This window comes from bacterium (genome assembly GCA_035505375.1).
In the GTDB taxonomy this organism is placed as follows: Bacteria; Hydrothermota; Tepidihabitantia; order Tepidihabitantales; family Tepidihabitantaceae; genus UBA2258.
In genome coordinates this window covers 1-46,642 of sequence record DATJQV010000080.1, presented here as the reverse complement: position 1 = coordinate 46,642, position 46,642 = coordinate 1, and the positions used below count along the sequence as shown (strand labels likewise).

Below are 46,642 nucleotides of genomic sequence, written 5' to 3'. Positions count from 1 at the left end.
ACCGGGATTCACCTTCGTAACCTTTCCTAAGGTAGCTTATGAGAGGCGGGGAAAGACAGCTTCCGACACTGAGCCGGCATTTGCTGCACGTTGTCAGGCGGGCACGGGCTCAGATAGGCGGTCGCTACAAGTACCCGCCTCTCATACACTTCCTGATGGGGGGAACCGTACCCCAGTGACTCCCGGTATGCTCTCCTTGACTCGGGGGTAGGGGCAGTTATCATTTTCCACCGCACCTGACAACTGCAGCACGAACAGTAACTTAGGAGATAGTCGTGTCCTTCCGGAAGCGGAGACAGTCCCTCAGAGTCGCACAAGGCCCTGCGAAGGGACAGTCCCCGGTTCCGAGGCATAAAGTCCGGCACCGCAGGGCAAGCCACAAGCAAAGACCGTCAGGTCTCCCCGCCGACTTAACACGTCCGTCGGAAATCTGCCGACTGGCGGCGGTGGCAGGCCGGCAGACCGCTCCCCACGCGTTTGACATCGTCGGTCGCGGAATTATGATGTCGGAGTTCGCACTATTAGAGAGGAGTCAACGTGAGAATCGCCGTTCTGTTCGCTGCCGCGCTGCTGATTCCGGCCGCGGCGGTCGCCGACACGACGTGGGTAAGCATCGGCTCACCGGCCAATCTGAACAGCATACCGTTCTGGGGTTCGACCTCTGACGCGTACCGGTGCCAATGGCTGTACAACCAGGGTGAGATTAACCAGGCGGGCGACATCGTCGCCATCGGGCTTTACAGCTCGTCGGACGCGCCGGCCGAGTTCTACCATGTCACTGTTACCTGCTGCCACACACCGCTGACTGAACTCACGACGAACTTCAGCGCCAACTATGGCGGCAAATCGCCGCAGATAGTGCTCCAGGCCGAGACCCTGCTCGTCGGCACCGGCGTGGACAACACCTGGTACTACTTCCCGGGCACATTCAACTACAACGACACCGATAACCTGATTGTCGAGATTACATGGCGCGGTGACGCGGGCGCGGACGACCGGTTCTACCGCAACGGGAACGGCTCAGCCTACCGGCGCTGCTCCGCCGCCAGCGATACGGCAAGCATCGGGAACATCGACAACGTTATGGGCGACTACATCCGGTTCGGGTTCCTGCAGACCGGCGTAGAGGAACTGAAGGATAGAGGATTGAGCAACGTGAAGGTCGGGACCACGATTGCCCGCGGCTTGCTGTTCCTGCCTCCGTCGTCAGGCGTGGAGCGTCCGGCGTCGAGCGCGCTGCTGGACATCTCCGGTCGCAGGGTGCTCGACCTGCATCCGGGCGCGAACGACGTCGGCCGCCTCAGCCCCGGCATTTACTTCCTGCGCGGCGCAAAGTCTCAGGCCACGAAAGAGGTGGTCGTCACCGAGTAGGCACGCTGTCCGAGCCGGCCACTCGATTCTGCCTGGCCATTGTTAGAGCATTCATCGTTAGTTGTCCTTTCGTACAGCGCTTCGCCGGTCCCTCGGCGCATATGCAGTCCTTGACAACCATGGGATGGCTCGCATAATTCGCCGTCGATCTTGAAAGGAGCCAGCCATCATGAGAAGCAGTAAGCTGTGGAGTTGCATCGCGATTAGCGTCTTGATTCTGCTTGGGCCCGGCCGAGCCCGTGCCCAGGAAGAGGAAGACGCGGACCCGGTCGAGCAAGGTAATGCGCTTGCAGACGAGGGCAACTTTCTGGCGGCGATCCAGCAATTCAACCGGGCGATAGAGCAGGACTCGACTGACAGCGTCGCCTATTACAATCGCGGGCGAGCCTACCACGCCATTGGCGAGAATGCGTCGGCCATTGAGGACTATACGAACGCGATCAGGCTTAATCCGGCCGACCCTGACGCCTACAACAGCCGCGGGATTGCCTACCGCGATGAAGGGAAGCCGGACCTGGCGATTCTGGACTATGACCGAACCCTGGCGCTGGACTCAAGCCGGGACGACGCCTGCAACAACCGCGGGCTCGCGCATGAAGACAAGGGCGAGCATGCCCTCGCAATGCAGGACTACAACCGTGCGCTGGATCTGAATCCGAGCTTCGCCCTCGCCTTCAGCAACCGCGGTCTCGTGCATCAAGCCATGGACGAACCCGGCCTGGCTATAATGGACTACGACGAGGCGATCCGGCTCGACCCGAGCATGATCCCGACCTTCTTCTTCAGAGCAGAGGCGCACGCGCTTATCGGGCTGGACTCGGCCGCGGTTGACGACTACGAGCATATCATAGCCAACGCGCCCGCCGCCGACAGTCTTTATGTGGGAGAGGCAAAACGCCAGATCGAACTGCTGAAGGCGAAGTAACTCAACGTTGACCGTGGCCACCGACTGTGGAAGTCGAATGAATGGAGGCAAGTGATGACTGACCGAAATGAACGCATGATCGCAAGCCCCGTTCTGTTCGCACTGGTTTGCATGGGGTTGCTGGTCGCGCCCGGTCGGCTTAGGGCCGGCTGGGCCGGAAGGACCGATTGGAAGCCGGTGGAATATACGCCGGGAGGTGATGTCATCTACTTCGACCACGTGCCGCAGAGCACGAACCCCGAGATAAGGGCCCATTTTTCCGCGGCAGCGGAATCGCTGGACGCGTCATCCTATCTCGGGGCACTGGCCGAGTTGGAGAAGGCAATTCCGCTGGCCAAGGGCTCGGAGCTGGCCGCACTCCACAACATCACCGCCTACGTGAACCTCTGGTGCCATCTGACCAGCGACGCCTCGATCTCCTCGCTGGAGGCCTCTCTGGATGTCGCCGCCAAGGCGGGCGACTCAGTCGGCCGGGCCGCGGCGCTGTCGGAACTCGGCAACCTCCATGGGACCTACGACCGGGATTTCGACACCGCGCTTTCCTGCCTGAGCAAGGCGCTGGCGATAAACCAGAAGGCCGGCCTGCTTGAGGGCGTATCCTTCGACCAGAGGCTGATCGGGTTTTGCCTGCACGAGCAGGGCCAGTATGACAGCGCGCTTTCTCACTACCAGAGCGCCCTTGCCGCTGCAACGTCCGTCAACAACTACGCAGACATTGTCTCAGTGCGGGCTTCAATAGCACATCTCTACGTGGTGAAGGATGATGACGCGGACGCGCTAAGTAACTACTTGCAGGCTTGGGCAGACGTCCCGAAGGCCGGCGTCTATGACAGCACGGAAGTCCTTCGGGAAGCTCTCAGGGGATATCTCGAGGTAATGGGTGCGGATACGTTCTCCGCCGCGTGCAAGAAACAAGGGTTCAGCCAGACCGAGGCGGACGCTCTGGTGGCGGAGTTGCAGAAGACAGAGTAGCCGGCCGGGGCTAGACGTGCGCTGACCCGCTGACCAGTTGCCCTGTCCACGGCATGGAGCCGGGCGCAACAGAGCGGAGCCTGCCCTCGTGAGCGGGCAGTGCCGGTCGACTCGCGCACCGAGCAAGCCTTGACAGAGAATCAGGTTTACCGGACGATATAGTGCTGTCTGACTCGACCAAGGAGATAATAACCTCATGATTTGGCACTACTCGTGTCCGCGTTGTCGAAAAGAACTCGAAACACCCTGGGACAACATCAAGCAGGAAGTGACCTGTCGGAACTGCGGTACCGTCCATTTCGCACCTACGCCGGGCGAGGACCACACCGCCTACATAGCCGGCGAGAGCTGGCCGCAGGAGATGGAAGAAGAGGTCGTCGCCCTGCGCGGCAGCGCCTGCATTGTGCCCGGCTGCTACCGCGAGCACACGACCCTTGTCCCGCGCGTGCCGTTCGTTGTGGGCGGCAGGCTGTCGGTGGAGAACCTGTTGCCGGCATGCGAGCAGCATGCTTCGGCCCGGAGTCAGGATGACTACGTCGACTGGCTGGCCCGCCTCGCCGAACCGGCGCCGGGAATCGCTCCAGCCGGCATAACCATAACCAGCACAGCAGAGGATTCCGTGAAGGTCCAGACCTTCGGAGCGATAACTGGAGTTCAGTCGATTGCCGGGCAAATCTCCGTGCCCGGCCCGTTCCCGGCCGGATATCGTCTGGTGTTCGCCGCGCCGTTTGTTCCGGGCCCGGCTACGCGGCTGGTCCTCTATTACGAATGGAAACTTGGTCCAAACGAATCCGGTCGCGTAGTGCTGGGTGCCTGGCCCAGAGCCGACCAGCCGGACTTCGCCAAGGGACTCCGTGACTCGAAGCACTTCACGTCCAACGAACACCGGGCCGGGACGAGCAATGGAGGTTCAGCTTTGCTTGAAATCGTCCTGCCCGAGTCAAAGGATGAACTCTGGATCGCGGCGGTGTGGGTCGAGGCCGAGCCGGAACGCAAGGTCATGACGGGTTACTATCTCGCCACGACGGTTGATGAGCAGGAATCCGAGGCATTCTAGGGCCACACCTCGTTGACATCGCAGACCCGTCGGCTAACCTGTCGTCGACAAATGTGGCAAACGTCGGCCAGGTTCGGCACCGGAGCACAGGCTTCGCGCGACTGCCCGGCGGCGCAAGGCAATAGGCAGTCATGAGAACGGAGCCTCCGATTCCATCTCTCACCAGCAGCATCTGGCCCCACATCATCATACCCTACGGCTACACGGACCACGAATTCGCCCACAAGCTGGCCGCAGAGTTGCGCCGCGACCAGGTCTCCCGGTGGATTGAAGAGCTCGACATGTCGGCTGGCAAGTTTGTCGTAAACTGGATAGCCCATTCGGTCCGACCGGTAGACATCGTCATCGCTGTTGTCTCTGCTTCCTCGGTCACAGCAAGCTGGGTGCAACACGACCTGGGCACGGTCATGGCGAGAGAATTCAACGGACGACATGTTACGTTGCTCCTGGCGAGAACTGACAGTTGCGCTCTGCCGGACACGCTGGCTTCGCAGCCCTGCTTTGACTTCCGCGATGAATGGAACCGGGCCTACGACGACCTACTCGTCGCCATACAGCGATTCGCGAGTCAGAGGCTCGCCAGTCGCCATCCGACTACCAACACGCGCAGACCCCGCTGAGAGAACTTCGGTCATTCTGACCCCTGTAAAGAACGATCGCGGCCATTCGTGGCCGCGATCGCAGACACCCGTGGGTGACGACACAGGCAAATACCGACGCGCGCCTCAATGGCGACGCCGCCCGAGCAGCGTGATCCTTCAGTTCGGGCGGCGGCCGGACTATCTAAACTTGTTCTGTAGAGCCTGGATCCGGGCCAATTCGATCTTCACATCCTCGCCCTTCTCCCCCGCCGGCTTGCTCGTGAGTAGCTCCTGGTAAATGGCCTCGGCCTTGGCGAAGTCATTGGCATCACGATAGGCTCTGCCCGCCGCCATCATCGCATCATACGCCAGCGGCGACTTGGGCCACCTCTGCCAGACGGCCTCATAGGACTTGGCCGCCCCAAGGTTGTTGCCCGACTGCTCCTCACAGTTGCCAATCCCAAACTGGGCCGACGGGCTCAGAAGCGGATCGTTCTTCACCCGGCTGAGGAAGACGCCGAACTCCCGTTTGGCATCCGGCAGCCGGTTGGTGTTGTAGTAGATATTCGCCAGATAGAAGTGAGCTTTCGCTCCGGCGAAATCCCCGCCGTACCTTGTGGCAATGTCCGTGAAAACGGTCTCTGCGCGCCCGAAGTCGTTGTTTGAGTACATACCGACGGCCTCGGTGAACGCCATCTGGGCCTGGAGGTTCACGCCAGGTTTTCGGTTCTGCAGCAACACGATGGCTATGACGACTACCGCAACCACAGCCGCAGCACCGATCCACACCCGCTGACGGTCGCGGTAGTAGTACTCCATCGCCCGCTCAACGAGCTGCTGGAACCGGTCTTCCTTCAGGTCTCGCTTGCTGACGTAGTGTTTGCCCTTAAAGCGCATGATATCCTTTTCATCCTACCCCTGAGGCGATTCGAACGCCTGACCTACGGTTTAGGAAACCGTCGCTCTATCCACCTGAGCTACAGGGGTTTGGGAGCCGATTATAGGAGATGCGGGACGCAAGTCAAGGAAGCGGGGCATGAATGGCCGGACGAGAGCAGAAACGAGAAACAGACTGGCAGACGTCAGAAGTCGAGAAAGCCGACTGGTTGACCGGCGGCCCGCTTTCATGTATTGTGGTTGCGCCGAAGTGCGCTCAGGTACAAGATGCGAGAACGTCTCCTGATATTGACAGCCTGCGCTGCTGCGCTGGCCATGCCACCGCGACCCGGTGCGATCCAAGGCACGAACGGACCGTTGCCGGTCTACCCGCCCGGCGTCGAGGTAGCCGGGCCCAATCGAGTGAAGGACCAGACCGACCTCGAAACGGTAGCCATTCTGATGCAATTCCCCGACAACAAGGCCGACACGCTCGCTCGTCCCCCGGCGCTGTACGACTCAATGCTCTATTCCACGGGCGTGTACAAAGGTCCTCCCCATCGCGCCGGCAGCCTGAACGACTACTGGCTGGAGTGCTCCTACGGCAACCTCCACGTGCGCGGCGGAGTCGCCGGCGACCGTTGGTTCACGTCGAAGTACAACTACTCGCGGTACTACGATGGCGACTACCTGCTGACAACAGGCGGCCAGCTCGCCCAAGAGAACATGGCGCAGATTGACTCCGTCATTGACTTCAGTCAGTTCGACCTGAACCACGACGGCCACATCGCCGCCTGTTTCATGGTCCACGCCGGAGCTGACGGCTCGGACAACGGCGACGTCAACTGCCTCTGGTCCCATGCCATACCCTCGTTCAGCTATCAGACCAACGACGGCGTGATTATCGACGGCGTCACCAACGTGCCCGAGTACGCCATGGTCACCGCCGCGCACGACACCACGATGTGCTGCATTGCGGTAATGTGTCACGAAATGGGCCACCTCGTCGGCCTGCCTGACCTGTACGACCAGAACCGATACTACTGGGGAGCAGGCTACTGGAGCCTGATGTCCTACGGCGCATGGGGCGCGGGAGGCAACACGCCATGGAGCCCGTCCCATCCTGATGCCTGGTGCCTTAACCAGGCCGGCTTCGTAAGTCCTACCGTGGTCACGACCAACCTGTACAATGTTCGCATCCCGCCGATCGAAGACACGCCGGTCGTATACAAGGTCTGGCGCGGCGGCACTAACACCGACACCTGCTTCTATCTTGAGAACCGTCAGCACCGTGGCTTCGACACGCCGCTGCCCGGCGCTGGTTTGGCCATCTGGCACATCGACCCCTACTACAGCAGCGCTATGTACCGCTACGTGGACATGGAAGAGGACTCAACCTTCCACCTTGACCACGGTAACGGAACCCGACCCGACCCGCACGTTTACCATCCGGAGTTGGGAGACACCTCGGATGTTCTTCCGGGCAACTGGAATCGCACCGCGTTCGACTCCACGACCATCCCATCTAGCAAGGACCGCAACAACCTCTCCACCGGCGTGTGCGTGAGGAACATCCGGGAATCCGGAGACACAATCATCTGCGACATCATCGTCCACCCTGAGTCGGTCGGCATCGCCGAACGCCCGGCGTCCGACATCCGATGCGTGACACCCGTAGCCTTCCCCAACCCATTCTCACATGAAGCGAAACTGACCCGGCTCACGCCGGGTGCGCCAGTGCGCATCTACTCGTCTACCGGAACACTAGTTTGGAGTGCTGACGTGCCGACCTCCGGCGAGCTTAGTTGGAATGGCCATGAGGCGTCGGGCGCGGCCCTGCCCGACGGCGTCTATCTTGTACACGCGTCGGGGTATGCCGCCTGTCCAGTCAAGGTCGTGCTCAGACACTAGTCGATATCCGCCGTAGTAGTCCGGCCCTTCTGACTTCTGCTATCTGCGTTCCGAATTCTGACTGCGGCTATTGTCGGCGCTCGCCTGCCTTGACTTTGCCTCCATCCGGCATATCCTATCCCAGCTCGGTCCTCACTTTGTCATTTGTCCCTGGCACTTTGTCCTTTTCTGCATTGGGGGATCGTCTAACTGGCAGGACAGCTGGCTCTGGACCAGCCGGTTGGGGTTCAAATCCCTATCCCCCAGCTCCTTTCGGCGGTACGCCATCCGTTGCCGGATGGCGTCGCTGTTCTAGAGCCGGGAGCTCTGTTTCTGCTTCGGCTGAATTGAGTCGAGAAGCGCGAGAGCCGCCGGTCGGTCGTCGAGCGCAAACTCGGCCGGGTCGGTCGGCTGGCTGGTATTCAGCAGCAGCTCGAGCTCTCGGCGGGCCTCGGCCGGCTTCTGCAGCCGCAGATAGACGCGAGCAAGCTCAAGTCGGATAGTGGTGTAGTTCGAATCAGCAACCAGTCCGTGACGCAGATAGTCCTCGGCCCGCTTGAGATTGCCGCCCAGCAGGGACGGCAGCGCCTCGTATAGACGCCCCATGGCGTACCAGGCCAGCGCGTAGCCGGAGTCCAGCCTAAGCACCTGCTCGTACTCGCTCTTCAACGACCCGGACATGCCCGCAGAGCTGAGGATGCCCCTGAGCTGGCCGAGCCGGCCCTGAGCCGTTGCCCACCACATGTGGCCGTCGGGATTCTCCGGATTACGCTGTCTCAGCGTGTCGGCGGTGGCTCTTGCCTTGACGTACCAGTTCTGCTTCTCTTTCCGGTCGGTGCCGCCGTCGCCAGTCAACAGGCAGATTCGCGCCCAAAGACAGAGCCCGGCCTCATTCGCGGGTTCGTGCCGCCGGATGGTGGACACAATCGCCTGAGCTGAATCCAGCCATGTCTGATTCAGGTGTCGATGGAACATTAGGTACTCAGCTCGACAACAGACCGAGTCCGCGCTTGTAGCTGACGGAGCACTCAGGGCCAACAGGGCCGACAGAATCAGGTTCATGGTGCGGCAGCGCCGACCCGCGGCAACTCCAGATGCAGCCTTCCGGTTGCGACGAACCACCCAATCGTGTCCCTAACCGTCACACTTAGAGGACGCGCTCGGTATCCGAGTTCACGCTCAGCCTTCGCGCAGCTCATCAGGCAGTTCGACGCCAGCACCCGGAGCGAGTAGCTGGTGAATCTGGGTTTGGCCCGTCGCAACCGGTAGTATGCTGGCGCGAACCAGGCCGCGATACGCGCCAGCCACATGGGTAGACGGCGGGCCCTTGAGCGCACACCGGTGACCTGCTCCAGCAATGTGAGAAGATCCTTCACCGAAATCTTCTCGCCCGAAAGGATGTAACCCTCGCCCGGCCGGCCTTTCTCGGCAGCGAGCATCAAGCCGGTAGCGACGTCCCGCACATCCACGAAGTCGTATGCGCCGTCTACATACGCCGGCAGACGGCCGCCGGCGAAGTCCACAAAGAGGCTCCCCATGTCCGAAAGCCGAAAATCGTACGGGCCGATGATGCCGGAAGGGAACACCATAACCGCGTCCAATCCCTGTTCCAGTACCTTCCGGACCTCGATGCTGGCCCGCGCCTTTGATCGGGCATAGTCGCCGTCCAGCGCCTCGGGCCGGAACTCGACCGTCTCGCAGAGCGGCACTCCTGCGAGTGGCACCTCAAGGGCGTGGACCGAGCTGGTGTAGACCAGCCGCCGCACCCGCGCCTCCAGACATGCCCGTGCCACGTTGCGCGACCCCACTACATTCACCTCGTGCAGAAGCTTCTGCTGACCGCCGGAGATGGTGACGATCCCGGCCAAATGGTAAACGAGGTCGGCGCTTGAGAACGCCGACACCAGGGAACCGTAGTCTCTTACGTCGACGCGCAGCAGTTCGACGTCGAGCCCGGCAATCGACTCTGTTGTCTCCGAAGGATGAACAACGGCGCGGACGCGCTCGCCCCGCTGGATGAGTTCACGAACCAGGACGTTGCCGACGTGACCGGTTGCCCCCGTCACTACGCTCAGACGTGCCCCACCACCGCTGCGCTTTGATATACAGTTGTCCACATAGACAGTATACTAAGTTGACCATCTCGCGCAAGAAAAAAGTCGCCGGCCGCGATCGGCGCACGCAAAGCGGCAGGCCGCCTGCTATTGCTCGGGCAGGGCCATCGCCATCTGCTCCAGCGTCTCGATGAACACCTTCAGGTTCTCTTCCGGGACGCGGCGCATCATGCGGGACAGGTTCCTGCGCTGGGCCAGTGCCAAGGCCCGCGCGGCCTTTAAGCCCCTGGCGGTCAGGCGGACGATCACAACCCGACGGTCCTCCACCCCATGCTCGCGCGCAATAAAGCGCTTCTCGACCAGCCGGTCGACGAGCCCCGACACGTTGGCTTTGGACAGCCCGAGAAAGCGGGCGAGGTCGTTCATGCGCGACTCCCTGCGTATCAGCAGGGCCTGCAGGATGGTCGCCTGCGAGAACGAGAACTCACCCAGCGTCTCCACCGACGGCAGCAGCCTCAATCCCCGCACCAACAGCGGAGCAACCTGTTCCAGCTTTGAGAGGTAGAGACTCTCGTCCTTTCTATTCATGTCTTCGCACAATTATCTAGCAGCACACTCGGATGTCAAGGCTCTCGGACCGCGAACGGAAAGGTGGCGTTATGCCTGATGTTACGGCAGGGATGGCGTCCTGCGCGCACCGAATTGCAGCACGATTGGGTCTTTTCCGGGAGGCAACCAGCAGTTGCCCAGTTTCTCATAAGTCCCCAAGAATCCCGGCCCGGAAATCTCCTAACTTCTCTCTTTTCAATTCAGTATTCACCCTTTCCGTATCTCCCCTATTCCATCCCCCCGGCTATTGTGGAAGCTCTTTGGAGAACTACCCGGAAAGCAGTTCCGAAGGTTGCTCCGTATGCTATCCCGTGAGAAATCCGCGAAGCTGCGTGGTCAGCAGCCCGGCATGCTGCCGGGCAGGCTATTCGGAGAGGAGATCGGCGAGCTGCTCGGAAGGCCGCGGGGGGCGCAGTCCGGTGGGGTCTTCCGCTGGCTGCGCGGAGGATTGCCCGGCAAGCTCCCCGGAGAGCAATTCGCCAAGCAGCGGGGCAGACAATCTGCTCAGCAATTCGGAGAGCAATAAGGCAAGCCGCGCGGTCAGTCGCCCGGGGAACTCCGAGTGAAGTCCGGTTCAACTCGCCGTTGTCCGTTCCCCGCTCCCGACACGCTGCTCCCGACTCCCGCTTGCTCTATCTTGTGAGGACGACCTTGCGGACGGCCTGGGCTTGAGCTTGAGCTTCCCTCACAAAGTACACGCCCGGAGCCAGGGCATGCACATCATTTGCGCCCGGCCGCAGGTTCAGCACCTTACGCCCGCTGATGTCGAGTAACACGCACGACGCCCCACCCATCGAGCTAGATGTCGGCATACGATACATTCCGCGAACGATGGTAGGCAACGGCTTGGAGCTTGGGACCTGTGGCTTCAGGGCTTCATGGACTCCGGTCAGCGAATCACGCAGGACTGAGATGCTCGACCACTCATGGTCGGCGACGTAGACCCGGTTCTGGCCAGGAATCCACAGCAGCGCACAAGGCTGCGAGCCGACTCCAATCTGCTCGACCACGCCGTTCGTGGCCCCGTCGATGACGGTCACGCTGTCGCCGTCCTCGCCAGCACAATAGACCCTGTTGTTGTCAGCGTCGTAGACGATGGCGTCGGGGTAACCACCAACCGCGACGGTTGCCACCACCGAATCCGAAGCTCCATCCAGTATGGTCACGTCTCGGCCATACTGGTTCGCGCAGTATACCCTGTCGTTCCTCGCGTTGTAGCACAGGGCGCAGGGAGAGCGCCCGACTGCCACTGCAGCGAGTACTGAGTCGTTCGCACAGTCGATGACGGTTACGTCGTTACTGTAGCCGTTCGCGCAGTACACCTTGTTGTCAAGCGTATTGTAGCAGAGGGCATGAGGCTGGCTGTCGGCGACGACGGTCGCCACAACCTGATTCGAGTTTCCGTCTATTACCGTCACGTTACCGCTGTCATCGCGGTTCGCGCAATAAACCTTGTTCTCCCGAGGATTGTAGCAGAGAGCGCAGGGCCCAAGTCCTGTTCGCACGGTGTCGATGACCTCGTTAGTTGTGCCGTCTATCACCGACACGCAACGGCTCATGAGGTGCGCGCAGTACACTCGGTTGTTCACCAAGTTGTAGCAGAGCGCACGAGGGTAGCCTTCCACTGCTACGGTCGCAATGACCTCATTGGTCGTGCCATCGATCACAGTCACGCTGGAATTCAGGTAGTTCGCGCTGTATATCTTGTCATTTTGAGGATTGTGGCAGAGGTCGTTGGGCCGGGTTCCCGTGGTAACCACAGCAAGAACCCGATCGGCTGCCGCATCTATCACGCTCACGTCGGTACCGCGTTCGTTCCCGCAATAGACCTTGTTGTCGAGCGCGTCATAGCAGAGGGCGCACGGGTAGCTTCCGGTGATAACGGTATCGATGACTCTGTTGGACACGCCGTCTACCACATACACGTCGCTGCTGCCTTCGTTGGTGCAATAGACCCTGTCGTTCTGAAGACCGTAGCAGACAGCGCGCGGGTACGACCCGGCCGTCAGGGTCGCGACGACCTGACTGGTCGCACCGTCGATGACGGTCACGTCGTCGCTCAGGAAGCCGGTGCAGTACACCTTGCTGTCACGTGAGTTGTAGCACAGTGCAATGGGCCCAATGCCGACGGGCACAGTGTCGAGGACGAGGTCGGTCGCTCCGTCTATCACCGTCACGTCGTAGCTGTCATAGTCGGCGCAGTACACTCTGTTGTTCTGGGAGTTGTAACAGACGGCGCTCGGGCCGTGTCCCACCGGCACCGTGGCAAGCACACGGCCGCCTGCGACGTCTATGACAGTCACGCTGTTGTCACTCGAGTTGACGCAGAACAGCTTGTTGTCGAGGGGATCGCAGCAGAGCGCGTTCGGGTAGCGTCCGACCGGTACCGTGAGGATTAACGTGTCAGCCGCGCCGTCGATAACCGTCACGCTGCCGCTGCCGCCCGCGTTGAGGCAGCACACCCGGTCACACTGTGGGCTGTAGCACAGGTCGAGCGGATAGTCGCTGACGGGCAAGGTCGCAAGGACCGAATCCCCTGCGCCGTCGATGACCGTCACGCTCGCACTGCCGTGATTGGCGCTGTAAACCTTGTTGTCCTGGAGGTTATAGCAGAGCGCGAACGGGTCTTGCCCCGTGGGCACTGTAGCGAGCACATGGTTAGTCGCGCCGTCTATCACGGTTACTTCACCGCCATCGTCCGCGCAGTAGACCTTGTTGTTCGCAGGATTGTAACATATGGCCGTGACAGGCTGGCCGGTCGGTATCTTCGCAACTTTCTCGTTCGTAGCGCAGTCGATAGCGATGACGCAGTTGCCGGCCCCGCCACCGACATACACCGTATTCGTCGCTGAGTCATATGCGGCACAATCCAGGTTCATGGCCCCGCACAGCGAGTCGGGCACGAAGAACGTCGTTTCCAGACACTTGGAATGAGCTGCCGACAGGCAGCAGCAAAAAGCCAACAGCATGGCCAGGTGTCTTAAGGCCCGGTTGTGAGACAAAGTGAGTTCGGCACCAAGAGCGAGCGCGCGGTCACGTGACATTCTGCACCTCCCGAATCGGATAGGAATTCAGTCTTCCTGGCGACGGAAGGACGTCGCGGCGGCTTCCCGGCGTCGCTGTATCCAGCGTCGCTGGCTAGAGAATAGCTCCCAACGCAATGGAGTCAAGTCAAGGGGCAATCGTCAAGCGCACACGCCCATCGAGCTCGCCTTGCACCGGTCAGGCTGCCTTGCTGCGGTCCGGAACCGGCGAGACATGTCTGCTCAGCCAACGCGCCCTCTGCGTTCGGGATGCTTGACTCTATTCCGAGCACCGCTAAGATTGGCCACCATGAAAGAAGACGGCCTCGTCAAAGCGATTCCCCACAAGTCAGAAGATTTCTCCGAGTGGTACACCGCGGTGGTGCTGAAGACCGAACTGGCGGACTATGCGCCGGTGCGCGGCTGCATGGTCATCCGGCCCTACGGCTACGCGCTCTGGGAGAACATGCAGGCACGCCTGGACAAGCGGATCAAGGACACCGGCCACGTGAATGCCTGCTTCCCGACACTCATACCGGAGAGCTTCCTCACCAAGGAAGCCGAGCACGTTAAGGGCTTCTCGCCCCAGGTCGCCTGGGTCACGCACGGCGGCGATGAAGAGCTGACCGAGCGGCTGGCCCTGCGGCCCACGAGCGAGGCCATCATCAACACGATGTATGCCAAATGGGTGAAGAGCTACCGCGACCTGCCGGTGCTCATCAACCAGTGGTGCAACATCTTCCGCTGGGAGAAGGCGACCCGCCTGTTCTTGCGCACGCTCGAATTCCTCTGGCAGGAAGGCCACACCCTGCACCGCACGCGCGAGGAAGCGGAAGAAGAGACGCTCAAGATTCTCAATCTCTACGTCGACTTCGTGGAGAACGACCTGGCCCTGCCCGTGCTCGCCGGGGCCAAGCCGGAGAGCGAGAAGTTCCCGGGCGCGGTCGACACGTATTCCATCGAGGCCATGATGCCGGACGGGCAGGCTTTGCAGGCCGGCACGTCGCACCTGCTCGGCCAGCACTTTGCCGAGGCGTTCGACATCCGCTATCTCGACGAGGACAACACCGAGAAGCGACCCTGGGGCACTTCCTGGGGAGTCTCGACCCGTCTCATCGGCGGGCTTATCATGACCCACGGCGACGACAAGGGTCTCTTCATGCCTCCGCGCGTCGCGCCGCACCAGGCGGTCATGGTCCCGATTCTCTTCGGCAAGAACGACGAAGCCGTGCTCGCCAAGTGCCGCGAGACCAAAGAGCGCCTGTCGGCCTATCGCATCCTGCTCGACGACCGGACTACCCAGACCGCGGGCTGGAAGTACAATGAACACGAGATGCGCGGCGTGCCGGTGCGGATCGAGATCGGGCCGAAGGACGTGGCCAAGGAACAGTGCGTGCTGGTGCCGCGCGACGGCTCCGGCAAGCGGTTCGTGCCTCTGGCCGAGCTACCGACCCAACTCGGTGGGCTGCTTGACGAGATTCAGGCGGGCATGCTGAAGCGGGCCCGCGAGTTCGTGGCCGGCCGCACGTCTGACGCCGAGTCGCTGGACGAGTTCAAGACGGTGCTGGAAGCCAAACCGGGTTACGTCCGGGTCCACTGGTGCAAGGCGCAGGAATGCGAGAACGCCCTGATCGACGCCACCAAGACCACGCCCCGCAACATGCCGACCGCGGACCAGGGCAAACCGGGCAAGTGCATCGTCTGCGGCAAGCCGACCGAAACGGTCATCTACTACGCGCGCACGTACTGACGCGCCGGGCGCGAGTGGCCAGTTGCCGGCGACCAGTTTCCAGTAACCGGATTGTCCGTTTACTGGAAACTGGCAACTGATACCTGGAAACTCCCTGCGCGCTAGCGCACGGTAATTAGCGCTTTGATCCGGTCGTATTTCTTCGGCCCGATTCCCTTGACGTTCTGTATCTCGTCGATTGACTTGAACCGGCCGACGGTCTCGCGGTACTCGATAATCCGTTCGGCTGTCTTGGGCCCGATTTCCGGCAGGGACTCCAGTAACGCGGAATCGGCGGTGTTGATGTTCACCAGGCCGCCGGACTGCTTCCGCACTATGCCCGGAGCGGCAGGATAGAGCCGCACCGGCTGAACTACGGGCTTCAGCGTCTCAGCACTCGCGGCAAACCCTATCCACAAATCGGTCAGGGACTGGGGCAGCAGTCTCCCGGTGACCGGGATTCGCGCCCGTTCGAGCCACTGCTCGGTGGTCAAGACATTGAAGTTGCCCGACGCCCGGTTCCGGACGCGCACACGCGCGACGCGCGAGACTTCCGGCCATGCCTGCGTGTCGCCGGTGACGAAGTAGTCGGCCCCGGCGAGGAACGGCGCCGCCTCATGCTGGTCGGCGCTCTCGGGTGCGACCAGCCGCGCCAGCGTGGTGTCGTCCATCGAAACCAGCCTTGCCCTCCGCCGATAGGGCGCGACTGCGAACAACTGCTCCCGGTCGATACTGCCCGCGGCCAGGCCGGACTCTATTTCGTAGGCCGGCAGAACCGCGATGTCGGCTCCGGCCTGGCGCCGCACACCGTCTGCGACCATCTGACCAAGCGCCAGCAGACCGGCGCTGTCCGGCAAGTACTCCTGCGTGTTCACACACTCGGCCGAATCTTCCTGTGCCGGCCTCTTCAACCATGCCGCCACTGCCGATGTATCCGAGCCGGGCTCGACGTTCAGCAGGTGCACCTCGGTCTGGTAGACCTTGTGCTCGGTCTTGCTGAACAGCAAGTCGGCAACACCCAGCCGCTGGCCGTACGCTGCCGCAGTCAGCACCGGCCTCGTACCCGAGCAAGTCATCCGGTTCTCGACGCCCGTTCCGCTGCCACGGCAGATGACAAGGTCGACGTCCCTGAAGCCGTCGGCGATGGCGCACCCTTCGTCCGGGCTCAGGTGCCCAATGACTATGATGACGTTGGCGCTCTCGGCCCGCACTAGCGGCAGGTACCGGGCCATCTGCACCAGCGGGTCATCCACGACCCATCCGGCAACGTCGGCGCGGGCGTTAACTCTCGCAATATCCGGATCGGCGATCCCGATGACCGCGACTCTCATGCCCATCATGTCCCTGACCAGATATGGACGGAACAGCGGAACCTGACGTTTGAGCGCGACATCAAGCATGGGGTCACAGAGAATCGGGAACGACGCTGCCTGGGCCAGGATCTCCAGGTTCTCGGCGCCGCCGTTGAAATCACGCGGTCCCGGAACCGCGGCGTCGTAACCGGCCGAATTCATGAACTCAACCGCGGCCCGACCCTGGGAGCTGTCGCCTGACGAAGAACCGAATCCGAAGTCCCCGCAATCAAGCAGGAGAGTCGCATCGGTCCTCTCCTTCCTTATCAGGCGAAGCAGGTTATCCCAGCCCCCGAGTCTGCGGCGCGGCAGTCCGGGCGACCCGAAGTCGATGCTCGGAGCGCTTCGACCGTGAAGGTCAGATGTATACATGACGCGGAGGACCTGGAAATCGGACCGGGAAGGCGACGCGGCAAGGGCCAGTGCGATGACGAACTCGATCACGTTCGTAATATAGCCCGGACCGGTGTCGAATCAAGCCCGCACCGAGCTTGACACTCGGAAGGCTGTGCTTAGAATCCCGGCGTGGATCTATTCGACAAATGCCAGGAGTTCGCAAAGATAGTCCAGCAGGCCAAGGACAACGACTACTACCCGTACTTTACCCCGATCAGTTCGGAGCCTGACCGGCGTGTTATTATCCACGGCCGGGAATTGTTGATGATGGGGTCGAACAACTACCTAGGTCTGACCACGCATCCGAAAGTGAAGGAGGCCGCAATTGCGGCAATCCGGAAGTACGGCACCGGCTGTACCGGATCGCGCTTCGGGAACGGGACACTTGACATCCATGTGGAACTTGAGGAGAAACTGGCCTCTTTCTACCACAAGGATGACTGTGTAGTCTTCTCGACCGGCTACTCGGCCAACCTCGGAGCGATTTCCTCATTGATACGACGGGGTGACGTCGTCATCACCGACAAACTCGACCATGCGTCCATCATGGACGGATGCCAGATGTCGTACGGCACGGTGAAACGGTTCGTGCACAACGACATGCACTCGTTCGACCACGCGCTGTCGACGGCCGATGTCCAGGCGGGCAAGCTTGTCGTCGTTGACGGCGTCTTCTCGGTCGAAGGCGACCTGGCTCCGCTCGACCAGATGGTCCCGCTCGTCCGGAAGCACCGGGCGCGGCTGATGGTCGACGAGGCGCACGCCGTGGGAGTGATGGGCAAGCACGGGCGCGGCACGGCTGAGCACTTCGGCGTTGAAGCCGAGATCGACCTCATCATGGGCACGTTCTCAAAGACGTTCGCCTCCATCGGCGGCTACATCGTCGGCGATGCGGAGGTAATGTCATTTATCCGCCACAATGCGCGTACGGTGCTCTTCTCCGCAGCTATTCCACCGGCGGCAACGGCCACGGTGATCGAGACGCTCCGGATTCTTCAGGCCGAACCCGAACGCCGCAAGCACTTGTGGAAGAACGCGCACCGGATGAGCACGGGCCTGCGCGGAATGGGCTACAACCTCGGCACGTCGGTCACGCCCATCCTGCCCATCCACATCGGGGACGACGTCCGCACTCTTACGTTCTGGCGCGCGCTCTACGACGCCGGCATCTTCACAAACGCCTTCGTTCCGCCCGGCGTCCCGCCCAACCGCTCGCTTATCCGCACTGCGGTGATGGCGACTCATACCGATGCGGACATGGACGAGGCGCTGGAGAAGTTCGAGCAGGCGGGCCGGAAGTGCGGCATCATCGCCTGAACCATGACCGCGGTTCGGCGGGTCGAGTCCGCTGCGGACCTCGACCGCTTCGTCAAACTCCCTTTTCAGATCTACCGTGACGACCCGAACTGGGTCCCGCCGCTGATCTCCGACTTCAAGAACACTCTCACCCCGGGCTGCAATCCTTTCTGGGAGCACGCCGAACGGGACCTGTACCTGGCCGTCGATGACGGGAAGGTGGTAGGCCGAGTCGCGGCGATTCTCGACCGTAACTACAACCGGCACCACGGGGTCAAGGTCGCCTGCTTCGGTTTCTTTGAATCGGAGAACGACTCCCAGGTAGCGGCCGCCCTGCTCGACACGGTCAAGATATGGGGCAGGCAGCGGGACATGGACAAAGTCTACGGCCCGGCCAACCCATCGCTTAACGACGAGGTGGCGCTGCTGATCGGCCCATTCGACTCCCCGCCGATGCTCAAGATGTCCTACAACCCGCCGTGGTACGCAACGCTCATCGAGAGCTGCGGATTCGCCAAGGTCAAGGACATGTATGCCTATGTCATCCCGGTGGACGTACCGGTTCCGGAGAAACTGCAGCGGGTCATGACGCGACTGAAGCAGAACCCGGAAGTCGAGGTACGCCCCGTGGATCTCAAACATCTCGAACGGGACATCGTCTTCGTCAAGGATGTCTACAATGACGCGTGGTCACACAACTGGGACCACGTGCCCATGACTGATGCGGAAATCACGGACCTGGCGAGACAGCTCAAGCCCCTGGTGAAGCCGGAACTCTGCCCCCTGGTCTTCTACAAGGGCGAGATTGCCGGCATGTGCGTCGCCCTGCCCGACTACAACCAGGTTCTGAAGAGACTGCATGGCTCGCTCTTCCCGTTCGGCTGGCTCACGTTCCTTACCGAGAGGAATCGCATGGACCAGGCGCGCCTCTGGACCCTGGGAGTCAAGTACAAGTTCCACAACCTCGGGTTCGACTCACTGCTCTACTACGAGTGTTTCCTGGGTGCGCGGAAACTCGGGTACCGGCGGGGCGAACTCTCCCTGATACTTGAAGACAACATAGCCATCATCCGGCCGATCACGATGTGGGGCGGCAAGGTCTACAAGACCTACCGCATCTACGAGTCGCCGGCCTAGAGCCGGCCCTACCCTACCCCGGCAAGCTCGCCTCGGCCCTTGTACCGGCGCAGCAGCGTCTTCCTGACCCGGTCGTTGACCGGCTGCTCCAACTGCGGGTCGAGTTTGACCAGGCGGAACGCATCCCGTCTCGCCTGCCGCAGCACGACGCGGTCCCGCACGATGTCGGCAATGCGCAGATCCGGCAGCCCGTGCTGACGCGTCCCCAGCACCTCGCCCGGTCCCCGCAGCTCAAGGTCTTTCTCGGCCAGCGCAAACCCGTCACTTGTGTCGGTAAAGAAGCGCAGGCGCTCCAGTGAATCGCCGATCCCCGACTGGCCGGCCAGCAGAATGCAGAACGACTGCTTGTCACTCCGGCCGATCCTGCCCCGCAACTGGTGCAACTGGGCCAGCCCGAAGCGTTCCGGGTGTTCGATTATCATCACGGTGGCGTTCGGGATGTCCACGCCGACCTCGATGACCGAGGTCGCGACCAGGATGTCGAGGTCGCGACGCCGGAACTTCTCCATGATGTCCGCCCGCTCGTCGGGCTTCAGCCGGCCGTGGACCAGTCCCACTCGGTGTTTCGGGAAGGCGGCGCTGGTCTGCTCGAACGTCTTCTCGGCCGACGCCAGGTCGAGCTTCTCCGACTCCTCAATCAGCGGGCAGACGACAAACGCCTGCTCGCCGTCATCCAGGTGCCGGGCGGTCGACTCGTAGACGAGCTGCCGCTGGTTGTTACTCATCAACCGGGTCGCGACCGTCCGCCGGCCCGGCGGCTTCTGGTCCAGCAGCGACGTATCGAGGTCGCCGTAGGCAGTCATGGCCAACGTGCGCGGAATCGGCGTGGCCGTCATTACCAGGAAGTCCGGATTGTCGCCCTTGCTGAGCAATGCGGCACGCTGCATCACGCCGAACCGGTGCTGCTCGTCGACTACGACCAGCCCGAGCCGGCTGAACTTGACGCCCTCCTCGATGAGTGCGTGCGTGCCGAAGACCATCTGCACCGCGCCCGATTCCAGGCCGGCGATGATCTCGCGGCGCTCAGCCGCCCGGGTCGAACCGGTCAGCAGCGCCGCTTTCACACCGATGCCGGCCAGCCGTTCGTGCCAGCCCTGATAGTGCTGCTCGGCCAGGATCTCGGTCGGCGCCATCATCACCGACTGGCACTGGTTCTCCGTGGCCACCAGCATGGCATACAACGCGACCACGGTTTTGCCCGAGCCCACGTCGCCCTGCAGCAGCCGGTTCATGCGATACTCGCCGGCCATATCCTGCTTGATATCCGCCAGCACCCGTTCCTGCGCCTTGGTCAGCTTGAAGTGCAGGGCGGACATAAACGGCCCGGTAAGCGCACCCGTCTCCTTCATGCTGCTTCCCTTGCGCGCCTGCGCGTTCTCCCGGTGGCGCAGAGCCAGCAGCAGCTCGAAGTAGAACAGCTCTTCATAGCTCAGTCGTTCGAGCGCCTTGTGCGCGGATTCGATGTCCTTCGGAAAGTGCATCGTCTCCAGGGCGTCGGCGATGCCCGGGTATCCATAGTGTTCGAGAATCTCGGGCCGGAGCGTCTCGGGCATACTGTCGCGGCAACGGTCCAGCGCCGCCCGCACCGCGTTGCGTATGGCCCAGATCGACAGGCCCTCGGTCAACGGGTAAATCGGTATTATCGCGTTCTTGAAGGAGAAGCCCTCGCCGTCTTCGCCGAGCTCGAACATCGGGTTCACGAGCTGCTTTCCGCGATAAAGGCTGACCCGTCCCGACAGCAGAATCTCCTGGTTGGGCTGGAAGCGCTCGCGGAGGTCGGGCCGATTGAACCAGACCGCTTCAATCATCCCGCTTGCGTCCCTCACCATGACCGACACTGCCGGCTTGAAACTCTTCAGCCGCCGGCTGCCGGCCGCGACCACCGTGCCGATGACTGTCGCCTCATCGCCCGGTCTCAGGTCGCCGATGGCCAACATCTGGGAACGGTCGAGGTAGCGTCGCGGCGCGAAGAACAGCAGGTCCTCAATCGTCTCGATGCCGACCCGTGCCAGCATCTCGGCGCGGCGCGGCCCGATGCCCTTCAGGTATTGTACCGGGGCGTCCGACCCGGCCTGCTGCTCGTAGTGCTCGCGGAGTGTTGCCACCTATCGTCCTTTCTCTTCGACCAGCTTCACGAACTCGGCCTCGCTTATTATCTTCACGCCCAGCTCCTTCGCTCTGTCGTACTTTGACCCCGGCGACGCGCCCGCAACGACGTAGTCGGTCTTCTTCGAGACCGAGGACGACACGCTGCCGCCAAGAGACAATACCAGCTCCGTCGCCTGCTCGCGCGACTGCTGCTCCAATGTTCCGGTCAGAACAAACTTCTTTCCGGCAAGAGGCCGCGGCCCGCCGGCGGTCTTCTCCTCGAACCGCAGCCCGGCTGCGCGCAGCCGCTCGACCAATGCGACATTCTCTTTGTCCGCCAGGAAGTGCCTGAAGGACTCGGCCACGACCGGACCCACTCCGGGCACCATCGCTATCTCATCTACTTTCTTCCCCTTGACGTTCTTGGCGTCCTTGGCGGTTGTCCCGTCCCCTGCGGCCGCCTCGCGGAGCCGGTCCCACGAACCGAACGCCTGGGCCAGGAGCCGCGCCGCGTGGATTCCCACATGCCTGATTCCCAGGCCGTACAGCACCCGCGTGAACGGCCGCGACTTGCTCGCCTCCAACCCGGCGAGGATTCCCTGTGCGGACTTCTCCCCCATCCGCTCCAACTCTACCAACTTCTCCAGGTTCAGCTCGTACAGGTCCGCAAGGTTCTTCACCAGACCCGTGCTCACCAGTTGCTCTACCAGTTTCTCCCCAAGCCCTTCGATGTCCAGAGCCGCGCGCGCGCCGAAATGGAGCAGCCTCGCCTTGAGCTGGGCCGGGCACGAGGCATTCACGCACCGCCACGCGACCTCGTCCGCTTCCTTGAAGAGCTTCGTCCCGCAGGCCGGGCACTTCTCGGGAATCGCCACCTTTGTCCGCCTGCCATGTCCCCTGTCCGGCACCACCCGCAGTATCTGCGGGATAATCTCGCCCGCCTTGTGAATGACCGCGGTGTCGCCGACGCGGATGTCGAGCCGTTCGACCTCGTCCATGTTGTGCAGGGTCGAGTGAGTGACGTTCGTGCCGGAGATGAAGACCTGCCCAACCTCTGCCACTGGGGTCACGGTCCCCAGTCTGCCTACGTTGAAGTATATCTTCAAGACCTTGGTCTCAGCTTCCTCGGGCGGGTACTTGTAGGCTACGGCCCAGCGCGGGCTCTTCTCGGTCATGCCGAGCTCCTCGCGGTCGCCGAACCTGTCGACTTTGATAACCATCCCGTCGATGTCATAGGGCAAGTCGTGCCGATGCGCCTGCCAGCCATCGCAGTAGGCGATCACCTCATCGATACCGGTGAAAAGCCTGCTCTCCGGCGCGGTCTTGAACCCGAGCTCCTTGAGCGCGTCCAGCACCTCGTGGTCGGTCGCAATCCGCTCGATGCGGCGCGGCACGGTGTGGACGAAGCAATCCAGCCTGCGTTTACGCACCAGCTTCGGGTCGAGCAGATGGAGCGTGCCCGCGGTCGCGCTGCGCGGATTGGCGAACGTCGCCAACCCTTCCTCCTCCCGCTCGGCATTGATGCGCTCGAACTCGCGCCGCGGCATGTACGCCTCGCCCCTGACCTCGAACCGCTCGAAGCCCTTTCGCTCCTCTCGCAGCTTCAGCGGCACCGAGTTCACGGTGACCAGATTGGTGGTGATGTCGTCGCCGGTCGTGCCGTCCCCGCGGGTAGCGCCGCGGATGAACGCGAACTCATCATAGCTCAGTGAGACCGCGACGCCGTCGATCTTCTGCTGCACCAGATAGACCGGGGTCGGAACGACCTTTCTCACCCTCGTGTCGAATTCACGCAGCTCATCGTACGAATAGGTATTGTCGAGCGAAAGCATAGGCGGGTCGTGGCTGACCGACGTGAACTCCTTCAGCGGTTCGCCGCCCACGCGGCGGGTCGGCGAGTCCGGCCGGGCCAGGTCCGGGAATTCCTGTTCCAAAGCCTGGAGCCGCTTCAGCATCTGGTCATACTCATAGTCGCTGATACTCGGCTGGGCGAGCACATAGTAGCGGTAGTTGTGCTCAGAGAGCTCCCGGCTCAATCGGGTAATCTCGGTTTGTGCCTTGGCGCTGGTCAAGAAGAGTATTCTTGCCGTTTTCGCCTGAAAGTCAATCACCGGCAGACGCACCCTTGACCGGCAGCGGGTTCGGACTAGACTGAGTCGGCACGATGGAACCCACATGCGCCTGACCGCGCTGCTTGTCCTGCTCGCGACGGCCGCAGTTGCGGGCCCGGTCGGCAGGTACCTCGGCTTTGCGGTGCATCGGCAGGCCGAAGCCATTGACGCGGCCCGCGATTCCTTCCACATCCTGATTCCCAGTCCCTTCGATTCCATTGTCACGAGCAACAGCGCGGACACAGCCACTGTTGTTGCCGAAACCGTGCGCCTCGGCGACTCGGCATGGGTCATAAGTCAGGTAGCCCACCCGACACCGGATACCGTGACGACCGATACCTGCTACGAATCCGGCGACACTCTGCTCTGCGCCCGTCAATTGCTCGGCGACTCGGTCCGCTGGGTCAACGCCTACCGGGTTCCGTTCAACATCGGCGACACCTGGCGCTTCGGCCTCGCCGGCACCTACATCGGCGAGTTCACCGGAGACACGATTGTCGATACGCTCAAGGTCTGGGCCGACACCTGCACGGTGCTCGACACCGAAGACGTGGTCGTACCCTACGGCGCGGTCCCGCACTGCTTCAAGATTCAGCGCACCATGTACCAGCGGATCGCAACGGTCGTGTCATCCGTGCCCGCAATAGAATCCAGCTATGTCCGTACCTACGAATGGTACAAGGACTCGCTCTGGTCAATCAAGGAATCGACGCAGGCATCCGGCCCCCTGTACGCCCATGTCGGCCACTGGATGCACGCCGGGGACTTCGTTTCAACCGAAGTAGTTCAACTGACCGGCCTCGGCTACCTCGACGTCGCCGAGCGGCCGAGTACCGCACACCGTACACCGTTCACCGTCTCACCGAACCCATTCTCCTCCTCCACAGTCCTCCACTTGACCACTGGACCACTGACCTCCACCCTCCGCATCTTCAACTCCGCCGGCCGCCTCGTCCGTGCTCTGATTCCTCCCCAATCCCTAATCCCTAGTCCCTACTCCCTATCTTGGGACGGCCGCGACGACAATGGCCGCAGTCTGCCAGGCGGCGCCTATTTCATACGAGCGGGCAACGAAGTCTGCCCGGTTACCAAAGTGAGGTAGCATATGCAATTCATCCTCTCGCTTACTCTGCTTCTCTCCACCGGTACGTCAGGCGTAACGCCCCTACGCTGGATGAGTCCGGACAGCTCTAAGCCCCTCACCCACGCCGAGTGGCGCGCAGCGCTGCGCCCGCGCCCGTGGCGGGTCAGCACGCTGATGGTCCCATGCAAGCTGGACAGCCCGCGGGTTGACTTCTTCGTCCAGGAAACGCTCGTCTCATCTCTGCAGCAGTCACTCGACACGCTGGTCGCCGACCTCGGACGCGAGACCACGGGTGTCGCGGTCTTCTCAGTCAGCGGCACTTCGGCCGAATCGCTCAAGGCCCTGCTGACCGCCGAGTACCATACCGGCATGACTTCGGCGGTGCTCGTGGGCGACCTGCCCATCGCCTGGTTCCAGCTCATCGACGACTGGAACGACAACGGCGTGCGCGACAACGGCGAAGGCTACGAAGAGTTCCCCTGCGACCTCTTCTTCATGGACCTTGACGGCACATGGAAAGACAGCCTGGCCCGTCTCGCCGACACGCTCGACAGCCTCGTGCCCGGCTCGGACTCCGTCTACGACGTCCATGAAGGTAGCATCACCCCGGAAATCTCTGTCTCGCGTCTGCCCGCATCGGAAATCGGCAACGCCGAGTCGCTGCTCGTGAACTACTTCGACAAGAACCACCGATACCGGAGCCACCAACTGGCGGTCACTGACCGCGCCCTTGTCTACATCGACGACGACTGGACACCCTGGGCGACCGATTGGGACAGCAATGTCGGTCTGCTCTACCACGACCGCGTGCTCGTGAGCGACTCGGAACAGACCCGCATCCTTGACTACCAGCCGCGCATCGACTCCGCCGCCTACCAATGGATAGCCCTTATGTCCCACTCTTGGCCCGGCGGCCACGCCATGTACTACGACCACAAAGACTCGATGGACTGGTTCTATGCGACCTCGATACCGTCGCTCGACCCGCACGCCTGCTTCTACGACCTCTTTGCCTGCTCCAACGTCCGCTTCGTCGAATCTGGCTACTGCGGCGGCCGCTACGTATTTCAGACCTCGGACGGCCTCAGCGCAATCGGCTCGACCAAGACCGGCTCGATGCTCAACTTTGGCGACTTCTACTCCCCGCTGGGACAAGGCGTGTCGCTCGCCGAGGCCTTCCGCCAATGGTTCGATGCTCAACTGAGGGACGGTTGCAGTCCCAGCGAACGCTCCTGGTTCTACGGCATGTGCCTTGTCGCCGACGGCACGCTCAGACCGCGCCTGCCGCAGACCGGCATCGCCGAAGAGCGCAGGGACATGACCGAAATGTCCGACATTTCGGATCGTGTCCCGAGTCTACACTTGCTAACCAACCCGGTCCGCGGCCAACTCAACCTCAACGTCAGCCTCCGGAGTCCTGCCTCCTGCCGCGTCGCCCTGTTCGACCTGACCGGCCGCGTCGCCGTCCAACTCGCCCCTCAAGCTTACAGGGCAGGTTCGCACCGGCTCAGCCTCGACGCCTCCGCACTTCCCGCCGGAGTCTACTTCATCTCGGTCTCTGCCGGGAACAGCAGCGCCCGAGTCCCCATCACGGTCGTGCGCTAGACCGCAGAGCAAGAATCCACGTTCGATCGACCGTCCTCATATAGTAATAACCCGGTTTCCTCGTTTTTGTACAAGAGAAAGTTGAGCTAAGTGCTGATTTCCCGCCCAGGGGTCGTTGGGGGGAGGTCTCCCCCGGACCTTATCCCGGGGCTTAGGGAGGTGCTTATCCCGACGCTTATGACGGCGCTTGTCCCGGCGCTTGGGACGGTGCTTATCCCGGCGCTTGGAGGGGTGCTTGTCCAGGGGCTTGGAGGGGTGCTTGTCCAGGGGCTTGGAGGAGTGCTTATCCCGGCGCTTGGGACGGTGCTTATCCCGGTGCTTGTGAGGGTGCTTATCCCGGTGCTTGTGAGGGTGCTTGTCCCGGTGCTTGTGAGGATGCTTGTCCCAGCGCTTGGGAGGATGCTCATCCCGGCGCTGGGTTTCAGCCGCACCGCCGATGCGGCCCTCGGCTTGACCCGGACAGTGCCGGAATTACAATAGACGTGACATGGTACTGGGATTGCCGATGTCCCATACGGAGACCCGGAATACGGGATGTCCCTGCCCTTTCAGCGAGACCAACATCAAGGGACGGCTGCTTTCTCTGGCCCGGTCGGCATCGCTGAACCCGGCTCGATTCCGAGTAGGTGTCGAACCACGAACGTCAAAGGGGGAAGAGTGACCAAGAAGGTCTTCGCTCCTTGCGTGATTGCGCTGCTATCCGCAACCTGCCTCACTACAATTGCCTCCGCCCAAACGAGCTGGTGGAGAACCTATGGCGGGACGAGCGACGATGGGGGCTGCGAAGTCCGGCAGACCTCAGACAGCGGCTACATTGTTGCAGGCTACACGACCGTCCCCGGCTCATCGGGTCCTGACCTGTATCTCATCAAGACCGACGCCTCTGGTCAAACGCAATGGACCAGAACCCACCACGAGAAGGTATACCACTATGGCGCGTCGGTCCAGCAGACCTCAGATAGCGGTTACATCATCGCAGGCTACGAAGGGTACGCCGCTGTCTATCTTGTCAAGACCGATGCCTCAGGCGACACCCTGTGGACCAGAACCTATGGCGGGGCGCAGAGCGACTACGGCCAGTCGGTCCAGCAGACCTTAGACAGTGGGTACATGATCGCAGGCTACACCGAGTCCTTCGGCGCAGGGCGCTACGATGCCTATCTCGTCAAGACCAACGCCTTTGGTGACACGCTGTGGACCAGAACCTATGGCGGGGAGTACGTCGACGAGGGCAGGGCGGCCCAGCAGACCTCAGACGGTGGGTACATCATCGCAGGCTTCACTTATTCCTTCGGCGCGGGGACGCCGGACAGCGCCAACGTCTATCTCATCAAGACCAACGCCTCAGGCGATACTCTGTGGACCAGAGCCTATGGCGGGACGAATGATGATTGGGGCAAATCGGTCCAGCAGACCTCGGATGGCGGCTACATCATCGCCGGTTGGACCACGTCCTTCGGTGCAGGGGGTTATGATGTCTATCTGATCAAGACTAACGCCTCGGGTGACACACTCTGGACCAGAACCTACGGCGGCACAAGCAACGATGTCGGCAACTCCGTCCAACAGACCTCAGATGGCGGCTACATCATTGCCGGCTCCACCATGTCCTTCGGTGCAGGGGACGAGGATGTCTACCTCATCAAGACCAACGCCTTGGGTGATACGCTGTGGACCAGAACCTATGGTGGGACGGGTGGCGACGAAGGTGGCTCGGTCCGGCAGGCCTCAGACGGGGGGTACATTGTCACAGGCCGCACCTGGTCCTTCGGCGCAGGGAACTGGGATGTCTATCTCATCAAGACCGACCCCGATGGCTATGTCGGCATTGAGGAACCTTTGTCTCGGCGTCCGGCAAATCCGACCCGCCTCTTGGTAGAGCCCAATCCCTTCACTTCCGTTGCTCGGGTTGTTGGGCATGAGACCGACGTATTTGCACTCTCCGACGTCACCGGCCGCCAGGTCGCCATCTGCAGAGGCGACCGAATCGGCGTAGGCCTCCGGCCCGGAGTCTACTTCATGTCACCAATGCAAGGGGATCTGTCCCGGCACCGCGGCCAAGCGACCACCATCATCAAGGCGGCCTACTGAGCCATCGCCCATAGAAATCGAACGTCAATCCTAGGGAACCGGAGGAACCAGGGACAGGTGCTTCGGGACATCAAGCAAGCCTACAGCTAACAGCCGACAGTAACGTGATTCCAGATTGTGGATTCGAGATTGTAGATTAGCGCGCCTTCGGCGCTTTCCGCCGCCTTGACATCCTCGCTCACCAAGCCTACAATGAAGCCGTGCCCGAGGCCGTATTCCAGGAAACGCACGAAAGGAGAGAACGAAATGGCGAAGTGCCCGTACTGCAAGGAAACGGTGATTCTGGATCCAAGAGCCGGCTCAGACCGAAAGAACGAAGTGTTCAAGGAGATCGAAGGTACGCTCAAGAAGGAGATCATGTACTCCTGTCCGCATTGTGACTGTGTCCTCGGCTTCGGCTTCTTCTTCGGTGGAGCACTCACCGGGAGACCGTAGGACGGCGAAGCTGGCAGACAAGCACAAGCTCAAGTCGAGAGCTGTAGTCTGCAAGCCGTAAGCTGTCAGCCGTAAGCTGTTAGCCGTCAGTCGTCACCGGTCCAACCCCGCCGGCCTGTCGCTGAGTCCTGCCTGACTTTACAGGACAGGCGCACGACCATAGACTCCAAGCCTGTGAAACCGCGCCACCGGCCCGCTGAGGGCGTCAGAGACCGGACTGTACCACCAAGGCACAAAGACTCTAAGGGAGCCCGGACTCCGGGAACTTCGTGTCTTCGTGTCTTCGTGGTGAAATCCGGTTCGGCCCGAGTCTGGCTCCTTCTCGCGGTCCTCGCGCTCGGGCTAGGCCTGCGCGTCGCCAATCTGGTCGCTATCTCAAGCTCACCTTTCTTCACCCGGCCGGTAATCGACGGTCAGGCCTATGACACATGGGCCATGACCATTGTCCAAGGGAAGGCTGCAGCCCAGCCGTTCTATCAGGACCCGCTGTACCCCTACTTCCTGGCCCTCATCTATTCGGTTTTCGGCCACAACTACTGGGCCGTCTACCTCGTTCAGCTGTTGCTGGCGGCTGTCTTCCTGCTCTTGGTCTATGATACGGCGCGGCGTCTCTTCGACTGGCGTGCCGGAATTGCTGCCGCGGCCATCGCCGGCTTGTACAAGCCGCTCATCTTCTACGAGAGTCAGATTGAAAAGACGGCGCTGGCCGTCTTCCTCATCGCCCTCTTCCTGTGGCTGTTCGTTAGAGCCTCAAGCCTCAAGGCGAAAGGTACAACCCACAGTCCAGAAGCCGGAATCCAGAATCCAAAATCCCAAATCAAGAATCCCACGGCCGGGCGTTGGCTGTGGCCACTTGCGAGCGGCATCGGGCTCGGGCTTGCAGCGCTGACCCGCGCCAACACGCTGCTCTTTGCGCCGCTCCTGCCGCTGGCCCTCGCATTCATGCCACGTGCCACGGGCCCCAAGCCGACGGCCGGAAACGGACTCTTACCACCAAGACACCAAGACACCAAGTCTCCGGACTCTGGCCGGCTCCGCGTCCTCCTGCCTGCCGGCGCCAGCCTGCTCGGTGTGCTGCTGATCATCGCGCCGGTGTCCATCCGTAATTCCGTTCTGGCCCACGAATTCACGCTCACTACGACCCAGGCGGGCCAGAACCTCTACATCGGCAACAGCCCATACAACCCGACGGGCCAGTGCCAGGAGCCGCCCTGGGTCAGGCCCAACCCCGATTTCGAGCAGGCCGACTTCGCGGAGTACGCGAACAAGGCTGCCGGCAGGACGCTGTCCTATTCCGGCGTCTCCCGCTTCTACACGCACGCGGCGCTGAGCTGGGCGACCAGCCATGGCAGCGACTTTGCCAGGCTCCTCTGGCGGAAGACAATCCTCTACTTCAACAACTTCGAGGTCCCGGACAACCAGGACATGTACTTCTTCGCGCGCTACTCATGGGTGCTGCGTCTGCCGTTGCTGTCGTTCGGGCTGGTCTTCGGCCTTGGCCTCGCCGCGATGATACTCCTCACCCGTCCGAGTCCAGCCACAGATAAACACGGACTGACACAGACTCGTTCCGGACCATCAGTGTTCGTCGGTGCTAATCCGTGGTCGACGACCCGGCTTCGACTGTCGCTGGTCGTCTTCTACTTCGGGTATGCCGCTTCGGTCATCGCGTTCTTCGTCTTCTCCCGCTACCGCATTCCCGCTCTGCCTGCACTCCTGCCATTCTCCGGCGCGATGCTGGTCAGCCTCTTCAACCTCGTCCGCCCTACCCGTCCGCCGTCCCCCGTCCCCCGTCCCTCATCCCCCGCCCCTCGCCCCTCCCTCTCCTTCTCTCTCTCCTCCCTCGCCCTGGTCCTCGCCGCGTTTGCCTTGACCACGTATCCGGTGCACCACGGCAGCGGGAAGCTGGAAGCGGCGCAGAGCCTGACCAACCTTGCCTCGGTCTATTTCCACGAGGGCGACACCACCAGGGCCATCGCCACATACAACGAGGCGCTTAGAACGCAGCCCGGCCACGCTGAAGCCTCGCGCAACCTCGGCATCATCATGCTCGGTCGCGGCGAGACCGACCGCGCCTTTCAGCTTCTGTCGGACGCCGTCCGCGCCGACCCGTCCAACCCCACGTCGCACGTCTACCTCGGAAGAGCATATGAACGCCGGGGAGAGCTCGAACCTGCCTTCATCGAATTCGGTAAAGCCGTCGCGCTGTCTCCGGGCCGGGTCGAGTTCCGCTTCGAGCTGGCCACCGCGTTGCAGCAGGAGAACCGTTACCCGGAGGCCCTTGCTCAGTACGACACCATGGTTCAGCTTGCTCCGGACAACCCCGCTGTCCGGCACAACTTCGCCGTCTGCCTGTATAACGTCGGCCGTCTCGACGATGCCCGCACGCAACTCGAGGCCGCACGCCGCCTCGGCGGTCCCATCAACCCCAGGTTCGACTCCCTGCTCAACGCGGGCCGCCATGCCGGCCGCTGACCTTAAGTAAACGATCGACCTTAACCTCCCACGTACCGGTAGCACCCGGCAGGTGACTAACGGGTCTAATAGGACATGAAGAGAGTAGTGAGTTGGCGGTTGCTGGTGTTGTCATTTGTGGTAATGACCATGGTCGGTTGTGGAACCGGTGGCGGCTGACCGAGCTTTCACCAGCGGCCGGTCAGGCCCGATTCAGCCCACGTAACACCGTCTGCTAAGCCCGACACAACAGGAAAGACCAACCCCAAAACCCCGACACAGGGCAAGTAGCTGCAGCCAACGCCAGTTGGCTGTCTAACGGGCGCGCCCGCCTTGCTGCGTGCGCCTACATGTGCTTTGCCGCACGCTCACGTCTTCCCTGAATCGGGCATCGGATAACCCGGGTGCAGGGACGGCCTTCATTTCGACGTGCTGACCTTCACCCCTGCATCGCAATACCCTTCCCCCTCCCTAATGTTCCCTCCCCGTTGAACGGGAGGGAAGGGTGATGGTGACGCGGGCGAGCCAAGACCTGCGCGAAGCCCGCTGACACACGTTGTGCACGCCGCACCCACTCCCGTTCACTGTCGGATTATGAGATGACACAGTCCGCGTCAACCTCTGGTCATTGACAGTCAGGAGCAGGGAGCTAAACTACATTATCGCGCCTCGTGCGGCCTCCCTCGCCGGCACGTGAACCATGGCTCCCGGCCGGTCACTCGTGGACAAGGCGTGCCGGAACGAGAAGGAACACGGGCAACTAGAAGTCTCGCATCCAAGGAAGGGCAGAAAGAGGAGGAAGTGTGGACGTGGTACTTCGGCGTAACGCGGCAGTGTTGGGCAGCATCGCGCTGCTATGCTCTATTGCCCTCGCGGGCTGGACAAAGCTGACCTCGGGCACGATGGATGACCTGAGGGGTGTAAGTTTCCCTGAGGGCACGCAGGTCGGATACGCGGTCGGCGCACCGGCGTCGAGTGGGGGCTCAGTCTACAAGACCACCGATGGCGGTGCGACATGGGTATTCCAGAACCCAGGGACGTTGATGGGGCTGAGGGCGGTCTTCTTCAAGGACGACAACAACGGTGTTGCGGTCGGGGACGTTGGAGCAATCGTCATGACCACTGATGGTGGAGCAACCTGGATGAAACCCGCCTCTCCCACCTACGACCCGCTGACCTACGTGTCGTTCCCCTCAAAAAGCCATACCGTTTGGATTGGAGTGCTGCACACGGATAGCCTGGCCTCGGTTCTCAAGAGCACTGATGGCGGCAGCAGCTGGACGTACCATGTCGTGGGAGGGCCTCTGGACCGGTCAACCAGCGCCGCTTTCGCGACGGACAGCCAAGGCGTGGTTGTCGGCGTCAAGGGACTTGTCATAGGGAACAGCGGCTATCAGAACTCCGGGGCACCTTCAGCAACGCTGGCCGGCGCTGCGTTCTCGCCCACCAACCCGGACAAGGGCTACCTCATCGGGCAAGATACAGTTACGGGTTACGGCATCGTCCGCTACACCGCGACCTTCGGCCCGATTTGGGATACTGTGAGATGTCCCTACGTTGCCGGTGGTTTCCACGGGATATGCATGCCGCTTGACACCCTCGCGTTCATTTGCGGTGACAGCGGGTTTATCGGCGTAACGCATAGTGCCCTCGAGATCTGGGCTACAAAGGACAGAGCTACTACCGAACCGATCTACGGCCTGTGCTTCCCGCATGGCGGCGATACCGGTTACGCAGTTGGCGGCAACGGCACGATTCTCAAGACCACCGACGGCGGCGGACCATGGGTCCATGGCGTAGCCGAGGAGAAGGCCCCTGCATCCCTGCCGGCAGGCATCAGAGTCTTGTCCAATCCCTGCCGCCAGGGCATCGCGCTTCACACTGGCGCGAGCGTCCCCATCACCGTGTTCGACGCGACGGGCCGAGCCGTACTGAGTCTGACGGCGGTTGCGGGTACGAAGTTCCTGCCGGTGCGCAGGGCAGGCGCGTACTTTGTGAAATCAGGTGCGCAGACGGCAAGGGCGGTGGTGACCGACTAGCGCGTCCGACGAGCAGCCGCATCTCGGTTCCGGGTGCCTTGACCTTGCTTGACATTCGGCCCCTGCCGACCGAGAATCGAAGCCGATGCAAACTACACATGAAAAGACGCAACTGCTGCTCGTGGACTTCGAGAACGTGCAGCAGGTGGAGCTGGCAAACCTCGACGACAGCTACCGCGTAATCATCTTCGTCGGCGCGGACCAGAAGAGCGTTCCCTTTGACCTCGTGACGCGGGCACAGCAGCTCGGCGGGCGGGTCGAATGGCAGAAGATAACCGGGAACGGCAGCAACGCGCTCGATTTCTTCATCGCCTTCCAGCTCGGTCGGGCATACGACCAGACGCCCAAGCCCGAATGCCTGGTGCTCTCACGCGACAAAGGATTCGACCCGCTCATCAAGTATCTGAACGCCAACGGCATGAAGTCCCGGCGTATCGGGAACCTCAACGAGCTTCACCACAAGGCCGCGGCGGCAGCGCCTGCCCCGGCCGCGGAAGACGCGAGGCTGCAGCGTGTCATCCATGTCCTCGGCAAGGTAGAGAAACGGGCCCGCCCGCGCAAACGCAAGACCCTGTCGCAGGCCATCTCCGCCATGTTCCAGAAGAAGATCAGCCGGCAGGAAATCGACCACATCATCGGCACGATGCAGACCAAAGGCATGATTTCCGAGACGAACAACACGATTACCTACGAGTTCTAGGGCGGGAGCCGCTTCCAAGGACCGGTCGAGGTCAGAAGCCAGAGGCTAGAAGCCAGAATGCAGAAGCCAAGAACGCAGGCGCGCGGACGGGAGCAGGAAAAGGGAGTCCGTGCGGTAGAAGAATACCTTGCTAAGCTGCCCGAAGATACCAGGAAGACGCTGGAGAAACTGCGCAAGGACATCAGGGCCGCTGCTCCGGATGCAACCGAAGGCATCTTCTGGAGCATGCCCGGATTCAGGCAGAACGGCTACCTTGTCGGATACGCGGCGTTCAAGGACCACGTCAGTTTCTTCCCGGCCGGGGCGACCACTGTCCGCAAGTTCGCGGCCGAACTGAAGAAGTACAGCACCAGCAAAGGCACGATCCGCTTCCACGCAGATGAACCTATCCCCTCCGCGCTCGTGCGGCGCATGGTCAAAGCCCGCGTCGCCGAGAACGAGGCCAAGCCGACGCACAAGAGGCGGTAGCTCGACTCCCCGCGCTCTTCGCCCAGCGTCTACGTCATCAATAAGGGCCCGGATGTCCGTGCCAAGGTCGTCCAACCGGAGAGGTTAGTCCGCCACAACCCGGCAGACCGAACCCAGTCCGGAACCTCACGACCTGCCGCCCAAGTCGCTGTGCAAACCGCGCAGCAGGTCCTCCTGAGAATCCCTCCGCAAGTCACTTCGCAGGTAGCCCTGTCAACCACGCTGAGAGTCGCGGGGCACGTCGCATCTCAAGTCACCATCCACACCTATTCGCAAGTCGCATCCGGATTCCATACGCCAATCGCAGCCGGAACCGTCTTGGGATACGCCGTCGAAGTCGCCCGGCTAATCACGTCAGCAGTCCCTCCGAGAGCCGCCCCCCGAACCGTTCCCGGAACGGTTCCCAAGGCGATTCCCGAAGCGTCATTTCCGGCCGTTTCCATTGGCCAACGCGCTCCAGCTCAGCAACTTAGTCGCGGAAAGACGGGAAATGGGTCCCCATTTAGACCCGCCGGTGTTTGCATTGAGTGCACGACCGGGTCTGGACCTTCGCCGCACACAGTCGTCGATTGCCGACTGGCAGCGATGCGGCTCTTGCTTCGGGCTTCAGGCTACGCTCCGATTCCACGTACTTTCATCGCCGCAAGTTCGGCGAGAAGGTCAAGGGCCTCCTGACGCAGCTCATGCCCCGTCGCCCGTCCAGTTGACTGGGGACTTCGTTCGCCCTAGAATCCAATGATGATGGAGTCGTGCCGCCTGGCTGCGATTGATGACATCGCACGGAAGCTGAGGGACAACGAGAAGCAGGACCGCAAGGCTGCGCTGCTACTGGGCGCGGGTGCTTCCCGCTCAGCCGGCATCCCACTTGCCGCGGAAATCGTGATGGATAACTTCGACCAGTACGCGGACAGGTTCCCGGGGTTCAACCGCGAGCGCCTGCCGGACTACGCGAGCTTCGTGGCAGGGCTCGACGCGAACCAGCGTGCCGCAGTACTCGACCGGTACTTGAGCAAGGCCAGAATAAACATGGCGCACCTCTACGCCGCCTGCCTGGTCAAGCACGGCCTGGTCGATTGGATTCTGACCACCAACTTCGACTCTCTCGCAGTGCGCGGCCTGGCCTTCGCCAACGTGAACCACTACGTGTATGACGTTGCGAACGTCGGCACCATTGACCCTGCACGGGCCATCTCCCCCGCGGTACTTCACCTTCACGGCCAAGGCGGGGCGTTCCGCACGACGCAGATGATCAAAGAAGACCGGGCGGCAAGGGCACGGCTGGCGAGCGTTCTCTACTCCGTGCTCGACGACAGGACCCTTATCGTCGTGGGTTACGGCGGCGAGAATGACCCGGTGTTCGACATTCTCTGCAGGCACGGGCAGCATCCGCACGGTCTCTACTGGACCCTCCACGGAGACGCCGAACCGAAGTCACACGTCCGGGACGGGTTGTTCGGCGTAGACGCGAATCTCGCATACTGCGTACGCAACCAGGATGCCGACCTGTTCTTCATGCGCCTCGCACGGGCGCTCGGCATCGAATGCTCGGCTATGACGGTGGAACCCTTCTCCTACCTGCGTGAAACCCTGGAACAGGTGGCCGCGGTCGAGGAGACCGACCTTGCGGAAGTGGGGAAACACTGGGCAGCCACGGCGATAGACTGCTTCGAAAGGAATGAGGCGGCCTGCCCGCGCGAAGATGGAAAGCTGCCCATCGAGCGCGACACGGTCGTGAAACAGGCCCGCGAAGCGTGGGCCGAGGCGGACACGGGCGCGCTGGACTACCTGCTGGAGCAAGCCAGGAAGCTCGATGCAACCGACGCATTCGACCCGCTTGGTCATGCGTTCGATGACTGGGGTGTCGCACTCGCTGACATGGCCCGGTCCCAGACCGGCGACGAGGCAGTGGCCTTGTTCCGGGACGCCTGTGCCCGGTTCGAACGCGCTGCCGAGGTCAAACCCGACCTGCACCGCGCGCTGTACAATTGGGGCAATGCACTTTACGAGCTGGCCCGGCTCCAGACCGGCGACGACGCCAGGACCGCACTCGGCGAGACCTGCGACAAGTTCCGGCGCGCCACGGATATCAAGCCTGACCAGCCTGAGGCGTTCAACACCTGGGGCCGCGCACTCTACGAATCGGCACTGCTCCAGACCGACGATGAAGCCAGGGCTACATTCACGGAGGCCTGCGACAAGTTCCGGCGCGCGACCGAACTCAAACCAGACATCTACACGGCATTCAACTACTGGGGCAATGCACTTTATGACCTGGGCCTGCTCCAGACCGGCGACGAGGCCAGAGCCACATTCAAGGAGGCCTGTGCCCGGTTGCAACGCGCCACCGAACTCAGACCCGACTTGCACGCGGCCTTCGACAACTGGGGCAACGCGCTCTTTGACCTTGCCCGTCTCCAGACCGGCGACGAAGTCAAGGCCACATTGCGGGAGGCCTGCGACAAGTACCAGCGTGCTACCGAGATCAAGCCCGACTTCCACGTGGCGTTCAACTACTGGGGAAACGCGCTCTATGACCTGGCCCGGCTCCTGTCCGGCGGCGAGGCCGTGGCCACATTCAAGGAGGCCTGCGCCCGGTTCCAGCGCGCCACCGAAATCAAGCCTGACAAATACGAGGCATTCAATAACTGGGGCCGCGCCCTTTACGAGTTGGCCAAGCAGCAGACCGGCGATGAGGCCAGGGCCACCTTCAAGGACGCCTGTGCCAGGTTCCAGCGAGCTACCGAACTCAAGCCCGACCTCCACGAGGCGTTCAACAACTGGGGCAACGCGCTCTATGACCTGGCCCTGTTCCAGACCGGCGATGAAGTCAGGGCCACGTTCGAAGAGGCCTGCGCCAGGTTCCAGAGCGCCACCGAACAAAGGCCTGACTTCGACGCGGCGTTCAACAACTGGGGCAGCGCACTCGCCCACCTGGCCTCGTTCCAGACCGGCGACGAAGCCCGTGCCACATTGAGGGAGGCCTGCGACAAGTACCAGCGTGCCACGGAACTCAAGCCCGACTTCCACGTGGCGTTCAGCAACTGGGGCGTCGCACTCGGCGATCTGGCTCTGCTCCAGACCGGAGGCGAAGCCCGAACGACAGCCGGGGAAGCGTACGCCAGGTTCCAGCGCGCCATCGAAGTCAAACCCGACTACTACGAGGCGCTCTTCAACTGGGCTTGTGCGTGCGCCAAGGCTGCCGACAAGGACAAGGCCTTCGAGTTGCTGGAGCTGCTTCAGGACCGCGCCCCGGCGTTGCTCCGCGATGCCCGGACTGATTCCGACTTCAACGCACTGCACGGCGACCCGCGCTGGCAGCGCCTCTTCTCCAGGCCGGGCTCGCAGTCCTCACCCTAATCGCACCCGGCCCAGGCCGCTTGACTAGCTGCGAGGTGAGGTTAGTATATCTTCAGTGCCGTTCGCGCTTCTCCTCGCACTAATTGCCACCGAACCGACGACCCTCATGGTGCCGCCGTTCAGCCACACCATGGGCTTCAATCGTGTCGGCTCGCTGTACATCAGTCTTTATCTCGGCAGGAGTTTCAAGCTCGACGATCCGGAAGGGATGTGCGGAGCCAAAATGGTGGAGGAGGATGACCCGACGACATCGACCGACGACCACATCCTGACCTTATTCGCGGTCAACTCGGGCACGAGCCAGATTGTCTACAATGTGAAGCTTGTCGAGCCGCGCATCTACGGATCGCAGGGCAACGACACCGGCCATTTCAACCATCCTCACGGCATCTGCTGCGACAAGTACGGCACGGTGTACGTGGCCGACACCCGTAACGACCGGGTGGTCAGGTTGAGGTACCACAATACGCAACTGAGCTGGATCGGGGTGATTCCGGATAAAGCAACCGGAATGACGAATGAGGGGGCGCGGCTCAAGTCGCCGATGGATGTCGCCATGGACTCGCGCGGCCGGGTCTACGTCGCCGACAGCGGGAACAACCGGGTGGCGGTGTTCGACTCGCTGGGCAGGCTGGTCACGACCTGGACTCAGGACCTGGAGGGACCGACCGGCATCAGCGTACTTGACCCGAAGGCCGACTACAACGAGTTCGGCATCAATGCCGCGGTCGTGATCGACCGCGGCCGAACCCGCATCAGCCAGTTCTCGCTGGACGACGGTCAGGAACAGCGGACGATCGACAAGCGCCGCATCGGCGTCGATTCCGCCGGCTTCGCGTACTGCGCCTTCGACCGTCACGGCAACGTCTACGTCACCGACCAGGTCAATTCCGAGATACACCTCTTCGACCCCGAACTGAGGTACATCGTGTCGTTCGGCCGCCAGGGCAATGAAGGCACGACCTTCGATTCGCCGACCGGCATCACCATCTGGCGCCGGCTCGGCCAGGTCTTCATCTCCGAGGCGGACGGTGGTCAGTACTACTGGGTCGGACTTGACGCGTATCTGATCGGCTTCTACCCGGCCGAGTTCGACTCGCTCAAACCCGGCACGACCATCGCCCTCTACGTGACCGAAATGGCCGACATTACAGTAGACATCGCCGACTCCTCCGGTAAACTGGTTCGTTCCCTGGCTCCCCCGCATGAGCACCGTCCCGGGGAGGTGCTGATTGTCTGGGACGGCCGCGACAATGCCGGGAAGTTCGTAACCCAGGGCGAGTATAAGGTGACGATCGTCGCACGCCCGACCTACAGCGCGCCTGCGCGCATGCTGCGCAAGGAGCTGAGCGGCACGGTGCGGCGGGTGTGAGACCGAAGGCTGGATCAGGAATTGTGAGGCTGAGCAAAGATGAATAGCGGATTCGGACGAACCGACGTTGTCCGGCTGAGAATGATCGCGCTGCTGGCGGCGCTGGCCGCGACCACCCTTGCGACCAAGTACGCCGACGACTTCGAGGAGCTGGGCACTTCGGCGCGCGCCATCGGCATCGGCGGCGCGGTCGTGGCCGCGGCCGATGACCCGAGCGCCATCTACTATAACCCGTCGCTCACTTCCGGTCTGGCGCGGACTTCGGTTCTGTTCCTCCACTCCGAGGACTTCTCCGGCCTCGTCAACCACAACTACCTTGGGGTTTCGTTCCACTCCCCGCTCCAATCCATCGGGCTGGCCGTGCTCCAGAACGGCATCCCCGGCATCAAGCTGACGGCGTTGCACGACACGACCCAGCCGGTGGGACCCGATAACCGTCCTTATGACTCGGCCGAGGTCAGCGCGAACCAGGTGGTCGGCTACGTCAACTACGCCCGGACGCTGTCACCGTACGCCAGCGTCGGCGGTAACGTCAAACTCATCTACGAGGACCTCGGGGTCGGCTCCGCCTTCGGCATGGGCCTCGACGTCGGGGCAACGCTCACGCCGCTGCCCGACCTCAACGTCGGCCTGCGCATCCGCAACGCCAGCACGTCGCCGCTTTACTGGGATACAGGCACGCAGGAGCTGGTGATGCCGCGCGGGGCGCTCGGCCTTGCCAAGACCTTCCGCTTCTCGCGCGACTGCCTGACCCTGGCATTCGAGGCCGACGCCAACCTCGAAGGACTGGACTTCACGCCGAACTACGGCCTCGAGTACGGGTTCCGCAACGTGCTCTTCGGCCGCCTCGGCGTCTACCAGGGGAACTTCACGTTCGGGGTCGGGCTGCGCATCAAGCGGTTCCGCGTCGACTACGGTTATGCCGCCGGCGTTGCCCCGGACGCGCGGGACCTGGGCAGTCCGCAGCAGCTTTCCGGGGGATTCGAATTCTAGGCGCCGAACTCAACCGCAAGCTACCCCACCTTGCGGCTCTGCTGATTCCGTTTCTCGCCTACCCGCTGCCCTGGCACCTGGCTCTGCTCATCCTGGCGGTGGCGTCCTTCATCTTCCTGCTCGTCGACTTCCTGCGGCTGCGCCTCACCTCGGTGAAGAGCGTGTTCATCGTCCTCTTCGGCTCGATGCTCCGCCGCAAAGAACTCTCGTCCCTGACCGGGGCCTCGTACCTGATGCTCGCCTCGCTCGTCTGCATGCTGATCTTCGGCTACGGGACTGCGGGCCGCGTCAGCGGCGTATTCATCGCCGCCGTGTCGTTCCTCGCGCTGGGTGACACGGCTGCCGCCATCGTCGGCCTGTCCGTCGGCCGGGTGAGGATCTTCCGCAAGACCCTGGAGGGAACGCTGGCCGGACTGATCGTCTGCCTCATCGTCGCGTGGGTCGTCTCAATCCTGCCCGGTCTTGATTTACCTCTCGGAATCGGTATTCTTGGTGCGGTTTCCGCCTCGGTGGTGGAGGCGCTGCCGATTGAAGTCAACGACAACGTCGTGATTCCATTGCTGTCCTGCACGGTGATGAAGGTCGCCCTGCTGATTGCCCGGTAACGGAATCGCGGCTTAACCGTCCAATGGAGATTAACTACTAAGGAGGCTGTCAGTGAAGAAAGCTCTGACTCTCGCACTGCTCTGCCTGGTCGCGGCCGCCGGGGCGAGCACTACGCCGGTGAGCGCCGCGCTCGACACAGTCTACGGGTTATATGTGGCGAAGAAGGTAGACCAGGCGCACGCGGTACTGCAACGGCTCGACGCCGAAGCCAAGACGCCGGCCGACCGCTTTGCCGTCCGGCTCGAACTCGGCGATTTCCTGCTCGACAAGAAGGCGGACTACGCCGGGGCCGAGTCGGTCTACTCCGGTCTAAGCGCGGCTTACCCCAAGGACAAGCAATTGCCCGACGTCCTGTACCGCCTCGCGCTCTGCGAGGAGCTGCGGGAAAACTACCTCGATGCCGCGAAGTACTACGAGCAGGTCGCCACGCGCTACTCCAAGTCGACCTACGGCAGCGACGCGCTCGACGCCATCGAGCGTTGCTTCCGTAAGAACTACCAGGACCGCGTCGCATTCGTGGACTCCTTCCCCATCACCCGGATCGAGATCGACGACCACATCAGCCGCAACCCGACCGCGTACGAGAAGTTCGACAAGAAGCAGCAGTTGCTCGACACGATGATCGACAACCGGCTGCTCTACAAAGCCGCGCTCGCTGGCGGCGTCGCCCGCGATACGTCCTTCACGTCCGGCTTCGAGGACCAGCGCAACCGGGCGATGTTCCAGGAATGGTACCAGCGCACGGTCGAAGACAACAGCGCGCCGACCGAGAAAGACATGAAGGCGGCCTACAACAAAGACCTGGCCACCAAGTACACCACACCGGAAAAGGTGCACGTCTACCAGATTCAGGTGCCGACTAAGGACTCGGCCGACAAACTGCGGGCCAGGCTTGTGTCCGACACGACCGCGAAGAAATGGGACACCATCGCCAAACAGGCCTCAACCGCTCCGGACAAGGCAAAGGGCGGGGACCTCGGCCTGATTGCCCGCGGCTCCCTGCAGAAGCCGGTCGAAGATGCGGCCTTCACGCTGAAGCTCGGCGATATCAGCCAGCCGATTCAGGTGAAAGACGGCTTCGTCATCATCAAGGTGACCGAGAAGAAGCCGAAGACTGTCCGCACCTATGCCGACGTCCGCAGCCAGCTCACCTCGGATATGCAGCAGCAGAACTCGACCAAGGCCTACGACAAAGCGGTTGCCGACCTCAAGGCCCACGCGGCCATCACCCAGGACACTGCGGCCATCGCCAAGGGCAAAGACACGCTCGCCGTGGTCAATGGCGTCGTCATCGACTCATCCGCGCTCGCGGCCAGGCTCAACATGATCCCGCCGTTCTACCGGGACCAGTTCAACTCGCCCGAGGGCAAACGCCGCATCCTTGACAACCTCATCCTCGAAAAGCTGCTGATCAAGCAAACCGAGTATCAGAAGCTGTGGCTCGTCAACAAGGTCGTCGACCAGATCCTCACCGCCCGGTCGAACATGCTGATTGACGCGTACCGCAAGAAGATGACCGTCGACAAGGTCGTGCTCGACTCGGCCACGCTGATGGCCGACTACAAGGCGCACCTCGCCGACTACAAAGAACCGACCAAGGTCCACGCCCGCGAAATCACCGCCGCGAGCATGGCCCGGGCACAGCAAGTGCACGACTGGGCCGTGAACGGCAAGCTGCCGGTCTTAGTTCAGGGCCGCGCCCTGCTCTTCCCGGCACCGATGCAGGAACTTGCGACATCGTTCTCGGCCGCAACCGCCAACAGCGATTCCCTGCTGGGCCTCTACGCTCTCGCCGGCGCCCCGGCCCTGCTGCCGGGCAAGCCGATGACGAGCGTCGGCAACAAGAACGTGCCCGACCTGTCGCAGAAGACGAAACTCACCGGCCCCTACCTCAAGTCAGGCGCGTATGCCCTCGGATTCGACGACCTCTCCAAACAGGACAAGCTGTACAAACCGGCGCTGCTGGAAGTCAAGCGGATCAGCCAACTTGACTCGCTGCTCGGCCGGCCGCCTCGTTCGGAAACCGCGAAGGTCGCTCCGACCGACTCGGCCAAGCTCGGCACCTACGTCCAGCTCGACGAAGCCCTGCCTGCCGACTTCGTAACCGGCCTGTTCAAACTGAACGCCGGGCAGACCGCCGCGCCGCTCAAGACAACGGCCGGCACGCTGCTCGTGAAGGTAACGAAGAAGGATACCGCGCAGAAGACGCCGTTCGAGGACATAGCGAAACGGTTCTCCTCCTCGGCCAGCCGCTGGTCCGGCGGCGACCTCTACTGGCTCGCCAGGGACGATAAGGCTCACGACAAGAAAGTCGTCGACGCCGCGTTCATCCTGTCCAAGGGCGGAATCTCGCCGGTCATCAAGCTGAACGACTCCACCTACACTTTCGTGACCATGGTAGAAAAGAAGGACGCGTTCACGCATCCCTTCACCGAGGTCCGCCCGAAGATCGACAACAAACTCCGCCGCGCGCAGGAGAAGCAACTGTACGACCAGTTGGTAGCAAACCTGCGGGCCAAGGCGAAGATACAGGTCCTGATGAAGGAATCCGACTTCGAAACCGAGGCCGCCCCGGAAGAAGCCCAGCCGGCCCAACCTCAGGCCAATCCGATGCAGGTCCAGCCGGCTCCCAAGCCGCAGCCCGCGCCGCAGCCCAAGCCCTCCGGGTCAGACAAACAGAAGTAGTCTGCACCGACTCCACAGCCCCCGGCCTCCTGCCGGGGGTTTCTAGTTTCTCACGTGGACCGCGGCGCGTCGGTCTGGTTTCTGCATCTCACGTCTGCTCGGCCATGCATATTGCCGTCATGTAGGAATTGCGGATTTTGGGCGTTTCTGGTCAAAACGACATCGCGTAAGTTACGTATTCCCTGCCCGGGGGTCGTGGGGGGGACGGTTACCCGGGCCTATCCTCACACCTAAATCCCCGCCTATTGCCCCGCCAATTGTCGCGCCTAAGCCTGAGCCTTCTCGCCCACCTAATCCACCGCCTACTGCCCTGCCTTCTGTACCGGCTATCCTTCCGCCTATTGCCGAGTTTACTGCACCAGCTATCGTACCGCCTATGGTCGAGCCTTAGGCCCATGCACAAGTAGAGCCTATGGTCGGGTCTTTTGCCGGAGCAATCGTCAGGTCTACTCCCGAGCTTACTCCGGAATCTAATCCCGGGCCTAATCCCGAGCCTTATCCCGAGCTTCATTTTCCGGTCAGTGTCCGAGCCAGGCTCCCGCCCCGCCCGCCCCCGCGGCTCTCGGCTTGACAGCGGGCTGTGCCCGTCTACAATTCACCGTCAATGGAAGTCGGTCCTTTCCCGGCCTTGATGGAAACGAGATAGACAGTGTGCCCGCGTAGTCATCCGATCGATTCCCCATGCCAATGAGTACTCAATACGGACATGAACGACTCAAAGCTGTGGCCACTGATGTCAATCACGGTGCGGCCGTACGCGTAACCGTAAGGGAATTGCTGGAATGGTACGGCCAGCAACGTCGAGGTTACTGGGTCGTGTTCGCGGTTCGTACCGGTCTCACCCAAGCAGGCCTGCGTACCGACCCTGACTTCGAAGCAGCATATCTCGACTCTACCGTGCAGCTCCTACCTGCAGAACCCGCCAAGGTGACATCTCGGAAGGATGGCATCTCTGACTCGCACTTGGCGCAGGAGGAGACGCGCCCGGACGCCACAAACTCCGCCGGGACGCCTAACGAGTATGCCGACCCGACCTACCGAATAAGCAGGCTTGAGGCAGCTCAGCACGCACCGATTTCGGTCAAGCCAGACGCACCGATAGCAGAAGCCGTGACCATCATGATGTCCAACGACTACTCACAGCTGCCTGTCATGACCAGCGAACGAGACGTCAAGGGTGTAATAAGCTGGGCCTCCATCGGATCGCGGCTGGCGCTTGGACTGCCGACCTTGTTGGTCCGAGAGGCGATGGAAACTCACCATGAGGTCAGTGAGGACGACTCGCTACTGACTGCCATGCAGACGATTGCGCAGCATGAATACGTGCTTGTCAAGGGTCGTGACAGAAGGATCACGGGAATCATCACTGCCAGCGACATCAGCAGACAGTTCCACCAATTGGCCGAGCCATTCCTCCTGCTATCACAGATTGAGAACCACATCCGCCGAATACTTCTGAAGCACTTCTCAATTGAGGAGCTGAAATCGAGCAAACTCAACACTGACTCCGGCCGAGAGGTAAAGAAGGTCGCAGACCTCACGATAGGCGAGTACGTTCGCGTCCTAGCCGACCCGAGGAAATGGGAGAGGCTTCAGCTTAGAGTCGACCGCGCGGCATTCATAGAAAGACTGGACAGGGTCAGGGATATTCGGAACGACGTGATGCACTTCGACCCGGACGGAATCACCCGGGACGATCTGACAGTGTTGAGGGAGTTCTCTGGATTCCTCTCTACCCTCCAGAAGTTGGGCGCGACGTAGCGCCGTTGATACACAAGGAGCACGCACACCATGAAGAAAGCCATAGGGGACAACTACAAGTATGTGGACATCGTCGGTTTGCTCAGACGCACCCTTGAAACGCTATCCGAAGAAGGACCTGACTTAGGAGACGATTTCCAGAAACTATTCGTGTACTACATAGGTCAGCAGCTTGAGAATATCGCGCCGGACAGACTCCGCGTGTGTGACCGCTCAAAGGACCAGAAGATCGACTTCTATGACATCACGGAAGAGCGCGTCGTGGCCTATCAGTGCAAACTACCGGATATCGACGACACAAGTGTAGTCAGTCCGGTCACGTACGGACCCGACGTCATCAACGAGATAGAAGATGTCTTGACGTTCCTTAGCGATGACGAAGGCAATGCTAGAGGGAACCCCTGCGCTCAAGAGGCGCGGAACCGCTTTCGGGCAGGCAGAGAGGCCGCTGAGCGCGATGGTGGGACGTTCAGGCTCGACTCCGTATTGGCCGTGTTCGGCACACTCACGCCTGCTGCGAAGGAAAAGCTCGAGGAACTGCGCTCTAAGTGGCCCGCACCTAAGTACGAAGTTCGTGTGGTCGACTACCAGCGAATTGCCTCGGAACTCGGCATGTCGTTGCTGTCACCGGAACGTCCGGACAAGATCAGGCTCGATGTCGAGCCAGATTCGTATCGACAGGTGAAGAAATGGGGCTATGCCCTCGTGCCAGCCCGAGAGATATTCAGGATATTCGACCAACATAAGCTGGCGCTCTTCGACCTGAACGTGAGGTTCTATCTAGGCAAGAAGACATCCATCAATAGGCAGATAATCGAAACCCTGCAGGACAGAAAGGGACAGGAGCGCTTCCACCTTCTCAATAACGGCGTAACCTTCTCATGCAATTCCCTCAGCTTGCCCAAGGGAGCCGCGCAACCCTGCCACGCAACGCTACACAAGCCGCAGATCATCAACGGCTGTCAGACTGTCATATCTCTTCACCACGCCTACAAGGACATGGATGATGACGCTAGCAGACAGCGTTTCGATACCCACTGTCTTGTGCCTGTTCGGTTCATAATCACTCCAGATGAGGGCATCCTGGAGGACGTCGTCACCGCTAGCAACAATCAGAACCGAATGTCCGCGCGCAATCTCAGATCCAACAGCCGCACTCAACGCGTCCTCCAGCGGCAGTTCAATGGCATGTCACCCCGCTGGTACTACCAGCGTAAGGACATGGAGTTCGACAACATGAAGGAACACAAGCCCAAAAACTTCAGGGCCGACCATTACCAGTATGGCCCGGACGCGTATCGAATCATCGATAACGAGCGCCTTGCTAAGGCATGGATGTCTTTCACAGGCTTCTCGTCCGACGCTTCCGAGAAGTTGGCGGCCTTCGACTACGCCGAGGACGGGGGTAGGTATGAGTGGCTGTTCGAGCGCGCGCCCAATTCCGCGCTGTGGGCTGCGATAACGCAGGGGCCGCAGGTTGCTCTTGACGAGAGGTACTTTGAACAGGGTTCACCGGCCTCGGCCC

At 61.7% G+C, this 46,642-nt stretch carries 34 protein-coding genes and 2 tRNA genes; 26 read left to right on the top strand and 10 right to left on the bottom strand.

Translation table 11 applies throughout. From position 1 onward, the window contains the following. Window positions 1–537 precede the first annotated feature (537 nt). From VMH22_13050 to VMH22_13030, 5 genes are all read left to right on the top strand, one after another. Entirely contained in the window at window positions 538–1,371 is an 834-nt protein-coding gene (locus tag VMH22_13050) for a hypothetical protein (GenBank protein ID HTW92617.1), read from the top strand. Window positions 1,372–1,540: 169 nt separating this feature from the next. Then, window positions 1,541–2,296: a tetratricopeptide repeat protein gene (locus VMH22_13045; GenBank protein HTW92616.1), complete on the top strand. Its 756-nt coding sequence runs from the start codon at window positions 1,541–1,543 to the stop codon at window positions 2,294–2,296. Window positions 2,297–2,350: 54 nt separating this feature from the next. Next, window positions 2,351–3,268 (top strand): tetratricopeptide repeat protein, encoded by a 918-nt coding sequence (locus tag VMH22_13040; protein HTW92615.1) that lies wholly within the window; start codon window positions 2,351–2,353, stop codon window positions 3,266–3,268. Window positions 3,269–3,464: 196 nt separating this feature from the next. Continuing rightward, window positions 3,465–4,325: a hypothetical protein gene (locus tag VMH22_13035; protein HTW92614.1), complete on the top strand. Its 861-nt coding sequence runs from the start codon at window positions 3,465–3,467 to the stop codon at window positions 4,323–4,325. A gap of 131 nt (window positions 4,326–4,456) precedes the next feature. Then, window positions 4,457–4,945 (top strand): toll/interleukin-1 receptor domain-containing protein, encoded by a 489-nt coding sequence (locus VMH22_13030; protein ID HTW92613.1) that lies wholly within the window; start codon window positions 4,457–4,459, stop codon window positions 4,943–4,945. Window positions 4,946–5,104: 159 nt separating this feature from the next. Here the strand turns inward: VMH22_13030 and VMH22_13025 are convergent, their stop codons facing one another. Beyond that, window positions 5,105–5,803: a tetratricopeptide repeat protein gene (locus VMH22_13025; protein HTW92612.1), complete on the bottom strand. Its 699-nt coding sequence runs from the start codon at window positions 5,801–5,803 to the stop codon at window positions 5,105–5,107. Between the two features lie 16 nt (window positions 5,804–5,819). Beyond that, a tRNA-Arg gene (locus VMH22_13020) sits at window positions 5,820–5,893 on the bottom strand. A 225-nt stretch (window positions 5,894–6,118) separates the two neighbouring features. On the opposite strand from VMH22_13020, the gene VMH22_13015 reads away from it, so the two are divergent. Together VMH22_13015 and VMH22_13010 are read left to right on the top strand one after the other, a co-directional pair. Next, the gene (locus tag VMH22_13015; protein ID HTW92611.1) at window positions 6,119–7,693 is read left to right on the top strand and encodes a M6 family metalloprotease domain-containing protein; all 1,575 of its coding nucleotides are present in this window, start codon (window positions 6,119–6,121) and stop codon (window positions 7,691–7,693) included. Window positions 7,694–7,867: 174 nt separating this feature from the next. Next, a tRNA-Gln gene (locus tag VMH22_13010) sits at window positions 7,868–7,939 on the top strand. Between the two features lie 45 nt (window positions 7,940–7,984). Here the strand turns inward: VMH22_13010 and VMH22_13005 are convergent. From VMH22_13005 to VMH22_12990, 4 genes are all read right to left on the bottom strand, one after another. Then, a complete protein-coding gene (locus VMH22_13005) occupies window positions 7,985–8,647 on the bottom strand; it encodes a tetratricopeptide repeat protein (protein ID HTW92610.1) in 663 nt (220 codons plus the stop codon). Between the two features lie 83 nt (window positions 8,648–8,730). Beyond that, window positions 8,731–9,789 (bottom strand): SDR family oxidoreductase, encoded by a 1,059-nt coding sequence (locus VMH22_13000; GenBank protein HTW92609.1) that lies wholly within the window; start codon window positions 9,787–9,789, stop codon window positions 8,731–8,733. An 84-nt stretch (window positions 9,790–9,873) separates the two neighbouring features. Further along, a complete protein-coding gene (locus VMH22_12995) occupies window positions 9,874–10,314 on the bottom strand; it encodes a MarR family transcriptional regulator (GenBank protein HTW92608.1) in 441 nt (146 codons plus the stop codon). Window positions 10,315–10,967: 653 nt separating this feature from the next. Next, the gene (locus VMH22_12990; protein HTW92607.1) at window positions 10,968–13,379 is read right to left on the bottom strand and encodes a YncE family protein; all 2,412 of its coding nucleotides are present in this window, start codon (window positions 13,377–13,379) and stop codon (window positions 10,968–10,970) included. A gap of 289 nt (window positions 13,380–13,668) precedes the next feature. Between VMH22_12990 and proS the strand changes: the two genes are divergently transcribed. Continuing rightward, window positions 13,669–15,108, top strand: a complete 1,440-nt coding sequence (proS, locus tag VMH22_12985; protein ID HTW92606.1) for a proline--tRNA ligase — start codon at window positions 13,669–13,671, stop codon at window positions 15,106–15,108. Window positions 15,109–15,209: 101 nt separating this feature from the next. Here proS and VMH22_12980 read toward each other — a convergent pair whose 3' ends face one another. Beyond that, window positions 15,210–16,883, bottom strand: coding sequence for a helix-hairpin-helix domain-containing protein (locus tag VMH22_12980; GenBank protein ID HTW92605.1), 1,674 nt, complete (start codon window positions 16,881–16,883; stop codon window positions 15,210–15,212). A gap of 81 nt (window positions 16,884–16,964) precedes the next feature. Between VMH22_12980 and VMH22_12975 the strand changes: the two genes are divergently transcribed. Continuing rightward, on the top strand, window positions 16,965–18,152 hold the full coding sequence (locus VMH22_12975; protein HTW92604.1) for a pyridoxal phosphate-dependent aminotransferase family protein: 1,188 nt from the start codon (window positions 16,965–16,967) through the stop codon (window positions 18,150–18,152). Between the two features lie 3 nt (window positions 18,153–18,155). After that, window positions 18,156–19,268, top strand: a complete 1,113-nt coding sequence (locus VMH22_12970; protein ID HTW92603.1) for a hypothetical protein — start codon at window positions 18,156–18,158, stop codon at window positions 19,266–19,268. 8 nt (window positions 19,269–19,276) lie between these two features. Here the strand turns inward: VMH22_12970 and recG are convergent, their stop codons facing one another. Then, window positions 19,277–21,373 carry an ATP-dependent DNA helicase RecG gene (gene recG / locus VMH22_12965; GenBank protein ID HTW92602.1) on the bottom strand — a complete coding sequence of 699 codons (2,097 nt, stop codon included), beginning with the start codon at window positions 21,371–21,373 and terminating at the stop codon, window positions 19,277–19,279. Next, on the bottom strand, window positions 21,374–23,428 hold the full coding sequence (ligA, locus tag VMH22_12960; protein HTW92601.1) for an NAD-dependent DNA ligase LigA: 2,055 nt from the start codon (window positions 23,426–23,428) through the stop codon (window positions 21,374–21,376). A 103-nt stretch (window positions 23,429–23,531) separates the two neighbouring features. On the opposite strand from ligA, the gene VMH22_12955 reads away from it, so the two are divergent. The 4 genes from VMH22_12955 to VMH22_12940 all read left to right on the top strand — a co-directional run bounded on the left by VMH22_12955 (window position 23,532) and on the right by VMH22_12940 (window position 28,247). Beyond that, a complete protein-coding gene (locus VMH22_12955) occupies window positions 23,532–24,569 on the top strand; it encodes a hypothetical protein (protein ID HTW92600.1) in 1,038 nt (345 codons plus the stop codon). 3 nt (window positions 24,570–24,572) lie between these two features. Next, entirely contained in the window at window positions 24,573–26,156 is a 1,584-nt protein-coding gene (locus tag VMH22_12950; GenBank protein HTW92599.1) for a T9SS type A sorting domain-containing protein, read from the top strand. 90 nt (window positions 26,157–26,246) lie between these two features. Continuing rightward, window positions 26,247–26,636 (top strand): hypothetical protein, encoded by a 390-nt coding sequence (locus VMH22_12945; protein ID HTW92598.1) that lies wholly within the window; start codon window positions 26,247–26,249, stop codon window positions 26,634–26,636. A 177-nt stretch (window positions 26,637–26,813) separates the two neighbouring features. Beyond that, window positions 26,814–28,247: a hypothetical protein gene (locus tag VMH22_12940; protein HTW92597.1), complete on the top strand. Its 1,434-nt coding sequence runs from the start codon at window positions 26,814–26,816 to the stop codon at window positions 28,245–28,247. An 86-nt stretch (window positions 28,248–28,333) separates the two neighbouring features. On the opposite strand, the gene VMH22_12935 is transcribed toward VMH22_12940, so the two are convergent. Next, window positions 28,334–28,477: a hypothetical protein gene (locus VMH22_12935; protein HTW92596.1), complete on the bottom strand. Its 144-nt coding sequence runs from the start codon at window positions 28,475–28,477 to the stop codon at window positions 28,334–28,336. A gap of 16 nt (window positions 28,478–28,493) precedes the next feature. Here VMH22_12935 and VMH22_12930 point away from each other — a divergent pair, with 16 nt between their 5' ends. The 12 genes from VMH22_12930 to VMH22_12875 all read left to right on the top strand — a co-directional run. Continuing rightward, entirely contained in the window at window positions 28,494–28,682 is a 189-nt protein-coding gene (locus tag VMH22_12930; protein ID HTW92595.1) for a hypothetical protein, read from the top strand. 288 nt (window positions 28,683–28,970) lie between these two features. Continuing rightward, a complete protein-coding gene (locus VMH22_12925; protein HTW92594.1) occupies window positions 28,971–31,157 on the top strand; it encodes a tetratricopeptide repeat protein in 2,187 nt (728 codons plus the stop codon). A 782-nt stretch (window positions 31,158–31,939) separates the two neighbouring features. Next, the gene (locus VMH22_12920; protein ID HTW92593.1) at window positions 31,940–33,175 is read left to right on the top strand and encodes a hypothetical protein; all 1,236 of its coding nucleotides are present in this window, start codon (window positions 31,940–31,942) and stop codon (window positions 33,173–33,175) included. Window positions 33,176–33,260: 85 nt separating this feature from the next. Further along, window positions 33,261–33,875 (top strand): PIN domain-containing protein, encoded by a 615-nt coding sequence (locus tag VMH22_12915; protein ID HTW92592.1) that lies wholly within the window; start codon window positions 33,261–33,263, stop codon window positions 33,873–33,875. Between the two features lie 57 nt (window positions 33,876–33,932). Continuing rightward, window positions 33,933–34,343 carry a DUF1801 domain-containing protein gene (locus VMH22_12910; protein HTW92591.1) on the top strand — a complete coding sequence of 137 codons (411 nt, stop codon included), beginning with the start codon at window positions 33,933–33,935 and terminating at the stop codon, window positions 34,341–34,343. 738 nt (window positions 34,344–35,081) lie between these two features. After that, complete coding sequence (locus VMH22_12905; GenBank protein ID HTW92590.1) at window positions 35,082–37,700, top strand: tetratricopeptide repeat-containing protein; 2,619 nt, start codon at window positions 35,082–35,084, stop codon at window positions 37,698–37,700. 55 nt (window positions 37,701–37,755) lie between these two features. Then, window positions 37,756–39,072, top strand: coding sequence for a FlgD immunoglobulin-like domain containing protein (locus VMH22_12900; GenBank protein ID HTW92589.1), 1,317 nt, complete (start codon window positions 37,756–37,758; stop codon window positions 39,070–39,072). A gap of 39 nt (window positions 39,073–39,111) precedes the next feature. Next, window positions 39,112–40,065, top strand: a complete 954-nt coding sequence (locus VMH22_12895; GenBank protein HTW92588.1) for a hypothetical protein — start codon at window positions 39,112–39,114, stop codon at window positions 40,063–40,065. 98 nt (window positions 40,066–40,163) lie between these two features. Beyond that, the gene (locus tag VMH22_12890) at window positions 40,164–40,670 is read left to right on the top strand and encodes a hypothetical protein (GenBank protein ID HTW92587.1); all 507 of its coding nucleotides are present in this window, start codon (window positions 40,164–40,166) and stop codon (window positions 40,668–40,670) included. A 52-nt stretch (window positions 40,671–40,722) separates the two neighbouring features. Continuing rightward, on the top strand, window positions 40,723–43,356 hold the full coding sequence (locus VMH22_12885; protein HTW92586.1) for a peptidyl-prolyl cis-trans isomerase: 2,634 nt from the start codon (window positions 40,723–40,725) through the stop codon (window positions 43,354–43,356). Window positions 43,357–44,319: 963 nt separating this feature from the next. Beyond that, window positions 44,320–45,117, top strand: coding sequence for a CBS domain-containing protein (locus VMH22_12880; protein HTW92585.1), 798 nt, complete (start codon window positions 44,320–44,322; stop codon window positions 45,115–45,117). Window positions 45,118–45,147: 30 nt separating this feature from the next. Then, window positions 45,148–46,642 (top strand): AIPR family protein (locus VMH22_12875; protein ID HTW92584.1); only part of this gene is annotated, 1,495 nt, incomplete at its 3' end.

What these genes read in the sequence shown, in the direction of transcription:
- VMH22_13045 (HTW92616.1), top strand. Translation starts at nt 1,541, where the DNA reads ATGAGAAGCAGTAAGCTGTGGAGTTGCATCGCGATTAGCGTCTTGATT.
- VMH22_13040 (HTW92615.1), top strand. Translation starts at nt 2,351, where the DNA reads ATGACTGACCGAAATGAACGCATGATCGCAAGCCCCGTTCTGTTCGCA.
- VMH22_13035 (HTW92614.1), top strand. Translation starts at nt 3,465, where the DNA reads ATGATTTGGCACTACTCGTGTCCGCGTTGTCGAAAAGAACTCGAAACA.
- VMH22_13030 (HTW92613.1), top strand. Translation starts at nt 4,457, where the DNA reads ATGAGAACGGAGCCTCCGATTCCATCTCTCACCAGCAGCATCTGGCCC.
- VMH22_13025 (HTW92612.1), bottom strand. Translation starts at nt 5,803, where the DNA reads ATGCGCTTTAAGGGCAAACACTACGTCAGCAAGCGAGACCTGAAGGAA.
- VMH22_13015 (HTW92611.1), top strand. Translation starts at nt 6,119, where the DNA reads ATGCCACCGCGACCCGGTGCGATCCAAGGCACGAACGGACCGTTGCCG.
- VMH22_13005 (HTW92610.1), bottom strand. Translation starts at nt 8,647, where the DNA reads ATGTTCCATCGACACCTGAATCAGACATGGCTGGATTCAGCTCAGGCG.
- VMH22_12995 (HTW92608.1), bottom strand. Translation starts at nt 10,314, where the DNA reads ATGAATAGAAAGGACGAGAGTCTCTACCTCTCAAAGCTGGAACAGGTT.
- VMH22_12990 (HTW92607.1), bottom strand. Translation starts at nt 13,379, where the DNA reads ATGTCACGTGACCGCGCGCTCGCTCTTGGTGCCGAACTCACTTTGTCT.
- proS (HTW92606.1), top strand. Translation starts at nt 13,669, where the DNA reads ATGAAAGAAGACGGCCTCGTCAAAGCGATTCCCCACAAGTCAGAAGAT.
- VMH22_12970 (HTW92603.1), top strand. Translation starts at nt 18,156, where the DNA reads ATGACCGCGGTTCGGCGGGTCGAGTCCGCTGCGGACCTCGACCGCTTC.
- VMH22_12955 (HTW92600.1), top strand. Translation starts at nt 23,532, where the DNA reads ATGCGCCTGACCGCGCTGCTTGTCCTGCTCGCGACGGCCGCAGTTGCG.
- VMH22_12950 (HTW92599.1), top strand. Translation starts at nt 24,573, where the DNA reads ATGCAATTCATCCTCTCGCTTACTCTGCTTCTCTCCACCGGTACGTCA.
- VMH22_12930 (HTW92595.1), top strand. Translation starts at nt 28,494, where the DNA reads ATGGCGAAGTGCCCGTACTGCAAGGAAACGGTGATTCTGGATCCAAGA.
- VMH22_12915 (HTW92592.1), top strand. Translation starts at nt 33,261, where the DNA reads ATGCAAACTACACATGAAAAGACGCAACTGCTGCTCGTGGACTTCGAG.
- VMH22_12910 (HTW92591.1), top strand. Translation starts at nt 33,933, where the DNA reads ATGCAGAAGCCAAGAACGCAGGCGCGCGGACGGGAGCAGGAAAAGGGA.
- VMH22_12905 (HTW92590.1), top strand. Translation starts at nt 35,082, where the DNA reads ATGATGGAGTCGTGCCGCCTGGCTGCGATTGATGACATCGCACGGAAG.
- VMH22_12895 (HTW92588.1), top strand. Translation starts at nt 39,112, where the DNA reads ATGAATAGCGGATTCGGACGAACCGACGTTGTCCGGCTGAGAATGATC.